The sequence below is a fragment of the Novosphingobium sp. genome, from assembly GCF_965229225.1.
Classification (GTDB): Bacteria; Pseudomonadota; Alphaproteobacteria; order Sphingomonadales; family Sphingomonadaceae; genus Novosphingobium.
In genome coordinates, this window is record NZ_OZ245867.1 from 1025817 (window position 1) to 1080123 (window position 54307).

The following is a 54307-nucleotide window of genomic DNA, read 5'->3' on the forward strand; positions in this document are numbered from 1 at the left end:
CTGCTGTCTCAGGGAGCCCCCGCATGACCCCCAACGTCGATGAACGGCTGGCGAGCATTGTGCGCGCGCTCTCCGAAGTGATCCTGCCGCATCTGCCACCCGAGGCCTCGCTGGCGCAGGAGCAGGTGCATCTGTGCATCGGTCACCTCCAGATCCTGCGCGCACAGTTCGATGCGGTGCCAGCGTTTGAGCGTGAAGAGCTTGAAGACGCCTTGTCTGTCGCACGCGATCTGGCAGATGCGGTCACGGGCGGCGATCACACAACAGGTGCAGTCACGGCGATCCGAAGCGCCGTGGCCGCCGCCGATGGCAGCGACGTGCGCAGCCAGCGAACTGCAGTCCTGCAAGCGGTCGAAGCGCTGGTCAAAGCCGTCTCGATCGATGGTTCGGCGCAAAGCAAGGCGGCACTGACGGCGGTAACCCTGAACCATGAAGCACCGCGCACACTCAAGGATCGCCAATGGTTCGCGCCCTTCGGATTTGACACGTTGTGATCCGCCCCGAAGACTTCGACTTCCACTTCAAGCCGGATTCACACTGGCAATGGGCGGAAACACTCGCGCTGCCGTTCTGCGTACCGGAGGCGAATATCAACGTCATCGTCTACCTCGTCACCCGGCCTAAGCTGGGCGTGGCGATGTGCGACGTGACGATCCTCGACCGGATCGCCCCGCTTTGGGAAGAACAGCTCTACGTCGACAATATGCAGCACCTGCCATGTCCGGAAACGCTGACGAGGTTCGCGCTGCCCAATGGCCTTTCGTTCGAGGTGATCGAGCCGCTGAAGCGCTACCACCTCGCCTATGAAGGCATCGACGATACATGCTTCGATCTGGAATACCGCGCGCTCCACGAACCCTACGACATCAACGATCCGGCGATGGACCCCACCGCCGCTGCGCGTCAGGGTCCGGCCTGGGATTCCAGCTGGTCCGGGCACTACGAGCAGACGTATCGCATCACCGGCTCGCTCACCGTTCGCGGGCGCACGCTTGCCGTCGATTGCGTCGAAACCGGCGATCGCAGCTGGGGCCCGCGCCCGGAGCGCGACAATGGCACGGTCATCTGGTGGCATTCCAGCTTCGGCGAAGCGCTGACGGTTCACTTGTTCACCGGCCATGACATCGCCACGCGCAGCACGCTTGGCCCCCATGTCAGCGGCTATGTTCTTGAACAGGGCAACGTCTACGGCATCGTGTCGAGCGAGGGCGAGCAGGACTACATGGGTGCCATGCCCATGAGCGGCCGCCTCAGCGTGACCGACGTGCGCGGCAAGACGTTCGATCTGACCTACGCGACCACCAATGGCTGCTACTGGGCGCCCTGCCCGTCAAACACCTATCTGCAAAGCTCGCTGCGTGTCACCTGCGCCAGCGCCGATGGCGTTGTGAACGGCCACGGCGTGCAGCAACTGGGCCTGAGCCGTGCCTACCTCACGCGGCATCGCGACGCGATCCGCACCCGCTACTGACTTCAAGGAACCCCAACGATGAACGCAACAGCCGCCGTTCTCCATCAGCCCAACGGCCCGTTTTCAATCGAGGCGGTCGAGGTCGCGCAGCCGCAGGCCGGCGAAGTGCGCGTCGCGATCAAGGCCGCGGGCATCTGCCACACCGACCTCGTGGTTGCCTCGGGCGCGATGGGGTTGCAGTTCCCCGCCATACTTGGCCACGAAGGCGCCGGCATCGTGGACGCGGTCGGTGAGGGCGTGACCAGTGTGAAGGTGGGCGACAAAGTGCTGCTCACATTCAATTCGTGCGGCGCGTGCAAGCCCTGCAGCCGCCACGAGCCCGCCTATTGCAACAACTTCGTGCCGCTCAACATGATCGCGGCGCGCGGCGACGGATCGACCCGCGTGACCAGCGAGGGTGATCCGGTTTCCGACAACTTCTTCGGCCAGTCATCGTTCGCATCGCTCGCCATCGCGAACGAACGCAACGTGCTCAAGGTGGATGATGATGCCGATCTTTCGGTTCTCGCACCGCTGGGCTGCGGCATTCAGACCGGCGCGGGGGGTGTATTGCGCTCGCTCAGCGCCAAGGCGGGCGAAACCCTGGTGGTGCTCGGGGCAGGCGCGGTCGGGCTCTCTGCCTTGCTGGGCGGCAAGATTGCTGGCTGCGCCACGATCATTGCGGTCGAGCCGCAGGAAGGCCGCCGCGCGCTGGCAACGCAGCTTGGCGCAACGCACGTGCTTGACGGTCAAGGCGATGTCGCCGCCGCCGTGCGTGCCATAGTACGCGAAGGCGCGGACATGGTACTCGATACCAGCGGCTTCATGCCGGTGGTCGCGCAAAGCGTGAACATGATTGCCAATCGCGGACGCATCGGCCTGCTCGGTGTGCCTGGTTCGCTCGATGCCGTGCTGCCGGTGCCGGTGGTGCAGTTCATCACGCAAGGCGGCACGGTGCGCGGGATCATCGAGGGCGATTCCGATCCGGCGGTGTTCCTCCCCGAACTGATCGCGCACCACAAGGCCGGGCGACTGCCCGTCGAGACGTTCATCAAGACCTACCGCCTGGACCAGATCAACGAGGCCATCGACGACGCCCACCACGGCAAGTGCGTCAAGGCCGTGCTAATCATCGACTGAGGACAGCCCACATGACCTACACTTCGATGCGCATTGACCGCGAGGGCGGTCTGGCTCGCCTCATCTTCATCCAGCCCGCACGGGGTAATCCGATCGACGGGACGTTCTGCGCAGAGTTCTGCGATGTCGCGAACGAACTCTCGTCCGATCCCTCAGTCCGCGCGGTTCTAATTACCGCCGAAGGCAAGGCGTTCAGCTATGGCGGCGACATTTCCATGTTCGTCACCCAGCTGGATACCCTGCCGCTGCAAATCCGGCGCTGGACCGCTGACCTGCATGTCGGCATCGCGCGGATGCAGCGCATGGATGCGCCGATCGTGGCCGCCGTGCAGGGCATCTGCGCTGGCGGCATGGCCGGAATGATCGCAGGCGCAGACATCATCGTGACCGAGCCGGGCACCCGCTTTGTCGCCGCTTATGCCGGGATCGGCTACTGCTGCGATGCAAGCAGCTCGATCATGCTTAGCCGCCGTATGGGGCTCTCACGCGCGCGCAAGTATTTGCTGCTCAACGAAACGCTGGATGCGCAGACTGCGCTGGCCGCCGGTCTCGCCGACGAAATCGTGCCCGCCGACGAGCTTGCCGTACGCGCCGAAGCCATCGCGCGGCAGCTCGCCGAAGGACCGACCCAGGCATACGGCGAAATCCGCCGCCTGCTCGCGTCGGCGGCCACCACTCCGCTCGATGCCCAGCTTGAGCTTGAAGCCCAGGCACTGGCGCGCGCAGCCGGAACCGCCGATGCGCGAGAGGGGCTGACCGCGTTTGCCGCCAAGCGCAAGGCGGTCTTCACCGGCAAATGACTACTATGCCAAACCGGGAGGTTACCTGACCCATGTGGCTTTATCCCGAAGTCAGGACACTGGGCGAATTCATCGAATACCATGCGCGGACCGCGGCGACGCGGCGCGCGCTGGTCCATGGCGAGCGCACGATATCGTTTGCCGAGTACGATGCAGTGTCTAACCGGATCGCCAATGGCCTGCTCGCGAAAGGCTTAAGCGCGGGCGAGCGCATAGGGTACATGGGGCTCAACAGCCCGGATTTCTACTTCGCGTTGATCGGCACCGCCCGTACGCGGGGCGCATTCGTCCCCTTCAACTGGCGATTGTCCGCCGCCGAGCTTGCCCAGCTGATCTTGGACAGCGAGGCCCGGCTCGTCTTTGTCGAGCGCGCGCTGGAAGACCTGTGGACCGCTGCTGTGAAGATCGCCGGCGCGTCCGTCGAGGCGATCTGGTTCGATGGCGAGGACACACTGGAACGGCGCTACGCCGACAAAAGTGCCGCCAAACCCGCGCTGTTCATCAGCGAGGAAGATACCGCAATCCAGCTCTACACTTCGGGGACCACGGGCAAGCCCAAGGGCGTGATGCTCAGCCACGGCGGCTTCAACCACATGCGCCTGTGCGAGCATCTGGAGCCATCCTACGACTGGCAGGAGGGTGATATCTTCATCAACCCGCTGCCCAATTTCCACCTGCTCTCGATCGGGATCGCCTTCCAGTGCCTCTACAACGGGGTGGCCGTCTCGATCGTGCGCCAGTTCGATCCGGGCGTGGTGTGCCAGACCATCCAGCACGATCGGCCGACCTTGCTCACGCTCACGCCGACGATGATCCAGATGCTGCTCGACCATCCGGCAGCAGCTGACACGGATTTCTCCTCGCTGCGGCTAGTTCTCTATGCGGGTTCGGCGATCTCGCTCGGCCTCATCCGCCGCGCGATTGCGCAGATGCCTTGCCAGTTCATGCAGTTCTATGGCGCGACGGAAGCGGGCGGCGCCTTTTCCATCCTCCGCCCGAGCGAACACGACCTCGAGGACGAAGCCAAGCTGCAGAGCTGCGGCCGCCCGCTGCCTTTGATCGAGTTCCGCATCGTCGATCCCGAAGGCAACGAGGTGCCGGAAGGTTCTCCGGGCGAACTGGTCGTGCGCGCACCGGCGATCACGCCCGGCTACTGGAAGCAACCCGAGGCCACCGCCAAAGTGCTCAAGCATGGCTGGTACCGCACTGGCGATGTCGCCCGCCGCGATGCAGAAGGGCTCTACTACATCGTCGACCGGGTGAAGGACATGATCGTCTCCGGCGGCGAGAATATCTACTGCGCCGAAGTGGAGAATGCGCTTTCGACCCACCCCGAAGTGGCACAAGTCGCGGTGATCGGCGTGCCCGATCCGCGCTGGGGCGAGGCGGTGTTGGCCTGCGTGATCCGCAAGCCCGGCAGCACGCTCGATGAGGCGGGGCTGATCGCCCATGCCCGCACACTGTTGGCCGGATACAAGGTGCCAAAGCGGGTGACGTTCATGGAAAGCTTCCCGCTAGTTCCCTCGGGCAAGGTTTCCAAGAAGGACTTGCGCGCGCCCTACTGGGAAGGGGCTGACCGCCAGGTCGGCTGACGCCGAGCGTCAGAGTCCGTCACTCAGTGGCGGATAGTCGGTATAGCCGCGCGCTTCACCAACATAGGCAAAATCGAAATTCGGCGCCGCCAGGGGGAGGCCTTCGCGCATCCGCGTGACGAGATCGGGGTTGGCGATGTAGGGCCGCCCGAACGAGACCGCATCGGCCTCGCCCGCTGCAATGCACGCATCCGCCGTGGGGCCATCGAAGCTGCCGTTCTGGATCAGCACGCCGCGGAACAGCGCACGTACCCGGTCGATCACCGGCTTGTCCGGCTTCTCCATGAAGCCCGAGGCAATCGGCTCGATCAGGTGGATGTAGCCAAGCCCGAACTCCTGCGCGAGGCTGGCGATCGCTTCGGCCAGCGCCGCCGGATTGGCATCGCCCATGCCCTTGCGTTCGCTGGTCGGGCTGATCCGCAGGCCCACCCGGTTCGGCGCTATCCGGGCGGTCACTGCCGACACCACCTCACGCAGCAGCCTCACGCGGTTTTCCACGCTGCCGCCGTAGCCATCGGTGCGCGTGTTGGAGTTCGACTGGAGAAACTGGTCGATGATGTAGCCATTGGCGCCGTGGATCTCCACGCCGTCGAAGCCTGCCTCCAGCGCATGCGCCGCGCCCTGCCCAAATGCGGCGATAACCTCGTCGATGTCGGCCTGGGCCATTTCGCGCGGTACGACATAGGGCTTCATGGGCAGGAAACCGCCATCATAGTCAGCAGGAGGCGGGGCCATCGTCTCGCCCACCCCGGCAATCGGCGAAGGGCCGATCGGCAATTCGCCGCCGAGATAGTCAGGCAGCACCAGCCGGCCCATATGCCACAACTGCGCGTAGATCCGCCCTCCGGCATCATGGACCGACTTGGTCACCACCGACCAGCCGGTCACCTGCTCCTCGTTCCACAGGCCCGAAACCCGGTACCAGCCCATCCCCTTGGGGTGGATCGCGATCGCTTCCGAAACAATCAGCCCGCAATCGGCGCGCTGAGAATAGTACTGTGCCATCAGCGGCGTCGGCACATTGGCGGGCGTGGCGCGGGCGCGGGCGCGGGTCAGTGGGGCCATGATCACCCGATTTGGCAAGGTCAGCCCGCCCAATTGCAGCGATTGAAACAGTGCGTCGAGGCTCATTGGGTCAGTCTACAAGACCGATGGCGGCGCGCGCAGCGGCATAGTCGCGCGCCAACCAGTCCAGCCATTCGCCGGCTGGCTCGGAACGCTTGACCGCACCAATGCCTTGCCCCGCGCTCCAGATTTCCTTCCAAGCCTTGGCGTTGGCCCCGCCGCCATCGATATTGATCGGGCCGCCTGCATGGGGCGCAAGGTGATCAGGATCGAGGCCGTGCTCGATCAGCGAGGGGCGCAGGAAATTGGCGTTTACCCCGGTAAAGCAATTGGTGACGACGATGTCCTTCGACGTTCCCTCGACCACCATCCGCTTGAAGCCGTCCTGCGTGTTCGCCTCGGTCGAGGCGAGGAAAGGCGAGCCGACATAAGCGAGGTCTGCGCCCAGCACCTCTGCAGCAAGCACCGAGCGGCCATTGGCAATGCATCCCGAAAGGATCAGCAACCCATCCCACCATTCGCGGATTTCCTGCATCAGCGCGAAGGGAGACAGGTCGCCGGTATGTCCTCCGGCCCCGGCTCCGACGGCAATGATCCCGTCCACGCCCATCTCGGCGCATTTGCGCGCGTGGCGGTCCTTGACCACATCCTGGAAGACAAGGCTGCCATTGGCTTGCAACGTGCGCACCAGATCAGGATTGGCCGCGAGCGCTAGCACGACAATCGGCACCTTGCGGCGCAGCACGACCTCAAGATCAGCCTCGAGCCGCGAGTTCGATTTGTGCGCAACGAGATTGATCGCATAGGGTGCGCCGCCCACGCTTTCCGCAATGCGCGCGATATCCTCATCGAGCGCTGCGGTGGAACGCGGATTGAGCGCGGGCATCGAGCCGATGATCCCGGCCTTGCACTGGGCGATGACCAGCTCGGCGGTCGAGGCGATGAACATCGGCCCCGCCATGACCGGCAGGCGCAGCATTTGCTTGAGGCTGGCAGCCAGCGCGCGATTTGTCATTCGTCCCTCCAAGCTATTTCGCCGGCGTCGAGCACCTTGTTCGACCCGACATAGGCTGCGAAGCGCGAAGCATGGTCACCATCGCGCCAGATGTGGAATTCGAGTTCGTCGCCAGGCATGACCACCCCCGAAAAGCGGCAGGCCAGCAACCTGAGCCCCGCCGGTTTGCGGCCCAGCGCGCGCGAGACGGCTGCGCCAGCGACGCCGTAGCTTGCAAGGCCGTGCAGGATCGGTCTGGTGAAACCGGCCTTTCCCGCAACAGCAGGATCGAGGTGCAGCGGGTTCCAATCGCCCGAAAGCCGATAGATCAAGGCGGCGCGCGGACTTGTGGCAAATCGCGCCGTCAGATCGGGTTCGCGTTCGGGCAAGGCATTGTCACTGCGCGGCGCAGGCGGGCCGCCGAAACCGCCGTCGCCTCGCAACAGCAAGGTCTGCTGCAGCCGGCAGAGCAGTTCGCCGCCGTCCGCATTGAAAATCCGCCGCTCGAGAACGAGAACCGCACCCTTCCCCTCGCCGCGATCGGTCAGCGAGATGACCTGCGCTTCACCCCGCACGCGCGCAGAGGGCGGCAGGGGGGCGAGGAACTCGGCCGATTGCGCGGCATGGACCAGCTTGCCGAAATCGACGCCGAGCGCAGGTTCCCTGATCCACATCCCCGGCGAGCACAGCGTGACCGCAAATGTCGGCAGGACCGCAAGGGACCGCTCATCCAGAAACGCCAGATCGGCCGCATCACAGGGATCGCGGCCCAGCCCCACGCCCAGCGCGTAGAGGATGGTATCGCGCGGGCCATAGGTCTGTTCCGGCTGGCCAAAATCATGCGCGAGGATCGCGGCGGGCTGGATCACACCGGGTCCCAGCTGAACACATCGGCCGAGCGGTGCAGCGGATAGAAATCGTTGGCAAACTGCGCGAAGACCCGTTCGGTGATCGCCTCGGGCGTCCAGCCTTCCGCCGTATGCGCCGCGCGCATTGGGCGCGGCTGCGAGAACAGGAAGATCTCGTTGTTGCGCACGCCAAAGATCTGCCCGGTGACCTTGGCTGCACCATCGCCGCACAGCGCGACGCACAGCGGCCCGATCTTGTTGGCGTCCAACTTCTTGAGGCCATCGACCCGCTTCTGCTGCTCGGGCGTATCGGTCGGGATGGAATCGATCATCCGCGTCCAAGCAAACGGTGCGATGGCGTTCGAGCGGACTCCAAAGCGCTGCATGTCGAGCGCGATCGACTTTGACAGGCCGACGATGCCGAGCTTGGCCGCCGCATAGTTGGCCTGCCCAAAATTGCCGATGAGGCCGCTGGTCGAAGTCATGTGGATATAGGCGCCGCTGCCCTGCTCCTTAAAGAACGGAGCCGCCGCGCGGCTGGTGTGGAAACTGCCCATCAGGTGCACGTCGATCACCGCGCGGAAATCTTCCGGGCTCATCTTGTGGAAGTAGACATCGCGCAGGTTGCCTGCGTTGTTGACCACCCCGTCGATCCGCCCGAAGCCATCGACGGCGGCCTTGACCATGCGGCAGGCCCCGTCCCATTCGGCCACGCTATCGTGATTGGCGATGGCCTTGCCGCCCGCCGCGCGTATTTCCTCGACGACTTGCTCGGCGGGGGAGCCTTCATCGACGCCCTCACCGCTCAGCGCCACGCCGAGATCGTTCACCACGACCGCAGCGCCAGCCTCGGCCATCGCCAGCGCAATCCCGCGCCCCACACCGCGTCCCGCGCCCGTCACGAGCACGGCCTTGCCGTCCATCAATCCCATGGAATGTTCCTCAATAGCTCTTGGGCAGGTCGAGCACTTTCTCGGCGATGAAGCAGAGGATCAGTTGCTCGGTGATCGGTGCAAGCCGGGTCAGTGCGCTTTCGCGGTAGAGCCGCTCGACATGGTATTCCTTGGCATAGCCAAAGCCGCCATGGGTCGCGACAGCCTGCCAGGCCGCATCATGGCAAGCGCGCGCCGCCAGGAACTTGGCCGCATTGGCCTCGGCCCCGCACGGCAGCCCCTGATCATAGAGGCGCGCCGCCTTCTCGGTCATCAGCCACGCGCTTTCGAGGTACATCCACTTTTCCGCGAGCGGGTGCTGGATGCCCTGGTTCATGCCGATGGGCCGATCGAACACCACACGTTCCTTGGCGTAGTTCACGCCCCGGCGCAGCGCATCCCGGCCAATACCGATCGCCTCGGCGGCAATGAGGATGCGTTCGGGATTGAGGCTGTGGAGGATATAGCCGAAACCCTTACCCTCTTCGCCGATGCGGTCTTCCTCGGGAATGAACAGCCCATCGATGAAGATCGCGTTCGAATCCACCGCCTTGCGGCCCATCTTGGGGATAAGGTGTACGTCGATCTTGGAACGGTCGAGATCGGTGTAGAAAATGGTGATCCCGTCGGTCGGACGGTCGCAGTCCTCGAGCTTGGTCGTGCGCGTCAGCAGCATGATCTTGTTGGCGACCTGTGCGGTGGAGGTCCACACCTTCTGCCCATGCACCACGTAACCGCCCGGCACCTTCTCGGCGAAAGTCTTGATCCGGGTGGTATTGAGCCCCGCATCGGGTTCGGTGAAGCCGAAACAGCACTGGTCCTCGCCCGCCACAAGCCGCGGCACCCAGCGCGCCTTCTGCTCGGGTGTGCCCTTCACAACGATGGGATGCGGGCCGAACAGGTTGATGTGAATGGTCGATGCCGCCGCAAAGCCGCCGCCGCAAGCCGCGACCTCGTTCATCATGGTCATCGCCTCGGTCACGCCAAGGCCGGACCCGCCAAACTCCTCGGGCATGGTGATCCCGAGCCAGCCGCCTTCGGCCATGGCACGATGAAACTCACGCGGGAACTTCCCGTCATTGTCGCGGGCCAACCAATATTCATCGTCGAACGGAGAGCACGCCGCGCGGACGCCCTCACGGATGGCGAGCAGATCTTCCTCGGTAGGAAGTGGACGAGTAGCCGACATTACTGGAATCCTCGGGTTGAAGTGCTTATGCGGCGATAGAAATCGGGCCCGCGCCACAGGAGCCAGGCCGCGTTGATCATGTTCCCTGTCCCGCAGGTCAGCAGGAACATCGCGATGGTGAAGCCGAGGCGCCGCTCGTAGGCATAGACCAGAGTCGCGAAGAGCACGAAGCCGCTGTAAGCGTCAGCCCAGACATAGATGCCCCAGATGACGCTCCAGACATGGAGCTGGTCCGCGACGACATTGCCGGTGGCAAAGGCATAGAAAAGGCAGGCGGTTAGGCCGAACAGCACAGCGAAGGCGGCTAGGCGGGCGAAGGCATTCATGGCAATACTCCTGCAGCAGCGAGGATCTTGTGCGCGGCCTTGAGATGCGGGATATCGACCATCTTGCCATCGATCCCCAGCGTGCCCGCATCAGGATTGGCTGCGAAAGCGTCCACGATCCGGCGCGCGTGCGCGATTTCCTCATCCGAGGGAGTGAAGCAGCGGTTGATCACTTCGACCTGATCGGGATGGATTGCGATGCGGCCAAGAAAGCCGTCGCGCCGGGCGCGACGGCACTCGGCCTCAAGCCCTTCCGCATCGCGGAAATCGGCGTAGAGCGTATCGATCGGGACCACACCGGCCGAAGCAGCGGCAAACAGGCATAGCGAGCGTGCTAGGCGATAGGGCTCGGTCCATTGCCCATCGGCCTCCTTGTTGTCCGTCGCCCCGATGGCAGCAGCAAGGTCTTCTGCGCCCCAGGTCAGTCCGACAAGGCGCGGATGCGGCGGCGTATAGCTGCCGAGCGCAAACATCGCTTGCGGGGTCTCGGTGGCGACGACCATGATCTTGACCATGCCGGGCGCCATCCCGGCGGCCGCTTCCAAGGGATCGATCATCGCGGCAATGGTGGCGATATCATGCGCATTATTGGCCTTGGGCACGAGAATGCCGGCAAGGCCGGGGCGCACCACAGCGGCAAGATCATCGGCGGTCAGCCCGGTATCGAGCGGATTGATCCGCACAAACAGGCTTGCCTCGACATCGCCCGCCTCGCCAAGCCACGCCGCGACAGACCCGCGCGCGGCGGCCTTCATCGATGGCGCAACCGCATCCTCGAGATCGAGGATCAGCACGTCCGCACCGGTCGAGCGGCCCTTGGCGAACTTGCGCTCGCTGTCTCCGGGCACAAACAGAAGCGAGCGCAGCCTCATGCAACGGGCTTCTTCAGCATCAGCGCGTTGCGCACGGTGCGGCACACCACTTCGTCGCGCTGGTTGAGCCCGATATGCTCGAACGTGACAATGCCCTGCGTGGGGCGAGATTTGCTTTCGCGCAGCTCAAGCACGCGCGTTTCGGCGCGGAGCGTATCGCCCGAGAAGACCGGTTTGGGAAATGTCGTATCGGTCATGCCGAGATTACCGACCGTGGTGCCCATCGTCGTGTCCTGCACGCTGAGACCGATCACGAGGCCCAGCGTGAAGATCGAGTTCATCAGCGGCTGGCCGAATTCGGTGCCTTCGCAATAGGCATGATCGATGTGGATCTGCGCCGGATTGTAGGTGAGCGAAGAAAACAGGCTGTTTTCGTAATCGAGCACGGTCTTGCGCACCTCGTGCCGGAACACCTGCCCCACCGTGAATTCGTCAAACCACAAGCCCGCCATTGTCCAAATCCCTCTCAGTTCAGCCGGCCGAGGATCGCGACGGCGGCCACGCTGTTGAACGGCGATCCGCCGAGATTGTGGGTCAGCCCGAAATCGACCTTGCTCCGCTGGCGCTCACCCGCCCGGCCCTGAAGCTGGGTATAGACCTCATAAGCCATGCGCAGGCCCGACGCGCCGACCGGGTGGCCGAAGCACTTCAGCCCGCCATCAAGCTGGCACGGGATCGCACCGCCCGCATCATAGCGCCCGTCGAGAATATCTGCCGGAGCGCGGCCCTCGTCCGAAAGCCCCAGGTCTTCCATGATCACCAGTTCGGTGATCGAGAAGCAGTCGTGCACTTCGGTGATGTCGAGCTCGGCACGGGGATCGCGGATGCCCGCTTCAGCATAGGCACGCGCGGCGGCGGCGCGGGTGTTGGGCACCGAAGCCCCGTCCCAAGCGCCGAACTGCATTTCCCAGCCATTGCTGGCCGATAGCTGGATCGCCTTGATCGTGACCGGATCGGCCTTGCCCAGCGCGCGGGCGATTTCCGGCGTCGTCACGATCGCCGCTGCCGCCCCGTCCGAAACACCGCAGCAATCGAACAGGCCAAGCGGATCAGCGATCAGCGGCGCGTTCAGGATCTTGTCCATGTCGACCGCGCCGCGCAGGTGCGCCTTGGGCGAGAGCGCGCCGTTCTGGTGGCTCTTCCACGAAACATGCGCCATCGCGCGCTTGAGATCGCCCGCCGCGATGCCGTGCCGCGCGGCGTAGGCACCGGCGAGCTGGGCGAATGTGCCGGGGGCAGAGCCATAAGGCATCCACAGATCGTTCTGCATGCCCTTGGTGCGCAGCGGAAGACCGCCGTAGCCCGTGTCCTTGAGCTTCTCAACGCCGATCGCCAGCGCTACATCCACCGCGCCGGACGCGACAGCATAAGCCGCACCGCGCAGTGCCTCGGTGCCCGTCGCGCACATGTTCTCGACCCGGGTAACGGGCACTTTGTCGAGCCGCAGCGCGTGCGCAGCGGGCAGCGCGCTGTTGCCGACGTTGATATCGTCGAGCGCGTTGCCGACCCACGCCGCTTCGATCCGCGCGCGCTCGATCCCGGCATCGGCCAGCGCTTCGGTGAAGGCCTCGACCATCAGGCCGTCAGCCCCCATGTCCCAGCGTTCGCCGAACCGGGTGCAGCCCATGCCGACAATGGCGACCTTGTCGCGAATTCCCGTTGCCATCAGGCTTCTCCAAGCACGGGCCGCGCCAACGGCGCCGCCTTCCAGAAGTAGGTGCGAAAGCCGAGGCTGCGATTGCGGGACTTGATGCGCAGCCGCATCCGGACCCGGTCACCCACGCGAAAGCCCTCGGCCGGACGGTTGACCATTTCCATGAGAACTCTCGCGCCGTTATCAAACTGCACGAGGCCGAAATCGAAGGGCGGGTCCGGACTGAAGTTGAGCCGGTCAGCCGTGATCGACACGACAGTCGCTTCCAGATCGGCGAGGCGGACAGCTTCCATGGTTTCGACGGCGCCGAGCGCAGGATTGACCGGAAAGGCGCTCTTGGGAAACTGCACGTTGCCGGTGCTGTCGCGCCCACCGATGAAGCCGATCATGTCGCGCCCGACCCGCTCAAGCACGGTCGCCTGCGCCTTCTGCTCGAATTCCGCGCGCATACCCCAGTCGAGTTCGACCGAGCCGGTCAGGCTGAGAAAACGCGAATAGCTCGCAAGGAGCTGGCCTTCCTCAAGCGCGGCGCGCATCGCGGTCGCACCCGGCACTGTGCCGGTGACTTCGAACACCAGCGCATCGGCCCCGCTGCCGAAGCCCACCAGCAGCACGAACTCTCCCGCCTGTGCCGCATCGAGCGCGAGGCCGAGCCCGAACAGCGCATGGGCGGCACCGAGATCCCCGGCTTTTTCGGAAACCACTTCACAATGATTAGCCGCCTTGCACCCCAAGGGCTTGCCCATTGCCCGCCAGCAGCCGCCAACCGGTTCGTGGACGGCAACATGGGCAAGCTGAGCCGGGGCGATTCCAGCATCCTCGCAAGCCGCGCGCACGACCGGCAGCAGCACTTCGGCCACCGCTGTATCGCGCACGAAGCGCTCCTCGTAAGCATAGGAAACCTCGTGCTCGCGCGAAGCGTAGCGGTCCACCAGATCGTGCGAGAGGCTGGCATAGCCGGCAAGCCGCGCCGGGGCCGCGGCTCCGGTGCGCGCAGCAGCAGCACCATCACCGAAGGCCAATTGCGCCGCACTGCCCGCCTGCGTGGGCCTCTTTTCGCCGGCCGTGACGATCTCTTCGCGGCCGCCAAGCAGTGCCTCCAGCAAAGCGGAAGTCGCGGCACGACGCGAATTTGCGGCATCACTCGTGCGCACCGTGCGGGGGAGCGCCAGCGCATCCAGCGCCATCCCGCTTTGGGCCCGGTCGGTGAAATAGGCCGAGGTCGACGCAAACCGCAGCGCGTCTGGTACCGACGCGGCGCATAGCGGGCGCGCCGCTTCAACGGCCATCGTGAACGCGTCCTCGTCCCAATCGGCGACCGCACGCATGCCGCTGCGCGGCATAGGGAGGCCCGACCAGGCCAGCTCGCGCGCGGCCGTCTTCCGGTCCTGCCGCAGCAGCGGAACATAGCCGCCGAGCGCGGCAATGCCGAACGATTGCGCTGGCCCTGACATCCACCTCTCCTCGATCCGATACTCTGCCTTATCGCTCAAATGTGGCGGCTTCCCTCCACTCGCGCTTGACAGTCTCGAATCATGTAGTAAACAGCTTAACATTGTCTGGCAAGAGCAATTGGCCGATTGGCCCTGCCGCGCCGACACGGAGAGGACGATGGGACTATTCAAGGATGACGCGCTGGCTGGCAAGGCCGTGCTCGTTACCGGAGGCGGTGGCGGGCTTGGTCGCGAGATCGCGCATGCACTGTCCGCACTTCAGGCGCGCGTTACCATCTGCGGCCGACGTGATGCCATGCTGCGCGAAACCGCAGCCGAGATTACGGCGTCCACCGGGGTCGAAGTAGTGCCCCGCGTCTGCGACATTCGCGACGCCGATGCAGTCGATGCGATGATCGAGGCGATCTGGGCAGATCAACCGCTCGACGGACTCGTGAACAATGCCGCCGCAAACTTCATCGCCCCCACCAAGGAGCTCAGCGCACGCGGCTTTCGTGCGGTGACTTCGACCGTCATGGACGGCTCCTTCCACGCCACCCTGTCCTGCGGCAAGCGCTGGATTCGCGATGGCATTCCGGGCTCCGTCGTTTCCATGCTGACGACCTGGGTGTGGACCGGCTCGGCATTCGTGGTGCCCTCGGCCATGGCCAAGAGCGCGATCCATGCCATGACCATGTCGCTCGCCGCCGAATGGGGGCCCTATGGCATCCGGCTGAACGCGACTGCGCCGGGGCCCTTCCCCACCGAAGGCGCATGGGACAAGCTCAATCCCATCCCCGACACGCAAAGCTCCGCGACAAACTGCGAAACCGTGCCGATGCGCCGCTTCGGGCACATGCCGGAGCTGACCAATCTCGTCGCCTATCTGCTGTCGGACGCGAGCCCCTACCTCACCGGCCAGACCATCGCCATCGATGGCGGCCAACACCTCGCGGGGCCTGGCACCTTTGCCGACCTGTCGAACCTCACCCCGGCGCAATGGACCGCTGCCCGCGAAGCAATCGCGGCGTCCGTTGCCAAGGAAAAGTCACAGCGCGCTTGAAGGCTGCAAAATGATCGAACGTTCCCTCTTCCAGCCCGAGCACGAGATGTGGCGCCAGACGGTGCGCCATTTCGTCGAGAAGGAAATCGTCCCCTACCACGAGCAGTGGGAAAAGGACGGCATCGTCCCGCGCGAGCTGTGGCTCAAGGCTGGCGAGGCCGGCCTGCTGTGCTGCACCGTGCCGGAAGAATACGGCGGTCTTGGCCTTGACTACCTGTTCGACGTCGTCGTCTTCGAGGAACTGTGGCGTGTCGGCGCAAGCGGGCCGGGCTTCCTGATCCATACCGATCTCGTAGCGACCTATATCCTCACCTTCGGCAGCGACGAGCAGAAGCGACATTGGCTGCCGAAGATGGTGCGCGGCGAGGCGATCGGCTCGCTCGGGATGACCGAACCGCACGCCGGCAGCGACCTGAAGGCGATCCGCACCAAGGCAGAGCGCGACGGCAATCACTTCGTCATCAACGGCCAGAAGGTTTTCATCTCCAACGGCCAGATGTGCGACGTGCTGGTGCTGGCCACCAAGACTGACACGGCAGCGGGTGCCAAGGGCGTGACCCTGTTCCTCGTCGATGCCTCGCTGCCCGGCTTCAACCGGGGCAAGAACCTCGACAAGCTGGGTATGAAGGCACAGGACACTTCCGAGCTGTTCTTCGACAACCTGCGCGTCGATGCCGATGCCATGCTGGGTGAGGAAGGCCAGGGCTTTTCCCTGATGATGACCAAACTGGCGCAGGAGCGGCTGGCGCAGGCCATCCGCTCGGCCACCGTGGTCGAGACGGTGATCGACTACACGGTCGAATACACCAGCGAGCGCAAGGCCTTCGACCAGACCATCGCCGATTTCCAGAACACGCAGTTCGTGCTTGCGGACCTCAAGGCGCGCAGCGTGATGGCACGCGTGTTTACCGACAAGTGCATCGAACTGTTCATGCGCGGCGAGCTTGATCCGGTGGATGCCGCCATGGCCAAGATGGTGACCTCTGAACTGCACTGCGAGACCGTCGACAAGTGTCTGCAATTATTCGGTGGCTGGGGCTATATGTGGGAGTATCCTATCGCCCGCGCCTATGCCGACGCGCGTATCGTGAAGATTGCCGGCGGCTCGATCGAGGTAATGAAAACGATCATCTCGCGCGATATGTTCAAGGGCAAGCTGGCGCGTAGAAAGTGAACTGGGTTACGCAACCTCTTGCGCGCGGCGCGGCGACGGCTAGTCCGGGGGTGTCCACTCCCGGAGTTCCCCGCATGATTCAGAAAAACCTCGATTCCAGCCTGCGTTTCGGCTTCCTCATCCACGACGTCTCGCGCCTGCGCCGCATCGTCGTCGACCGCGCGCTCAAGCCGCTGGGGCTCACGCGCTCGCAATGGTGGGTCCTCGCGTTTCTCTCGCGCCGCGACGGCATGACCCAGACGGCGCTTGCCGCCGATCTTGACCTCACCAAGGTCGCCATCGGTGGTCTTGTCGACCGGATGGAGGCAGCCGGTTTCGTCGAGCGGCGTTCTGACGAACGCGATGCGCGCGCCCGCCGCGTCTACCTGACCCGCGCAGGCCAGCGGCTGGTCTCGACGATCCGCGAAAGCGTGGACGCTGTCGAAGCCGACATTCTCGCAACAGTCACCGAGGACGAGCTCGACGAAGCCGCTCTGGTGCTCGTGAAAATCAAGAACCGCCTGCTCGAACTGGCTGGCGGTGAAGCTGAAGGCGGGCAGGACCTGGATCTCTGACCACCGTACCCGAATGGAGGATTGCTTGAGAGGACTGGACGGAAAAGTCGCGATTGTCACTGGCGGTGGCCAGGGTATTGGTCGTGCCCTGTCGCTGCGGCTCGCCGCTGAGGGTTGTAAGGTTGCCATCTTCGACCTGAGCACGGCAGCCGGCGAGGAGACCGCGAAGCTGGCAGGCCCCGGTGCCACGGTCCGCACCTGGCAACTCGATGTGAGCGACCTGCCAGCCGTCCAGGCGGCGGTCGAGGCAGTCGAGGCGGAGCTTGGCCCGATCTGGGCGCTAGTAAACAATGCCGGGTGGGATCGCCCTGCCCCGTTCCTCAAGACCACACCCGAGTTCTGGGACAAGGTCATCGCGATCAACCTTACCGGCAACCTCAACACGCACTACGCCGTGGCAGGCCGGATGGTCGAGCATGGTGGCGGGCGCATCATCAACATCGCGTCCGATGCCGCCAAGGTCGGCACGGCGATGGAAGCGGTCTATTCCGCGTGCAAGGGCGGCCTCATCAGCTTTACCAAGTCGATTGCGCGCGAACTCGCCCGCAAGAACGTGCTGTGCAACGCGGTCTGTCCGGGGCCGACCAACACACCGATGATGGCCGAAGTCGCCGGAACCGGCCCCGAGGCGGAAAAGTGGAAGGCTGCGCTCGAACGCGGCATCCCGCTTGGCCGCATGGGCGAGCCGGAGGACTATGCCGGCATCGTCGCGCTGCTCGCTTCGGAAGACGGTGCCTATATCACCGGACAGGCCATCTCGGTTTCCGGCGGCATGAACATGGTCTGAGGCGTTCCGCTTCCAACCTCAAAATTCACGAAAGGATGCGCCATGAGCACTCCCGAATTCGAAGACATTCTCTATGAAGTTCGCGGCCGCGCCGCATGGGTCACAATCAACCGCCCCAAGCTTTACAACGCCTTCCGCGCGAAGACGATCGAGGAACTGATCGCTGCGTTCAAGCTGGCGGCGGACGACAAGAACGTCTCCTCCGTCGTGCTGACCGGCGCGGGCGACAAGGCCTTCTGCACCGGCGGCGATCAGAGCGCCAAGGACGGCCAGTACGACGGGCGCGGCATCGTCGGCCTGCCGATCGACGAATTCCAGTCGATCATCCGCGACATTCCAAAGCCCGTGATCGCGCGCGTCAACGGCTTTGCCATCGGTGGCGGCAACGTGTTCGCCACCCTGTGCGATCTCACCATCGCCGCAGACACGGCCAAGTTCGGCCAGGTCGGCCCCAAGGTCGGCTCGGTTGACGCAGGCTGGGGCACGGCTTTCCTTGCCCGCCACGTGGGTGACAAGAAGGCGCGCGAGATCTGGTTCCTCAACCTCCAGTATTCCGCGCAGGAAGCGATGGAAATGGGCCTCGTCAACAAGGTGGTTCCCGCCGCCGAACTCGATGCGGCGGTCGATGAATGGACCGAAATGCTCGGCCAGCGCTCGCCCACCGCGCTCGCGCTTGCCAAGCGCAGCTTCAATGCCGACAGCGACAACATTCGCGGCATCTCGATGATGGCGCTGAATTCGGTGAAGTTGTTCTACGACACCGAGGAATCGAAGGAAGGCATGCGCGCGTTCCAGGAAAAGCGTGCGCCGGAATTCCACAAGTACGTCAAGTAGTCTCGCCGGGGCGCAGCAAATGACCACGCGCCATCTGCGCCCCGGAGACCTGCCCGGCGTCCTGCCGCCGGGCGGTCTCACATTGGTTTCATCGAGCCCGGCCGAGTCCGATCTGCTTGTCGCCGAAGTGGCCGCAGCAGGGTCCACGCTCGGCGCGATGACCTTTTCCGGCGTGTTCGTGCCCGGCCTCAACAAGGCGATCTGGAGTGCAGGCCCCGAAGCGCGCGTACTGACTTTCTTCCAGACCCCCGAATTGCGCCGCGAAGGCGCGCGCAGCGATTTTCGTCCGCTGTGCTATCAGGATATCCTGAAGCTCTATCGGCGTGAGCGGCCCGCCGCTGCCCTCTTCATGTGCAGCCCGCCGGACGACGAGGGCCATTGCAGCTTCGGGGCCGAGACCGGCTTCATCGCCGCGCTCTGGCGCGAAATCCCAGTCCGCATTGCGCACATCAACCCTTTGATGCCGCGCACACCGGGCGACCCCGGCATTCCGCTTTCAGCGATCACCGCCTGCTACGAGCAGGACCAGCCACTGCGGACAATGGTGGGGGGAAGCGACGCCGTTAGCGAGGCAATCGCCGCCGCCATCGCACCATTGATCCCCGACGGAGCGACCTTGCAGACCGGACTCGGCAAGATCCCCGATGCGGTGCTGCGCGCGCTGTCTGGGCACCGCAACCTGCGGCTTCACAGCGGCCTCATCGGCGATGGCGCACTTGCACTCGTCCGCTCGGGAGCAATGGCGCCAGGCCGCTCCGCGCTTGCGGGCGTGGCGATTGGCAGTTCAGACCTCTACGCCGGGCTCGACCACGAACATTTCCAGTTCCAGCCCGTCACGGTGACGCACGATCCGGCGACGCTGGCCGGGATCGACCGGCTGGTGACGATCAATTCGGCAATGGAAGTCGATCTCTACGGCCAGATCCACGCCGAAGCTTCCGCGCGCGGGTTCCTATCCGGCCCCGGCGGCGCGAGCGACTATGCGCGCGGTGCCCGCGCCAGCCGAGGCGGCCTTCGCGTGATTGCCCAGCCTTCGGTGGCGGGTGGCTCCAGCCGCATCGTACCGGCGGGGCACGGCCACGGCCCGGTTTCGCTGTCGCGCTTCGATGTCGATCTCGTCGTCACCGAACACGGCATCGCGGACTTGCGCGAACTGGGCCACGAGGCCCGCGCGCAGGCCCTCATCGCCATTGCCGCACCCGATCACCGCGAGGCCCTTGCCCGCAGTTGGCGTGACGGCATGAACGCGCTTCAGGAGAATTAGGATGTCGCAAGGCAAGGTCATCATCAGTTGCGCTGTCACCGGCTCGATCCATACCCCGTCGATGTCGCCACACTTGCCCGTGATGCCGCAGGAAATCGCCGAAGCCGCACTGGGCGCTGCCGAGGCTGGAGCCGCAATCGTCCACCTCCACGCGCGCGATCCGAACGATGGACACCCGGTCCATACGCCCGAGGACTTTGAACCCTTCCTCCGCGTCATCAAGCAAAGCAGCGACGTGGTGGTGAACCTCACCACCGGCGCCTCGCCCTATATGCCGGTAGAGTACCGCGTGAAGCCCGCCGAATTGTGGAAGCCTGAGGTCGCCAGCCTCAACATGGGCTCGATGAACTTCGGCCTGTTCCCGATGCTGAGGCGGTTCAAGAAGTTCCAGCACGCTTGGGAACCGGAAATGCTTGAGGGCAGCCACGATCTGGTGTTCCGCAACAGCTTCAAGGACATCCGCTATGCGCTCGACACGCTGAACGCCACCGGCACGCGCTATGAATTCGAGTGCTACGACACCAGCCACCTCTACAACCTGCACTACTTCTGGAGCGAAGGCTTGGTGCAAGCCCCGCTGTTCATCCAGACCTGCTTTGGCCTGCTCGGCGGCATCGGCGCGCATCCAGACGATGTGATGCACATGAAGCGCACCGCAGACCGGCTGTTTGGCGACAATTACCGCTGGTCCGTTCTGGCAGCGGGCGCGAACCAGATGAAGGTGGCCGCCATGGCGGCCAGCATGGGCGGCCACGTGCGCGTGGGGCTCGAAGACAGCCTGTGGATCGGGCGCGGCCAACTGGCAAAAAGCAATGCCGAACAGGTGACGCGCGTCCGCCAGATCATCGAGGGGCTGGGGCTCGAGGTCGCCACGCCCGACGATGCCCGCGCGATCCTTTCGCTGAAGGGCGCCGATGCCGTCGGCTTCTGACATGTTTCTGCCGCTGGCGGACGTGTTCGCGCGGGTTCCGCCCGAACGCGAGGCGCTGGTTCACGGCAGCGAGCGCTGGACCTTCGGCCAGCTCGATGCGCGCAGCGCCAGACTCGCGGCATGGCTCCTCGCCAAAGGGGTGGAGCCGGACGATCTGGTCGCCTTCCGGCTACCCAACGGGGCAGATTTTCTGGCGCTGACCTTCGCAATCTACCGCTGCGGTGCGACCCCGGCGCCGCTTTCGCATCGTCTACCACCGGTCGAGCGCGATGCAATCCTAGCAATCATGGAGCCGCGCTGCGCGATCGATGCGGCGATGCTGCCTGCGCCTTGCGCAACTCCAGCGCCGATAGCCCCGCGTCCGGTCGCGTCCTCGTGGAAGGCCTGCACCAGCGGTGGCAGCACCGGCACGCCCAAGGTCATCGTCGATGGCCGCCCGGCCGGGTTTCCCGCCGGCACGAGCTTCATCGGCATCCCCGCCGAGGGCCGCGTACTCGTGCCGGGCCCGCTCTACCACAACGCGCCCTTTAGCGCGGCGGTCTTCGCGCTGTGGAACGGCTCCACCGTTCATACCATGGACCGGTTCGATGCGGCTGCTGCGCTGGATGCAATCGCCCGCGATGGAATCCACTGGGCGCTCATGGTGCCAACCATGATGCACCGGATCATGGCGCTGCCTGCGGACAACCGACCCGCGCATCTCTTTGCCGCCTGGAAACAGGTCGTCCACACCGCCGCCCCCATGGCGCCCTGGCTGAAGCAGGCGTGGATTGACTGGCTCGGCCCTGATCACATCTGGGAAGTCTACGGCGCGACCGAAGGCCTTGTTCGCTGCTGGATCGGCGGGCGCGAATGGCTGGAGCGGCCCGGCTCGGTCGGGCGGCTCATCGGCAATGGCCGCATCCGCATCCTGCGCCCCGATGGCACCGAAGCGGCACCGGGCGAGCAGGGCGAAGTCTTTGCCATGCCGCAGAGCGGCCCCGGATCGACCTACCGCTACATCGGTGCTGAGCGCCGCGCCACCGCCGATGGCTGGGAAAGCGTCGGCGATATCGGCTGGCTCGACGCGGAAGGCTTCCTTTTCCTCGCCGACCGCCGGGACGACCTGATCATCAGCGGCGGCATCAACATCTGGCCCGCCGAAGTCGAAGCCGCCGTGCTGCGCCACCCGGACGTGCGCAGTTGCGCCGTCTTCGGCAAGCCGCACCCGGATCTCGGCGCCGTGGTCCACGCCGTGATCGAAAGCGACGCGGCGCTGACCCTCGAAAGCCTTTGTGCCTTCCTCGCCGATCACCTCGCGCGCCCCAAGCATCCACGCTCGATCGACGTTACCCGCCAGACCGTGCGCGACGATGCGGGCAAGTTCCGCAAGCCGCGCATGACGACCACGGAGAACCCTGTATGACCCCGCCCGCCCTCACGCAATTTTGCGTCGAACTTAAGGACAACGGTCTCATCCACCTCGTCTTCGATTGCCCCGGCAAGTCGATGAACGTGTTCTCCAACAAGGCGATCCACGAACTTGGCGAATTCGCCGAATGGCTGCACCGGGCCGATGTGAAGGGCGTGCTGGTGCGATCGGGCAAGGCCACGGGGTTCTGCGCGGGCGCAGACCTCACCGAACTCGGCGTAGCCTACGACATGATCGTCGCCGCGCCCGCCGCCGACCGGTTCGATATCGCGTTTAACCACTTTTTCCCGCTGAGCCACGCCATCCGGCGGCTGGAAACCGCGGGCAAGCCCGTCGCCGCGGCGATTGCAGGCGTTGCGCTCGGGGGTGGCTGTGAACTGGCGCTCGGGGCGCACTACCGCGTCATTACCAACAATCGCCGGGCCATGCTCGGCCTGCCCGAGTGCGCGGTGGGGCTTCTCCCCGGAGCCGGCGGAACCCAGCGCATGCCCAGGCTCGTCGGCGTCGGGCTTGGCCTCGAAGTCCTGCTGCTGGGGCGCAATCTCTACGGAGACGAAGCTTTGGAGGCCGGACTCGTCCACGCCGTAGTGGCGGAAGGCGAAGAGGTCAGCGCCGCGGAGAACTGGCTGCTTTCGGACCGGGCGCACGCTGTCCAGCCGTGGGACCAGCCCGGAGCGCAGCCGCTGGCCCACGCTGCCTATGCCGAAGCCATCGCCAGGCACCGCACCCGCGAACTGGCGCGCATGCTGGGCCACGAACCGGCCCCGCTGGCAATCCTCGATTGCGTGGAGTTTGGCCTGATGCAGCCGGTCGACGGCGCGATCCGCGCAGAAATGTCCGTCTTCGCCCACCTGATCCAGCGGCCCGAGCCGCGCAACATGATCCGCACCATGTTCCTCGGCAAGCAGGCCTACGACAAGGCGGCTCGTGATCAGTCCATTCCTGCGGCTGTAGAACATGCCATCAGGACCGCGTGCGCGATCGTAGATCGTCATGTAGAAGCCGCACCAGTCCTCAAGAATGCCGGCTTTCGCCCCGGCGCAGAGGCACTCATGCCGGTCCAGCAAAGGACTGTTGCCGGTTTCTGGCTGGAGAGTAATGCACGCGCGTTGGATGCTATCGCTGCATTGACCCGCGAACTGGCGCCGGTCACCGGGTCGCTCGGCGCAGCCGAACTCGTTCTGTTGGACCATGGCACAGTCCGAAGCGGTGCCATTCCCGCCTATCTGGGCGGTATCACCGGCTTGCTGGCGATCCGGACACAGGCATGACGAGACCTGCCCAAGCAGCCTAACCGCCAAATTGATCAGACAGAGGAGCCGGATTCGCGTGGCCAGAAAGCTCTATCCCGATGCCGCCAGCGCCCTTGACGGGCTGCTCAAGGATGGCCTGCTGATCGCCTGCGGGGGCTTCGGCCTTTGCGGCATTCCGGAGCGGCTGATCGATGCGGTGCGCGATTCGGGAGTGAAGGACCTCACTTTCGCCAGCAACAATGCGGGGATCGACAACGAAGGCATCGGCATGCTGCTGCGCACGCGGCAGGTAAAGAAGATGATCGCCAGCTATGTCGGCGAGAACAAGGAATTCGAGCGCCAGTACCTATCGGGCGAGCTGGAGGTCGAGTTCTGCCCGCAAGGCACGTTGGCCGAACGCATGCGTGCGGGCGGCGCAGGCATCCCTGGCTTCTATACCAAGACTGGCGTCGGCACGCTGGTGGCCGAAGGCAAGGAAGTGAAGACCTTCCGCGGGGAGGACTACATCCTTGAAGAAGGCATTTTCGCCGATCTCGCGCTGGTGAAGGCGTGGAAGGCGGACGAGACGGGCAACGTCGTGTTCCGCAAGACCGCGCGCAATTTCAACGTGCCCGCCGCCACTTGCGGCAAGGTCTGCGTGGTCGAGGTGGAAGAGATCGTCCCCACCGGCAGCCTCGATCCCGATGGCATCCACCTGCCGGGCGTCTATGTGCAGCGCCTGATCGTGGGTTCGCCCTATGACAAGAAGATCGAATTCCGCACGGTTCGCAACACGGATGTCGGCTGATGACCAAGCATGATGGCATGACGGCGGGCTGGACCCGCGACCAGATGGCCGCCCGCGCTGCGCGCGAGCTTGAGGATGGCTTCTATGTGAACCTCGGCATCGGCATCCCGACGCTGGTGGCGAACCACATCCCCGAAGGGATGACCGTCACGCTGCAGAGCGAGAACGGGATGCTCGGCATCGGGCCGTTTCCGCTGGCGGGTGAGGAAGACGCCGATCTTATCAATGCGGGCAAGCAGACGATCAGCGAACTGCCGCAATCCGCCTATTTCGATAGCGCGCAGAGCTTTGCCATGATCCGCGGCGGGCATATCGACCTCACCGTGCTCGGCGCGATGGAAGTTGCCGAAAACGGCGACATCGCCAACTGGATGGTGCCCGGCAAGATGATCAAGGGCATGGGCGGCGCGATGGATCTCGTCGCGGGCGTGAAGAAGATCATCGTCGTGATGGAGCACTGCGCCAAGGACGGCAGCCCCAAGTTCATCCCCGCCTGCACCCTGCCGCTGACGGGCAAGGGCGTGGTTGACATGGTGATCACCGATCTCGCCGTCTTCGCGCGGCCCGATCATGCCTCGCCATTCCGGCTGATCGAGCTAGCGCCGGGCGTGAGCGCCGAGGACCTGCGCGCCAAGACGACCGCGCAATACGTGGCGTAAGGCAAGGCGTCGACATTGAGAACCACTTCGACGCCAGTTGCTCAGCGTCCCAACTAAAGCACAATGGTTTAGTTCTCGGAACCAATAACCGAACTGATCCAGGCATCGATTTCGGATTCCACCCAGACAGTAGACTTCGGGCCGATCGCGCGCCCCTTCGGAAAACGTCCCTCCGCCATGCGCTGGTAGATCGACGAACGCTTGATCCCAACCCGCGCAATAACCTCAGGCAGCCTGATCAGGCGCATCTGGGGTTGCGCCGGAGGAAGCCCGGTCTCAGTTTCCACGGTGTTCGCAACAAACGATGATGCCATGTCGTAGTCTCCTAGCTTGGTCATGCCACCCCAAGCCCCCTCACCTCCCGAGCACGAGGGATATGTCGCGTTCGGCAAAATCATCGATGTGTTTGGCCAGCAGCCGCGCCACGAGGCGTGAAGTGCCGATGGCCCAGCGCGGGCGGAGATCGGCTATGCGGGGGCCGAGCGTTTCGTTCATGGTCACCGGCAAAGCGGTGAGGAACTGATCGAGGAACGCGCCCACGTCTTCGCCAAGCCATTCGACCGCGAGATCCTCGTGGCCAAGGATGGCGAGCAGCAGGGCACCATTGGAGGCAAGCCCGCTTGCACCGAGCACACGTTCGGCATCAACTAGCGTGATGGCTTTCTCCCCGCGAAGTAAGCGCAAGAAGGTGTCCTTGTTCATGCCTGCTGCGCGCGCGACCTCGCGTCGCGACCTGCCCGACCGGTCGACGGCTACGGTCAGGAGGCGAGCAAGTCTTGCGTTGATCCCCAAAGTCTGTGCGCTGCAGGTCATGTCCACAATCGGTCCCAGTTGGTTCGACTCGGACATGTAGCGCGACTCCCCTCCGCTAGGAACAAAAAAGAACATAGTTAGAACATATCGGTTATCCTAGAATGAACCGATTCGGAGCGCTGTCTCGCAAAACAGCCTGCTTTGGCGCAGATTTCCGGCATGTATCGCCCGATTTTCCGCCTCGCTCGGCCAACTGAGCCGCATGGCGGTTACGGTCATCGTCCAGATTTATCCGAGAACGCTTCCTCGATCAGCCCTTTCTTTTCCTAGACCAGTTTCTCCGGCCAAGAAGGTGGGGCAGCGGCGATGACTGCTGCGACCAACCCGCTCGGAGAACGCTCCATGACCCTGATTGCCCTCCCCTTGCCTGGCCGTTCCAAGGCCCGCCTTGCCAAGTCCGCTGCCCTCATCCTGCCGTTCGCCGCGCTCGCGCTTGCCGGCGGCACGGCCTACGCCGGCACCGACGCCACCTTCACCACTGCGCTGACGAAATTCACAGGCTTCCTCCAGGGCTCGGGCGGCAAGATCATCACCGTCCTCAGCCTCGCGGCCGGCCTCATCAGCCTGGCCTCGGGCCGTTTCACGCTCGGCCAGATCGCTGTGCCCGTCGGCGTCGGCGTGGGTGTCGGCACGGGCGTTCCGATCGTCACCTCGGTGATCACCGCCGTCATCTGATCACCGATCCGTGACGCCTTGGGAGGGCACGTTACCATGACAGACCGCCATGCGATCCCCCGCCACCTCGACGATCCTGAGCTGATCGGGTTCTGGACCATCGACGAGTTTGCCGGAATCATCGCCCCCTTCACCTGGGGGATCCTCGCGCAGCATATCCTGATCGGCATCGGGCTTGCAGTCGGAGCCTGGTTCGCTCTGCGAAAAGCCAAGGCCGGGCGCTCCGCCTCTTGGGTTCGCCATGCCGCTTACTGGTATCTGCCGCCGGGACTGACCGGTCTCAAGGCAACGCCGCCCTCCCATTGCCGCGTGCTGGCAGGCTGAGGAGCGCATCCCATGCTCACCGATGTCGCCCACGAGCGCACGCAGAAGCTGCTGCGCCAACGCAACATGTTCGCGATGACCAGCGCCGCGCTCGCGGTCCTCTTCGCAGGGGCTGCCAGCCTCGTTGCCACCCGCGAGCGTGAAGTTTTGCTGGTCCCGACTACCCGCACGCCGCTGGTGATTTCGAGCGCGGGGGTTTCTGCCGAGTACCTCGAGTTTGTGACCCGCGATGTTGCGCTCGTCCTGCTCAACCGCAGCCCCGAAGGGCTCGACTACTGGATGGGGCAGATCCTGGCGCTTGCCGATCCGGCGCAGCGCGGCCGGCTTAAGGCCGAGCTCCTGCGCATTGTCGAGGAACAGCGCGGATCCGAAGTCACCCAGGCTTTCGTGATCAGCAAGCTCGAGGTCGATCCCCGTGCGCTGACCTCGGAGGTCAGCGGCACGCTCAAGACGTTCGTGGGCGAACAGGTGATCTCGAGCGAGGAGCGCCGCTTCCGCTTCGACTGGACCTACCGCGGCCTGCGCCTCGCGCTGTCCGGCTTCGCGGTGGTTCTCCCGGCCCATCCGGCTGACGCCCCCACCCCATATTCAACGGAGTCCCACTGATGCGCGGATATCTCCCCGCGAGGCCAAGGCGCCTCGCCATTCTCGCGGCGCTCGCGGCAACTGGCCTCGCCGACCCGGCCCTTGCCGACCAGTTCAAGCAGACCGCCGATGGCGGCACGATCGGATGCGAGGTTTCGGCGCACGAGCTCACCCGCTTTGCCCTTGTTGGCGACGCCTTCGCTAGTGTCTCGAAGATCGGAACCGGCACGCCCTACAACGACTTTGCCGTCTCGAACGAGCCTGTGCGCGGCGACATCTATGTGTCGGTGCCCGAAGTCTATGCGGGTTCGCGGATCAGCTTCTTCGCCACGACCAAGAAGGGCTACGTCTACAAGTTCGCCTGTCCGATCCGCCCGGTCGAAGCGCAGCAGGTCTTCGTGACCAACCCGGCGATCGCCAAGGACGATGCGAGCAATTGGGAGAAGGCGACGCCGATCGAGACGAGCGCCGTGCGCCTCGTCCAGGCCATGGCCGCCGAGACGCAAGTGCCAGGTTTCGCGGTGCGGCAGTCGAGCAGCCTTCCCGCCCGCGCCGAGGACATCGAGGTCCAGCTGATCGCCGAGTACCGCAGCGCCAGCCTTGCCGGCAAAGTCGTCCGCCTGGCGAACCAGGGCAACACGCCCGCCACGATTGCCACCCGCGATCTCGCGCCGCTCGGCACGATTGCGGTCGCGATTGCCAGCCCGGTGCTCGCGCCAGGTGCTTCCACCACCGCCTGGATCGTCGGACCGAACGGGGACAATGGCCATGACTGAGAACAAGCGCGATGAGCAACCTCCGAGACCCGCAGACCCGCGCCATAGGCCACGCTGAGCGCTGCCTTGTACTTGATGCCTGGCGCCGCCTCGAGCAGCCGCGCGGTCTCCTCGACGCTCAGGACACCCGCAACTTGGGCGCGACGTGAATGACGACAAGCCCCAGCGCCATCTCCGGCCGCCTCAGGGTGATACCGAAGAGGAACCGCAGCGCCGACACGGCCCCATTGATGGTCGCGGGACCAACGGCACGTTCATGCTGATCGAGCTGGAAGCGCCGGAGATCTTCGAGGGTGGCCGTATCGGGGGGCTGACCAAGAAAAGCAGCGAAGCGCCGGACGTGGCGGATGTAATCCTTCTGCGTGTGCTCCCCAAGCCCACGCATTTGCATATCCTGCAGCATCCGCTGGCGCAGCGATGCGTTCGGGGCGGCGGTCGTGACAGCATCCATCGTGAGTTCCTTTGCGTTGAAGGAACTCCACGGTCGCAAGGCGACCCTGCCGCTCGCAAAGCCTGAACAATACTACGCTACATCACCCCAAGCGACCCTCCCGCGCAGCGGGTTCGTGCTCTGTTCGCTTGCGGCCTGCTCTGTTTCCCGGCAGCCATGCCCCAATCACTGCAGTCCTGAGCATCACAGTCCACAGCGTTTCAGATGCATCCGCGCCGTCTAAGTTCACTTTTTGTTCTTGTTAAGGATGTTTCCTAGCGCTAGGATCATATCCTAGAATCGCAGGAACCGAGACCATGGACGATCCACGCGCAACGCTTGACGAGCTGATCCGCCAGCGCGGTGTAAACTACTCTGCCGTCTCTCGCCTGCTCGGCCGCAACGTGTCCTACATCCAGCAGTATCTGCGCAAGGGCAGCCCCCGGCATCTGGACGAGCAAGACCGCCAGATCCTGGCGCAGTTCTTCGGCGTGGACGAAGTGGTGCTGGGCGGCCCGGTTGCGCGGCATACTCCGGTCATCCAGCTCGTCCAGATTCCAGTACTCGATGTCGAGGCATCTGCGGGCCACGGTGCCCTGGCAGGTGCGGAAAGCCAGGCTGGCCAGTTCGGGTTTGACGAGAAGTGGCTGCGCAAGCTGACGCAGGCCAAGTCGTCCAGCCTCTCGATCATCAAGGTGGTCGGAGATTCGATGGAGCCGACGCTGCACGACGGCGACGAAGTCCTGGTCGACGTTGCGGACGATCAATCCAAGCTGCGTGATGGTATCTATGTCCTGCGCATGGACGGCGCGCTCAACGTCAAGCGGGTGGCCATTGAACCGCAAGGGCGCAAGATTTCCGTAGTCAGCGACAATGCGGCCTATCCCAGCTGGCAGGGGCTGGACCGCCGCTCGGTGAACATCGTTGGCCGTGTGCTCTGGTTCGGCCGCAAAGTCTGATCCCGCCCGTTCAGATCCCCATCTCGAACGGCTTGACCATCGCTTTCTCGCGCTCAGGCGGTTCCTTGAGCACGGGAGGCTCGCTCTGCAGCGCTGCCTCGGACTTCCCTCTCGCAAGACCGGAAGCGGCTGCCTCGCGCAGCAGGCCCACGGTTTCGAGGGCAGAACGCTTCATGCCCGTGTTGCGAGCGATGGCCGCGCCAAGTCGCGAGGCATCGTTGACGAAGAGGGTTAGCCCATCGCGCAGGCGGGTGACGGTCACGAGGAAAGTTTGCTGGTTCGAGAGATTGCGTTCGCGGCTGTCCATCACCGCGATGCCGCGGTCTGACGTGATGTCGTGGACGACCTCCGCACCAGCGTAGCTGTGCGATGATGTGGTCGTTGTAGGTCCACGTCTAGGAGTCGTTCCATGGAGCAGGAGGTTGTCACCGTCGGATTGGATCTGGCGAAGAATGTGTTTCAGGTTCACGCCATCGCTGCCGATGGCGCAGTGCTGATCCGGCGTAAGCTGCGCAGGACCGAGGTTAGTCGGTTCTTCGCGGAATTGTCGCCTTGCCTGGTCGGCATGGAAGCCTGCGCGTCGGCGCATCACTGGGCACGCGAGTTGATGGCGATTGGCCATGAGGTGCGCCTCATGCCGCCAGCCTATGTTAAGCCGTATGTGAAGCGCGGGAAGACCGATGCAGCAGATGCCGAAGCGATCTGCGAAGCGGTAACCCGGCCGACGATGCGTTTTGTCGCAGTGAAGTCGGTCGAGCAGCAAGCGGTCCTCATGCTTCACAAAAGTCGCGACCTGATGGTTCGGCAGCGCACCATGCTGATCAACGCGCTCCGCGGCCACCTAGCTGAGTACGGCATCGTGACGGGTCTCGGCGCCGGCGGCGTAGTGGCTTCCCTGAAGGCGCTGCACGAGGAGCAGGGCAGGCTTCCCGCTTACGCGCGTTCGGCCCTTCATGGCATTGCCGCTCAGCTGAGGGCCCTCGCGAGCGAGATCGATCGGCTTGAGGCGCAAATCCTTGATTGGCACCGTAACGACGAGACAAGCCGCAGGCTGGCCACGATCCCGGGGATCGGCCCGATCACAGCTTCGGCTATAGCGGCTGCGGTGCCCGACGCATCTCTGTTCCGATCAGGTCGTCAGTTCGCCGCCTGGCTTGGGCTCACACCTCGTGCGAACAGCTCGGGCGGCAAGGAGCGGCTCGGCGGAATAACCAAACAGGGTGATGGCTATCTTCGCCGGCTTCTGGTCGTCGGTTCGACTGCTGTTATGCGAATGACGCGCAAGAATCCGGCTCGCCAACCCTGGATGGCGGGCCTGCTCGAGCGCAAGCCCACGAAGATCGCAACAGTGGCGCTGGCCAACAAAACGGCACGGATTGCCTGGGCTGTGATGACGCGGAAGGAGGTCTACGCCGCCACCGCATAAGGAGATCTCCGTCACTCGATAATCGCGTGATGGGATGCGTTGGAGCAGCTTAGTAGTGATGACGAACCGGTCAGACCGGGGGTTGGTGAAACCCAGGGGGTCACAGCGCTTCGAGCGCGATGACGTGATTAGGGAGCCAGCCTGCGGACTTCATCAGGGCCAGCAGCCATGCGGTGCTGCGCGAACAGGCCGAACACATGGATGCACCCGACCGAAGTCATCAATGCCGAAAAGCTCTTGCGCCGCGGAGGTCGTCCACACATGAGCCCCTGCGCCATATGGGCATTGAGCGCATAAGCCAGATCAAGCCGCTTCAGCATCGGATCGCTGGCCGGCAGATCATGCGCAATGCCCGTCGAGGTCACCAGCGATACTGTATCCCGGCCGATCGCGGTGATACGCGCCTGGTCGGCATTGATGAGCCCTCGTCTGTGGTCGGTCTCAGTCCAGCGAATGCGGTCTCCTGCATGGAGGTCCAGGCGCTTGACTTCGAACAGCCGTAGCGGATCGTAGTCACCATTGGGACGAAGGCGATCGACCTTCAGCACTGTGTGCTTCCCGCCTGCATCCTCCAAGGTCACCGACCCCCGCTGCCGGTCACTCTCGATGACCGTGTATGTCCCCTTCCCTAGCTTTTGCGCCCGATTGTCGCGGTCGAATACGGCGACCATCCCCGGGCGATAGCTGGATGCATAGCGCAGCTCCTCGCGCGTTGTGTTGACGCGTGAGAGCACGTCCAGCCTCAGTACCGTCTGACCCAGTTCGCCATTGGCCTTTAGCCCGGTCTGAACAGCGGCATTGACCTCGCTGCGCAGAGCACGGCCAGAGGCATAGATCGCAGTTCGCTCGCGCTCGACAGGCGCAAGCGAGAGCCACGCCGCCGCCGCCTCGATCGCTGCCCCTTCACCGACCTCGACGACATTCTTGCCGAGGTGCCGTAGCGCGTCATCGATCCGCCCGCCCTGAGCTGCCTGCTGCGCAGCACGCAAGGCCTTGGTGCGGGCGCGGATGTTGGCATCCATCGTCGCTGTTTCGATGCCGGAGCGCTGCATGACATCGAAGGGCTTACCCGCATCGACTGCACCCAGTTGCTTGCGGTCGCCGATGCTGGCGAACCGGTCGACACCGAGAAGATTGGCGAGAAGGACCAGTTTTTCCTTGTCGGCGTTGCCGACCATCGAGGCCTCGTCGAGCAGGTTCACGGCGCCTTTCATATCCGCCCGGGCCTCGGCGAGACGGGCTGGATCACCACCCTCCAGCAGGTCCTGATGGCGGCGCAGAAACCGCGCGACGGTCATCGACGGGATGCCGGTGTCGCGCTCGAGCATCTGCACCAGAGTGTTCTGCACGGCGAGGCCCAGCACCACCCTGCCCTCCTCGCGCAGGATGTCGGCCACAGGCTTGAGCACCGTACTCTTGCCGGCGCCGGCGACGCCCTGAATCGCAACAATCCGGTTGGTCGAACCCAGCAGCAGACGTCCGGCAGCCTCCTGCCCGGCATTGAGCTTGATGCCATACCGCATCTGCGAGAGGCTCTGCAGCCGCGCACCGGCCGCATCGGCGGTGATGATCGGCGATGCCTTCCCCCTGCCCTCATCCACGGCGGCCACGATGCGCTGCTCGGATGCGACCGCGTCTTTCGTGGTCAGCATGCCCTGGCTGACCCCGGCACCGCGTTGCAGCGCGCCCTGCCGGACCAGCTGCTGCACCCGCTGCTCGATCGCCGGCAAGGCTGCGGGAAGGCCAAAACCCAGCGCTGCGCGGTAGAGATCGACTTTCAAGAACGCCGCTTCGCGCTCGGCGAGATGCCGCACCGCAGACGCCACAGCGTGGGCTGCCGCGACCTGTTCGGGCGACCGCTTGGCGAGATCCTGAGGCATCAGCGGATCGCCTTCCCTGAGCCCAAAGCGCTCGGCGAGTGCGGCCGCAAGGTCCTGCGCCCTGATAACGGTCCCGCGCACGATCGAGGTCAGCTTGCCGACCTCGCCAAGGCCCTGCGCCGCGCGCGCATTCGCCCTCGCCATGACAGCAGAAGGATCGAAGCCGATGGATTTTGCCTTTTCCTTCCAAGCGCTCACCAGCGCGGAACGGTCCTCCACCGTACTCTTTTCCGAGCGGGTCATGAGGTTCGCGGCACTGCGCGCGGCGAGGCTGCGCGAGGCCATCCCCTCCAGTTGGCCGAGGATTTCTGCGCGGCGCGAGCTGAAGGCATCGCGTACGGATTTCGGCACGCCGACCGCTTCGAAGTTGCCGTGCTTGCCGATCTCGCCAACCTCATAGCCGAGGCGCTCGACCGAGATCCGGAAGCGGGCCATCGTCATGGCGTTGAGCAGGGTATTGTGCTCCCACACCTTGTCATTGCGCAGGGCGCGCCATTTGCCGTCCGGACCCTGCGTCGCATTGGCGACCACCGCGTGAATGTGGGCATTAGGTTCCTGATTGCGGTTGGTATCGTGCATGAAGAGGGCGACGGTGAGGTTGCCTGTGGCGACGGCCTTGTCCTTGCCCCTCGCCTCGATCCGGGTCTCGGCAAGGTTGCGTTCGGCCCACGCGAGCGTCTCTTTGACCGCCTCGGTATAGGCCTCAAGGATGCGCCGGTCGCCGCCCACGAGGGCGAGCAGCGACCAGCTCTTGGGCATCGAGAAGGTTAGGTCGGTCCCTGCCCGATGCTCGCGCTTGTCGGTGCCAAGGCGGGTTCCATCGGGCAGAAACCCCTTGAGAATGGCCTCGAAGGTTTTGGCATCGACTTCACCCGACAGCCCCAGCTTGTCCGCGCCCTTACCGAACCATTCGCCCGAACGATCGGCATCAGCGCGGGTGTAGTAGTTGTCGGCGGCAAAATAGCGGGCAGCTCCACCGGCAGTTCGGACATTGGCAACGGACAGCATGGGCAGGGACCTCGATTAGAGGAAGCTGACGCTTCAGATCTCGATGTCGAACTCTCCGACATCGCGAGCCTCGCGAGGTGTATGACGCACCTCAGATGCGTCCCCTTCGAGTGCCATCCGGCGGGGGTCGGTCAGCGCCAGGGGTGCTTCTGAAAGGGGCTGATCTGATTGCGCCGGATTGGTGTCAGTTGCCGACGACCTGCCATAGATTGGCGCCGACTTGTCCGGCAGTTCACTGTCGCCACTGGCCTTCGCAGCTTCCGGGCTGGTACCGCGGGTCGGCACAGACCCTGCACCTTGAACGCCCGCCATCTCGTCTGCCGATTGACCCTCGCGCGGCACACCTGGGCTGGTAGCATCCCCCTTCGCCAGACAGATATCAGCGGCCTGATCCGTCAGACTGCCGCGATGCTGGACGCGCTCGTCACCCTCACCGTTCTCCGGCTCGCGGGGAACAAGCGGCAGCAGACCCTGGCGCGGTTCGAGCCTTCTGCCCGCACCATCATCATTGGATGACGGGTGCTCCTGAGCCGAGGATCCCGTCCAGTCCTCGCCGGTGCTTCCATCAGCCAATTCTCGCGCAATCGGCCGATTCGGGAAGGGATCAGCTGCCCTGCGAATGAACGCTTTCGAACGCATCGGACGGTCGACCGGCGTGAGTTTGACCTCCGCTGCGGGAAAGCCATCGGGAAACTTGAGGTACCCGACAAGGCGAGGCAGGTCCTTGATGTCGTCGGGAAGGAGCAGCCGTTGGATATGCCGCCGCGTGGTCAGGCTGACGGCATCACGGGCATTGTTGAAACCGTAGGTGTAGCCCTCGTCCATGTCCCGCACCTCCCGCTGGCCGATGAAGTCGGAGCACCATGTGGCGGTGTCGGCATCGCCGGTCCCAAGAACGAGTTTGGTTCGGGCGAGCGAGGACAAGGTCATTGCCATGTTGTCGCCGTAGACCTCCTTGAGCTTCGCATAGGCGTGGATGCCGGTGACGATCGCGCCGCCGAAGTTGCGCGCGGTCTGGAGGCCCTTCTCGAGCGCAGGGAGGCGGTGGAGCGCCCCCAGTTCGTCGATGAAGAACCAGATGCGCAGGTCGCGGGTGCGATCGAGGGTCATCAGCGTGTTCATCGCCAGGTCCAGCCAGACGGTGAGGAGCTGCGAGCACACGCTGAGATCGACGTAGCGAGCCGAAATGAAGACGAACCCACCACCGTCATCGGTGCTCTCGATCCATTTGCGCATCGAGAAAGGCTTCCCCTTTCGGGGGAGCATCTTGAGCGCCTTGGCGTTGGCATTGAACACCGCGCGGATCGATTCTGCCATACGCGCGGCCTCTGGCGCGGTTAGGGGATCGGCGATCGTGCCGCGCATGAGCTTGTGCACTTGGGCGAGGTCTGCCGTCATCAGCTCACGCGCAAGAGCGTCGTTGCTGTCGGCGCCGCGGGCGCGAAGCTTGAGGCACATCTCGACGAACAGCAGGCGCGCGGCCAGCACCCAGAATTGCTCGGAGCCGCCCCCATCATGGGGCACCAGCGCCTCGGCAGCGGCCGTGAACTCGGCCTCGTCGCGGCACTCATCGAACACGCTCCAGCGCGGGCAGCGCGCATCGAGCGGATTGAGGATTACGTCGCGCGAGGCATCGTAGAAGTGCTCGATGAAGTGTCCGGTGAGGTCAAAAATCACCGCGCGATGTCCGCGCTCCCGGGCCTCCTCGATCATGTCCGAGAGCGCTACGGTCTTGCCCATGCCGGTGGTGCCGATGAGCATGGCGTGGCTCTGTTCGAGCCGCCAGGGATAGGTCACCCCGGCAATGCTCGAAGGCCGATAGGGGAACGCGCGGGCGAGTTGTGCCGCACTGCAAAAGCGCCACTCGTTGCCGAGCTTCGCGCTCCACTCCTTGCGTTGCTCCGCCTTGTTGTGCCTCCGGATCCGGGTTTCGAGATCGCGGAGACTCGTCAGCTTGGCGCCGCGCTCATGCTGGCGCTCCTTGGCCTTGCCGCCAAACCGCGAGGCGAACCAGACCCACACCACAAACACCGGCACAAGGATCACGGTCGACCAGGCCAGAGCGATGCCGACCAGCTTCAGCAGATGATGCCACGCGTGCACCACCGGCGGGTAGATATCGAGCAGCGAAATGGGAAAGGTCACGTTCCGTCCCCACGCGGTCCTGACGGTCACATCGTGCGCCGGATCGAACTCCATGAAGCGGTAGCCGACGCCGTAGACATGCATCCACGCGAGGTAGACTTCGTGGTCGGACATGCCTTCCGAGACGGTCCACCAGGTTATCCAGCACATAACGATGAGGGAAATGATCAGCGGGCCTTTCAGGCCCGCTGCGAACATGAAGCCGAAGTGCTCGATAAGCTGGCTGCCGCGAGTGAAATTGCCGAGGTCACGCTTCATGGCTGCCTCCCTCGTCGGTCGTTTCAGCGACACCGGCGGCGCGGCAGCGGGCAGCGAAAGCGGTATGCACACGCTCGCGCAAAGCATGATCGCTATGGCCCGCGAGGAGGGCATCAACCCCAACCATGGCGAAGAGCGACTGGCGGTATAGCCGGAGCATGACGCTGCGATCACTGGCGACCGAGAGGTCGTTATCGCAGGCGCGGACAATGACTGTGCGCAGCCATTCGCTGAGCGCGAGCCCGTTGGCAGAAGCTGCTGCGCGGGCACGAGTAGCAAGCTCGTCAGAGACGTAGGCTTGGAGACATTTGGGACGTGACATTCGACAGATTCCTTCAAATGAAGGAGCCTGGTCACTCTGCGAAAGTGATGAGCAGATTACGTTGGCATTTGGAACATGTCAAGAACATTGAAGGCAAGGAACCCTGCCGTCTTTGCCTCCCCGCACTGTAGACTGACGTGCTACGCGGCCCTGTAGGTCAAAGTGACGGAAAAGCACCAAAGGGATCGAAATCACAAATTTTAATCACTATTCTAAATACTTACCGCCAGCGACAAGTCGCGTTCGGTGTGCTTCCGTCAAGAGGGACTGAAGCCTGTTTCCGGTCTTTAGCGCTCATCTTGGAAGTGCCTGAATCTTTGGTATTTCAGGGGGTGCCGCCTGGCCGTGCGGCCATGAGTTTCGCGTCCAATTTTCCGACCAAATCCGGCCTTGTTCCGGAATGGGGAGCAAATAGCCATCAGAAGCAGGGATGCCGCCGGACGAGCAAACCGCTTCCGTTCCAGGCATGATTGTTCACTCCGCGCACTCAGGTGGCCGAACTCGTCTTCCCCGACGACATCTCCAACCTTCCGTCGATGCACGGCTTTGTGAAGTTCCCGGACGGATTTCCGGCAGCCCGGTTGGAAAGACTACAAAGTGCGGGGGCCCAGCCTCGTACGTGTCACGGATAATAGCCCAGCGACAGCCCCATCTGGCCGCCACCGATAATGATAATGTCGTGGGTCTCCAAGCCCTCAGGCCTGAAGCCAGCGCTTGAGGTCATCTTCCTTCGGCAGGCCACCGGCATGAACGACCTTGCCGTCGATCACGATGCCCGGCGTTGAGGCGATGCCGTACTTTGCCATCGCGGCGTAGTCGGTGATCTTCTCGACAGTCGCCGCGATGCCCAGCGCGGCAGCGGCGGCCTTCACCATGTCTTCGGTCGTCTGGCACCGCTTGCAGCCGGGGCCGAGCACTTTGATGTCTTTCATGGGGATTGATCCTTTTTAGGAAAACAGAGCGTTGAACAGGTAACCCACGCCAAGGATGCCGGTGCCAACCACGGCAACAAACACCGCGATCAGTTTGAGGCTCAGCACCTTGCGCAGGATAATCATTTCAGGAAGCGACAGCGCGATCACCGACATCATGAAGGCGAGGACCGTGCCGAGCGCCGCGCCTTTGCCGAGCAGCGCTTCGATCACGGGGATTATTCCGGCGGCATTGGAATACATCGGGATGCCCAGCAGCACGGCGGCGGGCACTGACCACCAGCGATCTGCGCCCATTATACTGGAAAGCAGCTCTGCGGGCACATAGCCGTGGATGAAGGCACCGGCGGCGATACCGGCAATGATCCAATACCAGACCTTGCCGACGATCTCCTTCACTGCATCCCAACCGGCCTCGAACCTGTCGACCCATGTCAGATGCTCGCCTTCCAGATCGACCGTGCCCGCACGAACCTCACGCACCCAGGGTTCGAGCCAGCCTTCCAGATGCAGGCGACCGATCACCCAGCCTGAGATGATCGCGATGGACAGGCCGAAGGCGAGATAGGTCAGCGCCACTTTCCAGCCCACCAGCGCGAACAGCAGGCCCAGCGCGATCTCGTTGACCATGGGCGCGGCGATCAGAAACGAGAAGGTGACGCCGAGCGGCACACCCGCCGAAACGAACCCGACAAACAGCGGCACAGCCGAGCAGGAGCAAAACGGGGTGACAATGCCGAGGTGCGCGGCGGCGATGTTGCCCAGCCCCTCGCGCTTGCCCGCCAGCAGCGCGCGGGTGCGTTCGGGCGAGAAGAAGGTGCGCACCACGCCCATCGCAAACACCACCAGCGTCAGCAGCATCAGCACCTTGGGCGTGTCGAAGAAGAAGAATTCCACCGATGAAGCAAGGTGACTGCCGGGGGCGATCGGCAGCTGTGTAACCAGCCACCGCGCAAAGGGCAGCAGCTGGTTGTAGATTGTGAACCAGAAGGCCACGAAGATGGCGATCCCGGCAAACCAGATGCCTTACGACTTGCGGGCCTGCCCCAGGCTTGAGGCGATGGCATTCATATCAGGCGGCCTTCTTCTGGCGTTGTGCAGCGGGAAGCGCGGGCAGAGCGGATAAGATGGCATCGACAATGGCCACCGATGCCGCCGGGAGATTGGGATTGCGGCGATAGCGCACCCACTGCGCGTCGCGCCGGTCGGTCAGCAGCCCCGCCGCCTTGAGTCGCGCCATATGCCGCGACATGCGGGATTGGGTAGCGCCCAAGCGGTCCATCAGCTCGCAGACACAATGCTCATCGCCATCCCAGATGATGTGCAAAGCGCGCAGGCGCGTTGGTTCCGACAGAGCGGTGAGCAGGTCATTGATGCGCTTATCCATGAACCCTGCATATGCCTTCATCCGCATATGCGCTTTGACGCAGGTCAACAGAGCCTGTCGATTCGACGATTTTCGAAATGTCGATTGACTTGGCAGTTGCGGAAGGTATTTCCATCATTCTCGAAAGGTGGATGTGATGGACGATCTCAACGCACAGGTCTGGGCTGTCGATGCGCTTGGCGCACTGGCTCACGAAACCCGGCTCGCGGTGTGTAGATTTGCGTTGAGAATTGACCCGGGATTTTCATCGAGAATTGACCCGGGTGGAAGTTATGTCCCGCTGTACGGGACGTAGGTCAAGCCGGTGATTTTTCCTTTCTGGATTTGGGGACAGCGGAACTGGCCCTGAAGCGGAAGCTGTCATTTCCTGTTTCGAGGATGTGGCAGTGGTGGGTGAGCCTATCGAGTAGTGCGGTGGTCATCTTGGCATCGCCGAATACCTGGGCCCATTCGCTGAAGCTGAGATTGGTGGTGATGACGACGCTGGTGCGCTCGTAGAGTTTGCTGAGCAGATGGAACAGCAGTGCACCGCCTGATGGACTGAACGGAAGGTAGCCCAGCTCGTCGAGGATGATGAGGTCGAGGCGCAGCAGGCGCTCGGCAAGCTGGCCCGCCTTGTTCATGGCCTTTTCCTGCTCGAGGGCATTGACCAGATCGACTGTGGCAAAGAACCGGACCTTCTTGCGATGATGCTCGGTCGCCTGGACGCCGAGCGCGGTCGCGATGTGACTCTTGCCGGTGCCGGGCCCGCCTATCAGAACGACATTATCGGCACCATCGATGAACTCGCCGCGGTGGAGTTGCCGGACCAGTGCTTCGTTGACCTCGCTGGCGGCAAAGTCGAACCCGGCCAGATCCTTGTAGGCGGGGAACCGGGCTGCCTTGATTTGGTAGGCGATCGAGCGAACCTCGCGTTCGGCCATCTCGGCCTTGAGCAACTGGGAGACGATCGGCACGGCCGCGTCGAAGGCCGGCGCGCCTTGCTCGATAAGGTCGCCGACCGCCTGGGCCATGCCGTACATCTTCAGCGCCTTGAGCATGACAACAACAGCGGCGCTGGCAGGATCATGACGCATGACGCAGCCCTCCATCGCGTAGGGCATCATAGCGCCCGACATTGGCCAGAGGCTCCTGAGCAAGGCGCAGCGCCTGAGGCGCATCTATCGGGGATGCTGGAGGTGCCTTCCCGTCGGTCAGGCGGTGGAGAAGGTTGAGGACGTGGGTCTTGGTGGCAACGCCCGCCTCAAGCGCCAGTTCGACTGCGCAAAGCACCGCCTGCTCGTCATGCTGCAGCACCAGCGCCAGGATCTCGGCCATCTCCCGATCGCCGCCGGGGCGGCGCAGGAGCTGGCTTTGCAGCTGCCTGAAGGCCTCGGGCATCTCGGCGAACGGTGCGCCATTGCGCAGCGCTCCCGGCTTGCGCTGGATCACCGCCAGATAGTGCCTCCAGTCATAGACCGTCCGCCCGCCAGTGTGGTGGGACCGGTCGATGATCCGGGAATGCTCGCACAGGATCTGACCCTCGGCGGCCACGACGATCCGCTCGGGATAAATCCTGACGCTGACCGGCCGGTTGGCGAACGAGGCGGGCACGCTGTAGCGATTGCGCTCAAAGTGCACGAGGCAGATCGGCGATACCCGCTTGGTGTGCTCGACAAATCCGTCAAAGGGCCGCCCCAGCGGCATCAGGCTGTCCACCTCCGCGGCATGAACGTCGGCCACGGTGCCGGGCAAGCCGCCATGCTGGATCTCGCCCCATTGCGTGATGCACTGTTCCTCGAGCCAGGCATTGAGCGCATCGATATCCGGGAAGCTCGGCAGCTGCTGCCACAATCGGCGACGCGCATCCTGCACGTTCTTCTCGACCTGTCCCTTCTCCCACCCCGAGGCTGGGTTGCAGAACTCGGGCTCGAACAGGTAATGGCTGGCCATTGCGGCAAAGCGGGCGTTGACCTGTCGCGCCTTGCCGACACCAATCCGGTCGACTGCAGTCTTCATGTTGTCGAAGATCCCGCGCTGGGGAACGCCGCCAAGCACACGGAACGCTTGGGTCAGCGCGTCGAACAACATCTCGTGGGTCTGCAGCTGATAAGCCCGAACGATGAACGCCTTGCTGTGCGAGAGCTTGGTGTGGGCGGCCTGCAGCTTGACCCGCTCACCACCAAGCACCGCCCAGTCCTCGCTCCAGTCGAACTGGAAGGCTTCACCAGCCTCGAACACCAACGGCACGAACGTGCCGCGCCCGCTGGTCTGGGCATCACGCTGCCGGTCCGCCTTCCAGCCCCGCACAAACGTCGCCACCCGGCCGTAGGATCCTTCATATCCCAAAGCGACGAGGTCGGCGTGCATCTGCTTGGCCGTGCGCTTCTGCTTGCGCGACTTGCCTGCCTCGATCCGCAGCCAACCCGACAGCTTCTCGGCGAACGGGTCCAGCTTGCTCGGCCGCTCGGGAACCTTGAACTTGGGTTCAACTGTCCCGGCACGAAGGTACTTGCGGATCGTGTTGCGCGACAAACCTGTGCGTCGCTCGATCTCCCGGATCGGCATCTCATCACGAAAGTGCCAGCGCCGGATAACGCTCAATAAAGCCATGTCGATCACTCCAATGTCCCCCGACCAGGCAGCCAGGGGGAAGGTCAGAACATGGGTCACTTCTCAGTGGAAATTATGCCCCTCCCGGGTCAATTCTCAGCGCAAATCTACAGTCTGGCGCTGGCTAGAGCGGGAAGCGAAGTATCAGGATGGTGCAAGGACGGCTGCCGACAATAGCAAACATACGCCAGGGCCGTCGCTTGTTGCCGCAAGCCGGCTCAATGGCCTGGCAGTCACTGATCGCGCCGGGGTGCCGCTGGGCAAGTGCGTCGAAGCGTTGATTGACCTCGAAAGCGCCGCGATCAGTTATATTGTCGTGGCATCGCGCAATTCGGTTGGGCTCGACGAGGAATTGCGAGGGGTCGCGCGCGATTCGTGCAACTTCGGGGCCAATGCCATCACCTTCACGCTTGATGCCATTGCTTTCGGGCGAATACCCCTGCTGGCAGACCGCAACTGGCCTGCCCGGCTTTGATGAAACTTGAGGAGAACCCATGATCAACCCATTCACCGCGTGGTCGCGCTTGGTCGCAGCGCAGGCTATCATGGCCGGCTCTTCGATACGCACAGCCGAAACTCTGGCCGCCTCGCTTAGCGTCATCGAAAAGCGCACGGCGACCATGCGTGCGGCGCTAGCCGATCCGCTGATGGCCGATCATGCTGAACTCGGGCGGATGGTGCCCGAGAAGATCACCGCATTCTCGCATGCGGGTGAAGCATTGGCGAGCGGGATGCTGGCGTGGAACCGGGCAGTGCTGACCGAGGCGCAGCATCTTGGCATGATAACATCGCGCGGCCGCGCACCGACACTTGGCGAATGGCTGGAGCTGGCAGCGCGCGCTGCCGAATTCACTGTCGCCGCGTCGGAGCGGACCGCGCGGGTCGGCGCTGATGCGCTCGCGCCCGTGCACGCCATAGCAACGGCAAATGCGCGTCGTCTGAGGCGGAGGCAACGGTAAGCAGACGCCGCGCCGTCGGTGCAGAATCGCCCGGCACCGCATCGTGCCGGGATTGCCGGTCAGCTATGCAACCCACTACAGCCAGGGCCAGGGGCTCCCCTTGGAAATCGCTGTGCTGATCCTGCAACCCTGCCGGCTTTTGCGCCTTATCGACGCCTTGCGGACGCTCCCTGAGCAGCCTTAGAGCCCTACTGGCGTTGGCGGTTTGCGCACGAACAACACAAGCAACACCGCGAGTGCGGTTAGGATCCCGATCATCAACCACGCATCGTTGACCGCGCCGACAAGCGCCGCTTTCTCGACCAGAGGACGCACCATTTCCTGCGCAAATTCGTCTGGTGGTTGGCCGATCTGCTCGAGAAACGCATTGCGGGGAATGCCGATCGCAACTGCGGTGCCGACATCGCCAGATTGCAATTTGGCCACGATGGCGTCAGCATTTGCGGCGCTGCGGCTGAAAATGACAGTGTCGATGAGCACCAGTCCGACCGCGCCGCCCAGGTTCCGCATCAGATTGAACAGTCCGCTGCCGTCGGCAACCAACCGTTCGGAGAGCTGGCCCAGCGCGAGCCGGGTCGGCGGAAGCAGGCAGAACATGATCGCCGCGCCGCGCATGATCTGCGGCACCATCATCTCTGCTGCGTCGGTGGAAAGGGTCTGACGGCTGCTGAGCAGCAAGCCTGCTGCAAAGAGCGCAAACCCGGCGAAGCTCAGCCAGCGCGCATCGACCCGGCGTTCGAGCATCACGGCGACCGGCGCTGCCAGAAGCTGGGCCATGCCCGTGGCCAGCATGATCTCGCCGATCCGCAATGCGCCGTGCTCACGCACCAGCCCCAGAAAAAACGGCATGAGATAAGTCGAGCCGAACAGGCCAATGCCAAGCGCAAAACTGAGCGCACAGCCGATCGCGAAGTTGCGGTCCTGAAAGCATTTAAGCTCAACCAGCGGCCAGGCGGAGCGCAATGTCTTGCCGACAAAGATGGCCGCCCCGATCAGGCTAACGGTCAGAAATCCCAGCACGCGTGGGGCAGTCCAGCCGAGCGCTGGCGCGTCTTTGAGCCCGATTTCGAACGCCGTCAGCGAGACTGCCAGCGCGGCAAGCGCCATCACATCGAAGGCGCGGGGCGTCCGCTGGTCGGCGATCCCGCCGCGCAGCGTTATCGTCGCACCGATGGCCGCAAGGATACCGGGCGCGATGTTGATGCGGAACAACCAGTGCCAAGACCAGCTTTCGGTGATCCACCCGCCGACGATCGGGCCGACGGTGGGCGCAAGTACGGCGGCAACCCCGGCAATGGTCGTCGCCAAGGCCTGCGACCGGGGTGGAAAGAGCAGGAACACGGCTGAAAACACTGCCGGTATCAGGGTACCGCCTGCAAACCCCTGTACGATGCGCCAGGCAATCAAGGTGTCGAAACTCTGGCTCTGCGCGCAGCCCACAGATGCCGCTGTGAACAGACAGACAGCCGCCACAAACAGCCGGCGCATACCCAGCAGTCCGGTGAAATAACCCGTCAGGGGAATGGCCACGATTTCTGCCGTGAGGTATGCGGTCTGCACCCAGACCATCTGATCCGGGGCAATCCCCAGCGCATTGCGGATAGCCGGGAGCGAGGCCGCGACAATCTGGATGTCCAGAATTGCCATGAACATTCCAAGGGACATGATCAGAAAGCCGATCCATGTCTTCACGGAAGCGTACGGCATGTCATCATTGTTCATCTGGAAATAGTCCATGCGGCAACCTTGGCTTATCAAGGGCATTTTATGTTTGTGATCCGCCAAGGAACTAACGTGGCGGAGGTTCGTTCCTACTGCGATCAATAATACCGGTGATCCGGTCAGACAGGACGGACATGACTCGACCGGTAACGCTTCTTGCACTTGCGACGGCCACCCCTGCGCATATCCTGACGCAAGACGTTGCCATCGAAACGGCACGCACACTGCTTGGAGGAAGTTTTCGCGACTTCGAACGCATGACATCGGTTTTTGCCAACGCGGGCATCGCACAGCGCCAGCTTGCCAGGCCGGTCGAATGGTATCTCACCCCGCGCGACTTTACCGAGCGGACCGCAGTGTACCTTGAAGTTGCGCTCGATCTTTTCGTCATGGCAGCAGAGGCCGCGCTCGCCGAAGCCGGGCTTGGTGCCGAAGCGATTGACACGATCGTCACCGTCTCATCAACCGGCATCGCGACACCGAGCCTTGAAGCGCGCGCAATGGCCCGGATGGGCTTTCGCAGCGATGTCGCTCGCGTCCCCGTGTTCGGCTTGGGCTGCGCCGGCGGCGTTACGGGGCTTGGTCTGGCGGCCAAACTGGCCCGCGCCGCGCCGGGTTCGACCATATTGTTCGTGGCCGTGGAACTGTGCAGCCTCGCCTTGCGCACCGACAATGTCGGCAAGGCCGATATCATTGCCACGGCCCTGTTCGGCGACGGTGGTGCCGCCTGTGTCGTCACATCCGGCGATGAAGGGTTTGTGCAGCTTTGCGGGAACGCCGAGAAAACCTGGCCCGAAACGCTCGACATCATGGGCTGGGAGATGGAGTCCAGGGGCATGGGCGTCGTGCTCAATCAAGCCATCCCGGCGTTTACGCGGCGCCATATGCATGAGGCGATGAAGCAATTGCTGGAGCCGCAGGGTCTCCATGTCGGCGATGTCGATCGCTTCATCGTTCATCCAGGCGGGGCCAAGGTGGTCGATGCGATGGAAACTGCCTTGGGGCTCGGCCAGGGTTCGCTGGATCACGAACGCGAGGTCCTGCGGCTGCATGGCAACATGTCTGCGCCGACCGCGCTCTTTGTGCTCGATCGCGCGCGCAACGCAGGCCTTCCGCCGCTTTCAGTGCTCACCGCGCTCGGGCCGGGGTTCACTGCCAGTACGTTGACATTGAAGCGCGCAGCATGAGCCTGCCTTATGCCATCATGGCGCTTGTCACCCTGCAGCGGCTTGCCGAACTGGTGATCGCCGAGCGTAACACGCGCCGGCTGCGCGCGCAGGGGGCCATCGAAATCGGACGCGAGCACTATCCGGCGATGGTCCTGCTCCATGCGTCATGGCTGATCGTCTTGTGGCTGTCGGTGGGCGGAAGGCCGGTAAACCTCGTGCTGCTGGGTATCTTCGTGGTGCTGCAGGCCTTGCGGGTTTGGGTTCTGGCGCCGCTTGGCGCGCGCTGGACCACACGGATCATCGTGCTTCCGGGCCTCCCGCTGGTGACCAACGGTCCTTTCCGGTTTCTGCGGCACCCAAACTATTGCGTAGTGATCGGCGAAATCGCGATCCTGCCTCTCGTTTTCGGGCTCACTTTGGTCGCGATCGCCTTTTCATTCCTGAATGCGGCGATGCTGATCGTGAGAATTCGCAGTGAGTCACAGGCCCTTTACGGGGCAGCCGCTTAGGCCCTCAGCGCCTTATGGCAATCTCGCGTTCGGCCTTTATGCGCAACATGGCCGCATGACAGATGGGTGAGGTTTGCTCGATCTTCGCGATCATGCAAGCCTCCACCCGCTTCCGGCTGAGCGAGTTCATTTCTGCCGGACACAACTGCCTCGCTTCGTGCGCGCACGCCTTCTTGCCGAGGTCCGGTTCGGCATGCGCCGACGCCGCAGTCCCGCCCAAAGCACAAGCGATGAGGATTTTCGCAGCGAAACCAGGCAAATCTGACGTCATTCTGGTCGTCGCCATCAAAAACTCCTGAAAAACGCAGATCTTCGCGAAATGCACCATGTGATCCACCGCCAAGCCGCAACTCGTCATTACCGCCATGGAGCATGAACGGCAGCTTGAGGAGAAAGGTTGCATCAAACCGATTGCCGCCAGCAAATTTTCCCGACGCCTTTCACATGGAACCCCTTCCCATTTCGCCGCCGCCCCCCGCCCCGCGCTGTGGTCAGGGACCTGGGTCCGTGCTGGTCGACCACGATGTTTTGTCGCAAACTCCGGTGGCCGCCGGACCGGCATTCAAGACGCGCCAGCGGAACCTCTGCCCCGCGCTGGCATTACCTAGGCATGCAAAACAGCCTGACAGAAGCATCGCCGGCCGAGCTGGACGCCGAGTTGCGAGCGTTCATTGCCGACCGGAAATTTCCTTGTGTCGGTGCGAAATCGGCAGCCGCGACAGGCGGCCTCGTCACGCTCGTCGCAAGCGACATCAACAGCGCCTCTGATGACGCTGCAATCGTCTGCGCACTAGAGGCGTGGGCGGACAGGCACGGCACGCAGCGGCAGGGGTTATACAGTCTGGCAGTGATCTTTCCAGAAACGCGAGAGATTGATGAAGCTGCGTTCGAGCAGGCGATGTGGGCGCGGCTGCAAGCGCTGGCCGATCTGGATGCCAGATACGGCGAACCCTGTGACCCATTGGTCAGCGCCGATCCGGCAAATCCCGAATTTGCCATAAGCTTTGGCGGCAAAGCCTTTTTCATAGTGGGATTGCATGCCGCCGCAGCGCGTCCTGCCCTCCGGTTTGCATACCCCACCATGATCTTCAATCTCCACGCGCAATTCGAGGAGTTGCGTGAACGGCAGATTTTTGACCGCATGCGTGCGCAGATTATCAAGCGCGATATCGATCTTGCAGGATCGCCCAATCCGATGCTCGCGGGGCACGGCGAACGCAGCGCCGCGCGCCAATACAGTGGGCGTGAGGTCGGCGATGATTGGGTTTGCCCGTTCAGGGACCCTCGGCCATGAACACCTTGCATGTCATCGCACCGCGCAGCGGCACCGCATTCCTGCTGCGGCAGGGGGAGGTTCTCACCGTCATCGATCCGCTCGGCTCCCAGGTCGCAGATTGCGTCGCGTTTGCCGCGGCTGACGTGCGTGAGGTACTCTCAAACGGGCGGACCTTCGATTATGAGGAAACCATCCATTTGACCGCAGGCAACAAGCTCTGGTCAAACCGGTCGAACGTTATGCTGGAGATCATCGCGGATTCGGTCGGCCGACATGACTTCCTGCTGACACCTTGCAGCGAAGCCACGTTCCGCCACTTCTACAAAGACAAACCTGTCCACCCTGGGTGTTTTGGCAATCTCGCCGGGGCGCTTGAACCCTATGGGATAGGAGCGGACGCCCTTCCGGTAGCATTCAACCTGTTCATGAATGTGCCGGTCGACGCCGCCACCGGTCGCCTCAGGCTTCTGCCGCCCACCAGCAAGCCGGGCGATTCCATCCGCCTGCGCGCCGCGATCGACTGCATCATCGGCCTGACTGCCTGTTCGGCCTATGCCTCAAACGGCGGCAGCTTCAAGCCCATACATTACACGATTGCGTGAGGACTGGTGCGATCCTGATCGGCGGACCCCTGCTCGAAAACGGGCGGGACGGTGCGCACCTATTGCGCGGAAGCTGCGGTGATATCGCCTCCACCTGACAGCGTTGTGGAGCAAATACCGCACTTGCGCGTTTGATCTTGAAGTCCACGGTCGCAAAGGCGCGGCCAATGACAAGGAAAAATTCCCTTGCGGTTCGTTGTTTTAAGTTTGCCGCTGCTGGCCTTGAGCGCTTGCAATTTCTGGACCGGCGGCGATCCGAGGGGGGAGGCAACAGGCGTGCCATCCCAGACCGATGCACGAAGCGCCAGGGATGACGCGGGACTGGACCCGCTCGGATCTCGCGATCCGGCACAAGGAGCCAAGGCCGAGCAGCCTCACCCCGATTCCGAACCGCGCCCGATCATGCAGGCGCAAGTCATTCTTGAGCGGCTTGGCTTATCCCCCGGCGTGGTCGACGGCAAGATCGGCCTTTCGACAAGAAATGCTGTTGCAGGCTTTCAACATGCAAGCCGATTGGCCCCGACAGGTTCATTCGACCAATCGACTTTGGCGGCGCTGGGCAAATTTACCAACATCCCCGCAACTCGCGTCGTCAGGATTCCTGCCGATTTCGCGGCAGGGCCATTTCAACAGCTTCCAAAATCGCCCAAGGATCAGGCGAAGATGGCCTCTCTGGATTACGAGACGCTTGATGAAAAACTGGCCGAGCGATTTCATACAACGATCGACACGCTCAAACTGCTAAATCCCAACGGCGTGCCTGCTGGGATCGTCGCATCTGCGCCATCGGCGGCACCTGGCCCAATTCCTGCGCCATCAGCGGCGGGAAGCAATGTGGCAGGGCAGCAGACACCCAGTTCACTATTCCGCGCCGGCCAGCAGCTTCGCGTGCCCAATGTCGGCGCGGACGTGGTCGATCCGGGCGTCGTCAAAGACACGACCTGGGCGCAAACTCTGGTCGGACTTGGCGTTGGCACTGCGCAGCCGAAGGTTGCCAAGGTGGTCGTGAGCAAGTCCAAAGGCACGCTCTCGGCGTTCGATGATGGTGGCAAACTGGCTGCGGTCTATACCGCGACAATGGGATCGACGCATGATCCGCTGCCTCTGGGGCAATGGAAAATCCAAGGCGTGTCCCACAACCCCACGTTTCATTACAATCCTTCGCTGTTCTGGGATGCCAAATCTGGCGACAAGAAGGCGTTGTTGCCGGCGGGGCCGAACGGTCCGGTTGGCGTGGTGTGGATCGATCTCAACATCCCGCACTACGGCATTCACGGCACTCCGCACCCTGAGACGATTGGCCGCGCCGAAAGCCACGGCTGCGTACGGCTGACCAACTGGGACGCTGCGCGACTGGCGCTAATGGTCCATGTCGGAACGGCCGTTTCGTTTGAGGCTTGAGGAGAAGGAGGATGTCGCCAGACCGGCGCCCGGCTACGGGTTCGGCAAACGGCTCAAAACTGCCTTCGCGTCGGCGCTGGTTACATCGCTGTTCTGGGCCGTGTTCCTGCTAATGTATTGGCCGCGCGGCGAAAAAGCAGAATTCACTCCCACTGAAACCCAGCCAGCGCAGGTCCGCAATCAGCCCCTTTCACCGCCACAACCCGGCCAACGTCCAACTTTTGATGCGCAGACGGTTTATGTTCCGCCGCGTGGGGGCTTGAAGCTGCCGGTGCAAGGCGTGACGCCCGATCAATTGGCCGACACTTACGACCAGACCCGCAGCAATGGCACACGCGGGCACGATGCCATCGATATCATGGCGCCGCTCGGCACAGCAGTGTTTGCGGCGGCAGAGGGTACTCTGGTGAAGCTGTTCTTATCCAAAGACGGCGGCAACACCGTTTATGTCCGCTCGCCCGATAGCAAGGCAATCTATTATTACGCACACCTCGACAGCTACGCAGCCGGATTGGTTGAGGGCATGTCCGTCACGCAGGGTCAGGTGCTTGGATTCGTCGGATCGACCGGTGATGCCGACCCCGCTGCGCCTCATCTGCACTTTGCAATCATGGCTTTGGCCCCTGGCGAGGATTGGTGGAAGGGACGCCCCGTCAACCCATATCCCTTTCTCGGCGGTCGCTGAGGGGGTGGGTCGCCGGCGAGAAACGGCTGCATCAGCTCTGCCTCGCGCGCGACATCGTCGGGGTGGGTAACATCCTGCCAGCGCTTTCTCAGCAGATCACACTTGCTCCAGCCGACGATCTCGGAGAACTTGCGGTTGAAGTCCATGTAGTGCCCGCTGTGAATGTCTTTCACAGCAATCCCGAGCGGCGCCGCCTCAATCATGCCCTGAAAGCGTTGTTCCGCCTGCCGACGTCCGCTTTCGGCATCAAGAGCATCGATGGCCAGACTGAATTGCGCGGTCATTTCTCCCAGCAGGGTGCGGGTCTCGTGGTCGAAAAAATTTTCATCGCCCTTGTACAAGGTCAGCACGGCGGTGGGCTTGTCTGTCCGGCGATGAAGACGAGCTTCATGTCACCACTTACAGTCACGACCCGCTTGAAACCGGGATGTTTGAACAGCTCCGACGGATCGAGTTCCTCACGCTCCATGACCTTTTCCCATCCCCAAAACGCATTCGAAGAAATGATCCAGGCTTTCAGAGCTACGTTCGATCGAAAACTCGGGCGGCCGCCTGGTTTTCGGGTGAGAACACCTCGTCTACCAGCGTGAAGGCTTCGTGCGTCTCGCCGATCACCACACCTTGATTGCCATCCACCCACTGGAAGTCGTGTTTGATCTTGGTCAGCAGCCACCGCCCGTCCTGCCAGGCGAGACCGAAGTTGTACCAGCCGTACTGGGTATTGTGGGCGGCACCGGCGTCTGTCGGTCGCCAGTGGCGCGCCGTCATGTAGACGAGTGCCTCGGCGTGCCCCTGCTCAATCTCGATGTTGAAGTTCGAGTAGGTGTGATGGCGGCGTAGTGGGGTCTGAAACGCCTCGGCCCAACGCGTCAGGAGATCGGCATCGACGAGTGCCGGGGCACGACCGGTAAGCCGTTCGAAATCGATCAGCACGCGGTCGGGAAGGCAAGACCGATAGGAAACCCAATCGCCCGTATCGAGCGCACGGCCAAACCGCAGGATGACCTTGGTGACTTCGCGCTCTTGCCAGAGAGTCTCGAGCTTCTCGTCGTTGGTCATGTCGCACCTCGGTGAACCGCCATTGGAAAAAGCTTCAGCATACTGGATTGCCTTCTACCGGCGGATCGGCTTTCTCAGGCCCGGCGGAAGAGCAGCCTCAGCGCACGCCACATCACCTTGAGGGTGAGCAGCTTCCAGGCTTCACGCAGTTCCTGCGGCCCGACGACGACCCGCATGGGGACTTGCCCCATCATCTTGCCCTTGATCTGGATGGACTGGCCGGCGGCTTCGATAGCCTCCACTTCCATCAGCAGAACGCCCTCGGATCCATAGAGTTTCATGGCACCCTCACTCGCAGACCTGCACCGCGAAGTGCGATCAGGCGACAGCGGCCATCATCAACTGGACGATGCGACCACCCTCCTCGGTCGACCAGCTGCCGGTGAGTTCCGCCACGATCTGGTTGGTGGCCGTCAGCATGACGCCCGCCTGCTCCATCCGGCGCAGCGCCATTTCCTCACCAATGGCGCTGGGCGAACCACCTGCATCGGCAACGACCTGAACATTGAATCCTTCCTCGACGAGCGTGAGCGCGGGGAAGATCGTGCAAACGTCGTTGGTTACACCGGCAAGCACGATGTTGCGGCGTCCGGTGTCATGGACTGCAGCGGCAAAGTCGCCATCGTCCATTGCGTTGATGATCCCCATGCGTTGGATCCGTCGGGCATGGGCTTCAGGCGCGATCTCGACCAGTTCCTTGATGATCGGGCCCTGGACAAAGGCCTCCATGCTCGATGTCATGACAATGGGCATGCCGAGGATCGTCGCGACCCGGGCGAGCAAGGCCGTGTTCTTGCGAAGTACGTCATGCGCGATCGAATTGACCCAGCCGATCGTACCCTCCTGATGATCGATCAGGACCAGCGCGGCATTGGCGCCATTGAAACGCTGTTCGGACATAGTGGCTCTCCCCTGTTGGCAATCAGGCGCGACGGCCTGTTTTGATTTCAAGCTTTGCAAGCGCGCCGAATGGTGTGTGGCGCTGGTCGATCAGGCGATGGTGCCATCGGCGACCAGCTGACGCGTGCGGGCCAAAGTCGAACGCAAGGCCGCCGCATAACCGCGGTCCTCACTATCGAACACCGCCTGGGCATCCTGCTCGGCCTTGCTGCCCGGCTCGACCCCCGGCATGCCGATCAGACAATAGAAGCTGAGCGCCAACGTGCCGTCCGCATCCTCGATCAGTTCGTTGACGATGACGCCTTCGCGCGGCCCGCGCACCTGATGGAAGGACACCTTGCGCTGCGGGACGAACGAGACGAACTCGCAGATGTCGTTCCCCTGAATCCTGGCTTCGCGAATGATGTAGTCCGGCCCTTCAAGCGTGACATCGCAAGATGTGCATGCGCCGGGCGGAAGAAACAGGCGCGCATCGCGGGCCTTGAGCTCCAACCCTTTCCAGACTTGATCCTTGGTCAGCGGCGTTTCGCCTGCAGGGTTGACCGGCACTGTTGCCGTTGAATAGATCATGGACAAACTCCAATCAAAACAAAAGCATATCTCACGGTATAAAGACCCGTAGTCCATCAAGTTCGGCTGTGACGATGATCTGGCATGTGAGGCGGCTCTGGACCCGCCGCTCTGCAGCCGTCTCGTCGAGCATTTCGTCTTCGATCTCCCGAATGGCCGGGAGCCGATCGAGCCACGCGTTGTCGATGTAGCCGTGGCAAGTCGCGCAGGCGCACTGACCGCCGCAAATGGCATCGATACCGTTGACCCCCGCCTCGATTGCCCCGCGCATCACGCTGATGCCTGTGGCAACGTCTGCGGAGCGCTCGGTGCCGTCCTTTTCGACGTAGGTTATGCGTGCCATCAACGAGGTCCCGGCTACAATCATGGGCTGGCGCCATTGCAAGCGTAGCCCTCTTCTAATTTTTACTTTTCGTGAATGCAATCCCTAATGATGAATAACTAGGCGACTGCCGCCAGTGCGGTTCCGATGGGAACTGGCGCTTGCCATCAGTGCATTGTATTGCCGCACCGGAAGGGGGCTGGCCGTGCACAGCAAGCTTGATGAAGTCGAAACCGGGGAATCACAATCGACCGGCATCCAGTCGGTCGAGATCGGCATGGCCATTCTTGACGCGTTCGTGGAATCGTCGTCGGCAATGTCGCTGAAGCAGGTCAGCCTTGCCACCAACATGGCGCCCAGCAAGGTTCACCGCTATCTCGCGAGTTTCGTGCGCAGCGGCATGCTGGTGCAAGTCGCGACTAACGGTCTGTACGATCTCGGGCCGAAGGCGCGCAGGCTGGGCCTCGCCGCCATGGGGCGGCTCGATGCCTTTTCTGTGGCGACCAATGGACTGCTCAAGCTGCGTGATCTCACAGGCCACACCGTGTGCATGACCGTCTGGGGCCAAGGCGGGCCGATCATGGTGCGCTGGGAATCCGGTCGGGAGCCGCTGATCGTCAATCTCAGGATCGGCAGTTCGATCCCCTTGCTCGATACTTCGATCGGGCACACGTTCCTCGCCCATCTGCCGAAGTCGATCACCCAGCCAGCGCTGGCGCTACAGCAGCAGCTCGCGGGCGCTGAAACGGAGCGCAAGTTCCCATCGGATGAGGAGCTGGAGCGCATTCGGGCCAATCGCTCGATCTACACCATGTCCGCCCTGATCGAGGGGGTCGACGCCATCGCCGCACCGGTCTTCGAAGGACCCGACAGACTGTTTTCGGTGATCACCCTCGCTGCTCCGCATCGCTCGCTGAAGGGGTCGCAACTCGGCCGTATCCGCCAGCAGGTCGAGGCTATCGCGCGTGAGGTTTCTGCCGAACTGGGCTACCGCGAGGCGTGATCGAAGGACGGAAATCAGACGTTCCAACCAGCCGAACAAGATTCACAATCACGATATTACTTTACTAATAAGGAATCTCACTCTATCTCCATGGCAGCTCGGAACGAGCCGAATGGGGAGGGATTCTTGTGAAGCTGGCAAGCGTCGATTGTCATGGCACTATCCGGGCCGCCGTGGCCCTCAGCGGCGATCGGCTGCTGATTCCTTCACAAGCACCCGCCGGTTCAGAGGCATTCCCTGCAACGGTGAAGGGTCTGCTTTCCGAACCCGGCGCCCTTGATGCGCTGCGCGCTCGCATGGCTGAAATCGAGGAGGCCGATCCCGCCACTCTTGCGGAACTGGAGCATGCTGGCGCCATTATCGCGGCATCCGACGCGCGCTTTGCCGCCCCAATCCCGGATCCGGTTCATTTCATGGGCTGCGGTCTCGCCTATAGGCAGCACTTGCGCGAAATGGGGAATACCCCGGCGCCGAAAAACCCGGTCCTGTTCCTGTGCTCGCCCGGCGCGCTGAGCGGCCATAACGCACCCATTCCGCTGCCGCCGCATCAGGGGCAAATGGTCGACTACGAGGGCGAACTCGCCATCGTCATCGGCAAGCCTTGCT

General features: G+C 63.3%; 62 protein-coding genes and 1 pseudogene (2 of these 63 only partly in view). 34 read left to right on the forward strand and 29 right to left on the reverse strand.

All coding sequences use genetic code 11. The features are described 5' to 3' along the window. The 6 genes in view from ACO06X_RS04415 to ACO06X_RS04440 are tightly spaced (at most 32 nt apart) and all read left to right on the forward strand, a layout consistent with a single transcriptional unit that may run on beyond the window. Nucleotides 1-27 carry the end of a phosphotransferase family protein gene (locus ACO06X_RS04415; RefSeq protein WP_421838769.1) on the forward strand. 1134 nt of this gene lie to the left of the window's left edge, so only the last 27 of its 1161 coding nucleotides appear in the window; the start codon falls outside the window, past its left edge; its stop codon occupies nucleotides 25-27. Further along, nucleotides 24-494 carry a hypothetical protein gene (locus ACO06X_RS04420; protein ID WP_421838770.1) on the forward strand — a complete coding sequence of 157 codons (471 nt, stop codon included), beginning with the start codon at nucleotides 24-26 and terminating at the stop codon, nucleotides 492-494. The genes ACO06X_RS04415 and ACO06X_RS04420 overlap by 4 nt, the downstream gene beginning before the upstream one ends. Then, nucleotides 491-1471, forward strand: coding sequence for a DUF7064 domain-containing protein (locus ACO06X_RS04425; protein ID WP_421838771.1), 981 nt, complete (start codon nucleotides 491-493; stop codon nucleotides 1469-1471). The genes ACO06X_RS04420 and ACO06X_RS04425 overlap by 4 nt, the downstream gene beginning before the upstream one ends. Before the next feature lie 18 nt (nucleotides 1472-1489). After that, nucleotides 1490-2590, forward strand: a complete 1101-nt coding sequence (locus tag ACO06X_RS04430; protein ID WP_421838772.1) for an NAD(P)-dependent alcohol dehydrogenase — start codon at nucleotides 1490-1492, stop codon at nucleotides 2588-2590. Between the two features lie 11 nt (nucleotides 2591-2601). After that, complete coding sequence (locus ACO06X_RS04435) at nucleotides 2602-3390, forward strand: enoyl-CoA hydratase/isomerase family protein (RefSeq protein WP_421838773.1); 789 nt, start codon at nucleotides 2602-2604, stop codon at nucleotides 3388-3390. A 32-nt stretch (nucleotides 3391-3422) separates the two neighbouring features. Next, nucleotides 3423-4982 carry a long-chain-fatty-acid--CoA ligase gene (locus tag ACO06X_RS04440; protein WP_421838774.1) on the forward strand — a complete coding sequence of 520 codons (1560 nt, stop codon included), beginning with the start codon at nucleotides 3423-3425 and terminating at the stop codon, nucleotides 4980-4982. A gap of 9 nt (nucleotides 4983-4991) precedes the next feature. Here the strand turns inward: ACO06X_RS04440 and ACO06X_RS04445 are convergent, their stop codons facing one another. Genes ACO06X_RS04445 through ACO06X_RS04490 form a run of 10 tightly spaced genes read right to left on the reverse strand, consistent with a single transcriptional unit; the run spans nucleotide 4992 to nucleotide 14316 of the window. Beyond that, nucleotides 4992-6113, reverse strand: a complete 1122-nt coding sequence (locus tag ACO06X_RS04445; RefSeq protein ID WP_421838775.1) for an alkene reductase — start codon at nucleotides 6111-6113, stop codon at nucleotides 4992-4994. A 4-nt stretch (nucleotides 6114-6117) separates the two neighbouring features. After that, complete coding sequence (locus tag ACO06X_RS04450; protein WP_421838776.1) at nucleotides 6118-7062, reverse strand: NAD(P)H-dependent flavin oxidoreductase; 945 nt, start codon at nucleotides 7060-7062, stop codon at nucleotides 6118-6120. After that, nucleotides 7059-7910 carry a MaoC/PaaZ C-terminal domain-containing protein gene (locus tag ACO06X_RS04455; protein WP_421838777.1) on the reverse strand — a complete coding sequence of 284 codons (852 nt, stop codon included), beginning with the start codon at nucleotides 7908-7910 and terminating at the stop codon, nucleotides 7059-7061. Before ACO06X_RS04455 ends, ACO06X_RS04450 begins: the two co-directional genes overlap by 4 nt. Beyond that, entirely contained in the window at nucleotides 7907-8821 is a 915-nt protein-coding gene (locus ACO06X_RS04460) for an SDR family NAD(P)-dependent oxidoreductase (RefSeq protein ID WP_421838778.1), read from the reverse strand. Before ACO06X_RS04460 ends, ACO06X_RS04455 begins: the two co-directional genes overlap by 4 nt. 10 nt (nucleotides 8822-8831) lie before the next feature. Next, nucleotides 8832-10010: an acyl-CoA dehydrogenase family protein gene (locus ACO06X_RS04465; RefSeq protein WP_421838779.1), complete on the reverse strand. Its 1179-nt coding sequence runs from the start codon at nucleotides 10008-10010 to the stop codon at nucleotides 8832-8834. After that, nucleotides 10010-10336 carry a hypothetical protein gene (locus tag ACO06X_RS04470; protein ID WP_421838780.1) on the reverse strand — a complete coding sequence of 109 codons (327 nt, stop codon included), beginning with the start codon at nucleotides 10334-10336 and terminating at the stop codon, nucleotides 10010-10012. The genes ACO06X_RS04465 and ACO06X_RS04470 overlap by 1 nt, the downstream gene beginning before the upstream one ends. Next, on the reverse strand, nucleotides 10333-11208 hold the full coding sequence (locus ACO06X_RS04475; RefSeq protein WP_421838781.1) for an HpcH/HpaI aldolase/citrate lyase family protein: 876 nt from the start codon (nucleotides 11206-11208) through the stop codon (nucleotides 10333-10335). The genes ACO06X_RS04470 and ACO06X_RS04475 overlap by 4 nt, the downstream gene beginning before the upstream one ends. Then, entirely contained in the window at nucleotides 11205-11660 is a 456-nt protein-coding gene (locus ACO06X_RS04480; protein ID WP_421838782.1) for a MaoC family dehydratase, read from the reverse strand. Before ACO06X_RS04480 ends, ACO06X_RS04475 begins: the two co-directional genes overlap by 4 nt. A gap of 14 nt (nucleotides 11661-11674) precedes the next feature. Further along, the gene (locus ACO06X_RS04485; RefSeq protein ID WP_421838783.1) at nucleotides 11675-12874 is read right to left on the reverse strand and encodes an acetyl-CoA acetyltransferase; all 1200 of its coding nucleotides are present in this window, start codon (nucleotides 12872-12874) and stop codon (nucleotides 11675-11677) included. Next, on the reverse strand, nucleotides 12874-14316 hold the full coding sequence (locus tag ACO06X_RS04490) for an OB-fold domain-containing protein (protein WP_421838784.1): 1443 nt from the start codon (nucleotides 14314-14316) through the stop codon (nucleotides 12874-12876). Before ACO06X_RS04490 ends, ACO06X_RS04485 begins: the two co-directional genes overlap by 1 nt. Before the next feature lie 157 nt (nucleotides 14317-14473). Here ACO06X_RS04490 and ACO06X_RS04495 point away from each other — a divergent pair, with 157 nt between their 5' ends. From ACO06X_RS04495 to ACO06X_RS04545, 11 genes are all read left to right on the forward strand, one after another. Then, nucleotides 14474-15358: an SDR family oxidoreductase gene (locus ACO06X_RS04495; protein ID WP_421838785.1), complete on the forward strand. Its 885-nt coding sequence runs from the start codon at nucleotides 14474-14476 to the stop codon at nucleotides 15356-15358. Between the two features lie 10 nt (nucleotides 15359-15368). After that, nucleotides 15369-16532 carry an acyl-CoA dehydrogenase family protein gene (locus ACO06X_RS04500; protein WP_421838786.1) on the forward strand — a complete coding sequence of 388 codons (1164 nt, stop codon included), beginning with the start codon at nucleotides 15369-15371 and terminating at the stop codon, nucleotides 16530-16532. A gap of 74 nt (nucleotides 16533-16606) precedes the next feature. Beyond that, nucleotides 16607-17086, forward strand: coding sequence for a MarR family winged helix-turn-helix transcriptional regulator (locus ACO06X_RS04505; protein ID WP_421838787.1), 480 nt, complete (start codon nucleotides 16607-16609; stop codon nucleotides 17084-17086). Nucleotides 17087-17111: 25 nt separating this feature from the next. Continuing rightward, the gene (locus ACO06X_RS04510) at nucleotides 17112-17873 is read left to right on the forward strand and encodes an SDR family NAD(P)-dependent oxidoreductase (RefSeq protein ID WP_421838788.1); all 762 of its coding nucleotides are present in this window, start codon (nucleotides 17112-17114) and stop codon (nucleotides 17871-17873) included. A 42-nt stretch (nucleotides 17874-17915) separates the two neighbouring features. Continuing rightward, on the forward strand, nucleotides 17916-18707 hold the full coding sequence (locus ACO06X_RS04515; protein WP_421838789.1) for an enoyl-CoA hydratase-related protein: 792 nt from the start codon (nucleotides 17916-17918) through the stop codon (nucleotides 18705-18707). Nucleotides 18708-18726: 19 nt separating this feature from the next. Next, complete coding sequence (locus tag ACO06X_RS04520; RefSeq protein ID WP_421838790.1) at nucleotides 18727-19971, forward strand: acetyl-CoA hydrolase/transferase family protein; 1245 nt, start codon at nucleotides 18727-18729, stop codon at nucleotides 19969-19971. 1 nt (nucleotide 19972) lies between these two features. Next, a complete protein-coding gene (locus ACO06X_RS04525) occupies nucleotides 19973-20902 on the forward strand; it encodes a 3-keto-5-aminohexanoate cleavage protein (RefSeq protein ID WP_421838791.1) in 930 nt (309 codons plus the stop codon). A 1-nt stretch (nucleotide 20903) separates the two neighbouring features. Then, the gene (locus ACO06X_RS04530; RefSeq protein WP_421838792.1) at nucleotides 20904-22307 is read left to right on the forward strand and encodes an AMP-binding protein; all 1404 of its coding nucleotides are present in this window, start codon (nucleotides 20904-20906) and stop codon (nucleotides 22305-22307) included. Next, complete coding sequence (locus ACO06X_RS04535) at nucleotides 22304-23584, forward strand: enoyl-CoA hydratase-related protein (protein WP_421838793.1); 1281 nt, start codon at nucleotides 22304-22306, stop codon at nucleotides 23582-23584. Before ACO06X_RS04530 ends, ACO06X_RS04535 begins: the two co-directional genes overlap by 4 nt. A 58-nt stretch (nucleotides 23585-23642) precedes the next feature. Further along, nucleotides 23643-24353: a CoA transferase subunit A gene (locus tag ACO06X_RS04540; protein ID WP_421838794.1), complete on the forward strand. Its 711-nt coding sequence runs from the start codon at nucleotides 23643-23645 to the stop codon at nucleotides 24351-24353. Then, nucleotides 24353-25012 carry a CoA transferase subunit B gene (locus ACO06X_RS04545; RefSeq protein ID WP_421838795.1) on the forward strand — a complete coding sequence of 220 codons (660 nt, stop codon included), beginning with the start codon at nucleotides 24353-24355 and terminating at the stop codon, nucleotides 25010-25012. The genes ACO06X_RS04540 and ACO06X_RS04545 overlap by 1 nt, the downstream gene beginning before the upstream one ends. Nucleotides 25013-25080: 68 nt before the next feature. Here ACO06X_RS04545 and ACO06X_RS04550 read toward each other — a convergent pair whose 3' ends face one another. Together ACO06X_RS04550 and ACO06X_RS04555 are read right to left on the reverse strand one after the other, a co-directional pair. Continuing rightward, a complete protein-coding gene (locus tag ACO06X_RS04550) occupies nucleotides 25081-25350 on the reverse strand; it encodes a helix-turn-helix transcriptional regulator (protein ID WP_421838796.1) in 270 nt (89 codons plus the stop codon). Between the two features lie 16 nt (nucleotides 25351-25366). Further along, on the reverse strand, nucleotides 25367-25696 hold the full coding sequence (locus ACO06X_RS04555; protein ID WP_421838797.1) for a transcriptional regulator: 330 nt from the start codon (nucleotides 25694-25696) through the stop codon (nucleotides 25367-25369). A 477-nt stretch (nucleotides 25697-26173) separates the two neighbouring features. Here ACO06X_RS04555 and ACO06X_RS04560 point away from each other — a divergent pair, with 477 nt between their 5' ends. From ACO06X_RS04560 to ACO06X_RS04575, 4 genes are read left to right on the forward strand one after another with little or no spacing between them, the layout of a single operon-like run. Continuing rightward, nucleotides 26174-26500: a hypothetical protein gene (locus tag ACO06X_RS04560; RefSeq protein WP_421839852.1), complete on the forward strand. Its 327-nt coding sequence runs from the start codon at nucleotides 26174-26176 to the stop codon at nucleotides 26498-26500. Nucleotides 26501-26536: 36 nt separating this feature from the next. Further along, nucleotides 26537-26824 carry a type IV conjugative transfer system protein TraL gene (traL, locus tag ACO06X_RS04565; protein WP_421838798.1) on the forward strand — a complete coding sequence of 96 codons (288 nt, stop codon included), beginning with the start codon at nucleotides 26537-26539 and terminating at the stop codon, nucleotides 26822-26824. A 12-nt stretch (nucleotides 26825-26836) separates the two neighbouring features. Then, nucleotides 26837-27430, forward strand: coding sequence for a type IV conjugative transfer system protein TraE (locus ACO06X_RS04570; protein WP_421838799.1), 594 nt, complete (start codon nucleotides 26837-26839; stop codon nucleotides 27428-27430). Next, entirely contained in the window at nucleotides 27430-28185 is a 756-nt protein-coding gene (locus ACO06X_RS04575) for a type-F conjugative transfer system secretin TraK (protein ID WP_421838800.1), read from the forward strand. Before ACO06X_RS04570 ends, ACO06X_RS04575 begins: the two co-directional genes overlap by 1 nt. A 118-nt stretch (nucleotides 28186-28303) precedes the next feature. On the opposite strand, the gene ACO06X_RS04580 is transcribed toward ACO06X_RS04575, so the two are convergent. Then, entirely contained in the window at nucleotides 28304-28636 is a 333-nt protein-coding gene (locus ACO06X_RS04580; RefSeq protein ID WP_421838801.1) for a site-specific integrase, read from the reverse strand. Nucleotides 28637-28932: 296 nt separating this feature from the next. Here ACO06X_RS04580 and ACO06X_RS04585 point away from each other — a divergent pair, with 296 nt between their 5' ends. Continuing rightward, nucleotides 28933-29574: a S24 family peptidase gene (locus tag ACO06X_RS04585; protein ID WP_421838802.1), complete on the forward strand. Its 642-nt coding sequence runs from the start codon at nucleotides 28933-28935 to the stop codon at nucleotides 29572-29574. Nucleotides 29575-29584: 10 nt separating this feature from the next. On the opposite strand, the gene ACO06X_RS04590 is transcribed toward ACO06X_RS04585, so the two are convergent. Beyond that, nucleotides 29585-29881, reverse strand: a complete 297-nt coding sequence (locus ACO06X_RS04590) for a hypothetical protein (RefSeq protein WP_421838803.1) — start codon at nucleotides 29879-29881, stop codon at nucleotides 29585-29587. Nucleotides 29882-29983: 102 nt separating this feature from the next. Between ACO06X_RS04590 and ACO06X_RS04595 the strand changes: the two genes are divergently transcribed. After that, nucleotides 29984-31000, forward strand: coding sequence for an IS110 family transposase (locus ACO06X_RS04595; RefSeq protein ID WP_421838717.1), 1017 nt, complete (start codon nucleotides 29984-29986; stop codon nucleotides 30998-31000). 128 nt (nucleotides 31001-31128) lie between these two features. Here ACO06X_RS04595 and mobF read toward each other — a convergent pair whose 3' ends face one another. Further along, nucleotides 31129-33888: a MobF family relaxase gene (gene mobF / locus ACO06X_RS04600; RefSeq protein WP_421838804.1), complete on the reverse strand. Its 2760-nt coding sequence runs from the start codon at nucleotides 33886-33888 to the stop codon at nucleotides 31129-31131. 33 nt (nucleotides 33889-33921) lie between these two features. Beyond that, nucleotides 33922-36291: a type IV secretion system DNA-binding domain-containing protein gene (locus tag ACO06X_RS04605; RefSeq protein WP_421839853.1), complete on the reverse strand. Its 2370-nt coding sequence runs from the start codon at nucleotides 36289-36291 to the stop codon at nucleotides 33922-33924. Nucleotides 36292-37089: 798 nt separating this feature from the next. On the opposite strand from ACO06X_RS04605, the pseudogene ACO06X_RS04610 reads away from it, so the two are divergent. Continuing rightward, a pseudogene (locus ACO06X_RS04610) lies at nucleotides 37090-37200 on the forward strand (type IV secretion system DNA-binding domain-containing protein); the annotation flags it as partial. 108 nt (nucleotides 37201-37308) lie between these two features. Here the strand turns inward: ACO06X_RS04610 and ACO06X_RS04615 are convergent. The 5 genes from ACO06X_RS04615 to istA form a co-directional block, all read right to left on the reverse strand. Next, nucleotides 37309-37545 carry a thioredoxin family protein gene (locus ACO06X_RS04615; protein WP_421838805.1) on the reverse strand — a complete coding sequence of 79 codons (237 nt, stop codon included), beginning with the start codon at nucleotides 37543-37545 and terminating at the stop codon, nucleotides 37309-37311. A gap of 15 nt (nucleotides 37546-37560) precedes the next feature. Further along, entirely contained in the window at nucleotides 37561-38541 is a 981-nt protein-coding gene (locus ACO06X_RS04620) for a permease (protein WP_421838806.1), read from the reverse strand. 76 nt (nucleotides 38542-38617) lie between these two features. Continuing rightward, on the reverse strand, nucleotides 38618-38980 hold the full coding sequence (locus tag ACO06X_RS04625) for an ArsR/SmtB family transcription factor (protein WP_421838807.1): 363 nt from the start codon (nucleotides 38978-38980) through the stop codon (nucleotides 38618-38620). A gap of 248 nt (nucleotides 38981-39228) precedes the next feature. Continuing rightward, the gene (gene istB, locus ACO06X_RS04630; RefSeq protein WP_421839854.1) at nucleotides 39229-40008 is read right to left on the reverse strand and encodes an IS21-like element helper ATPase IstB; all 780 of its coding nucleotides are present in this window, start codon (nucleotides 40006-40008) and stop codon (nucleotides 39229-39231) included. Next, nucleotides 39998-41524 (reverse strand): IS21 family transposase, encoded by a 1527-nt coding sequence (gene istA, locus ACO06X_RS04635; RefSeq protein ID WP_421836316.1) that lies wholly within the window; start codon nucleotides 41522-41524, stop codon nucleotides 39998-40000. The genes istB and istA overlap by 11 nt, the downstream gene beginning before the upstream one ends. On the opposite strand from istA, the gene ACO06X_RS04640 reads away from it, so the two are divergent. Both ACO06X_RS04640 and ACO06X_RS04645 read left to right on the forward strand, forming a co-directional pair. Then, on the forward strand, nucleotides 41523-41999 hold the full coding sequence (locus tag ACO06X_RS04640) for a hypothetical protein (RefSeq protein ID WP_421838808.1): 477 nt from the start codon (nucleotides 41523-41525) through the stop codon (nucleotides 41997-41999). The genes istA and ACO06X_RS04640 overlap by 2 nt on opposite strands. A gap of 19 nt (nucleotides 42000-42018) precedes the next feature. Further along, nucleotides 42019-42483 (forward strand): hypothetical protein, encoded by a 465-nt coding sequence (locus ACO06X_RS04645; protein WP_421838809.1) that lies wholly within the window; start codon nucleotides 42019-42021, stop codon nucleotides 42481-42483. A 180-nt stretch (nucleotides 42484-42663) separates the two neighbouring features. On the opposite strand, the gene ACO06X_RS04650 is transcribed toward ACO06X_RS04645, so the two are convergent. After that, nucleotides 42664-44220, reverse strand: a complete 1557-nt coding sequence (locus ACO06X_RS04650; RefSeq protein ID WP_421838810.1) for a DHA2 family efflux MFS transporter permease subunit — start codon at nucleotides 44218-44220, stop codon at nucleotides 42664-42666. A gap of 242 nt (nucleotides 44221-44462) precedes the next feature. Between ACO06X_RS04650 and ACO06X_RS04655 the strand changes: the two genes are divergently transcribed. Continuing rightward, nucleotides 44463-45392, forward strand: coding sequence for a type III polyketide synthase (locus tag ACO06X_RS04655; RefSeq protein ID WP_421838811.1), 930 nt, complete (start codon nucleotides 44463-44465; stop codon nucleotides 45390-45392). Continuing rightward, the gene (locus ACO06X_RS04660; protein ID WP_421838812.1) at nucleotides 45389-45883 is read left to right on the forward strand and encodes an isoprenylcysteine carboxyl methyltransferase family protein; all 495 of its coding nucleotides are present in this window, start codon (nucleotides 45389-45391) and stop codon (nucleotides 45881-45883) included. The genes ACO06X_RS04655 and ACO06X_RS04660 overlap by 4 nt, the downstream gene beginning before the upstream one ends. A 4-nt stretch (nucleotides 45884-45887) precedes the next feature. Here ACO06X_RS04660 and ACO06X_RS04665 read toward each other — a convergent pair whose 3' ends face one another. Beyond that, complete coding sequence (locus ACO06X_RS04665; protein WP_421838813.1) at nucleotides 45888-46250, reverse strand: hypothetical protein; 363 nt, start codon at nucleotides 46248-46250, stop codon at nucleotides 45888-45890. Nucleotides 46251-46493: 243 nt separating this feature from the next. Here ACO06X_RS04665 and gntA point away from each other — a divergent pair, with 243 nt between their 5' ends. From gntA to ACO06X_RS04685, 4 genes are all read left to right on the forward strand, one after another. Beyond that, nucleotides 46494-47177: a guanitoxin biosynthesis heme-dependent pre-guanitoxin N-hydroxylase GntA gene (gene gntA, locus ACO06X_RS04670; RefSeq protein ID WP_421838814.1), complete on the forward strand. Its 684-nt coding sequence runs from the start codon at nucleotides 46494-46496 to the stop codon at nucleotides 47175-47177. Further along, nucleotides 47174-47761 (forward strand): DUF1989 domain-containing protein, encoded by a 588-nt coding sequence (locus ACO06X_RS04675; RefSeq protein WP_421838815.1) that lies wholly within the window; start codon nucleotides 47174-47176, stop codon nucleotides 47759-47761. The genes gntA and ACO06X_RS04675 overlap by 4 nt, the downstream gene beginning before the upstream one ends. 186 nt (nucleotides 47762-47947) lie before the next feature. After that, nucleotides 47948-49162, forward strand: a complete 1215-nt coding sequence (locus ACO06X_RS04680; RefSeq protein ID WP_421838816.1) for a L,D-transpeptidase family protein — start codon at nucleotides 47948-47950, stop codon at nucleotides 49160-49162. Then, a complete protein-coding gene (locus tag ACO06X_RS04685; RefSeq protein WP_421838817.1) occupies nucleotides 49131-49847 on the forward strand; it encodes a M23 family metallopeptidase in 717 nt (238 codons plus the stop codon). Before ACO06X_RS04680 ends, ACO06X_RS04685 begins: the two co-directional genes overlap by 32 nt. Here ACO06X_RS04685 and ACO06X_RS04690 read toward each other — a convergent pair. The 6 genes from ACO06X_RS04690 to ACO06X_RS04715 all read right to left on the reverse strand — a co-directional run bounded on the left by ACO06X_RS04690 (nucleotide 49754) and on the right by ACO06X_RS04715 (nucleotide 52719). Further along, entirely contained in the window at nucleotides 49754-50197 is a 444-nt protein-coding gene (locus ACO06X_RS04690) for a PAS domain S-box protein (RefSeq protein ID WP_421838818.1), read from the reverse strand. The genes ACO06X_RS04685 and ACO06X_RS04690 overlap by 94 nt on opposite strands. 172 nt (nucleotides 50198-50369) lie before the next feature. Beyond that, nucleotides 50370-50906, reverse strand: coding sequence for a nuclear transport factor 2 family protein (locus ACO06X_RS04695; RefSeq protein WP_421838819.1), 537 nt, complete (start codon nucleotides 50904-50906; stop codon nucleotides 50370-50372). A gap of 74 nt (nucleotides 50907-50980) precedes the next feature. Beyond that, nucleotides 50981-51187 (reverse strand): hypothetical protein, encoded by a 207-nt coding sequence (locus tag ACO06X_RS04700; protein ID WP_421838820.1) that lies wholly within the window; start codon nucleotides 51185-51187, stop codon nucleotides 50981-50983. 37 nt (nucleotides 51188-51224) lie between these two features. After that, entirely contained in the window at nucleotides 51225-51806 is a 582-nt protein-coding gene (locus tag ACO06X_RS04705; protein WP_421838821.1) for an isochorismatase family protein, read from the reverse strand. Nucleotides 51807-51896: 90 nt separating this feature from the next. Beyond that, a complete protein-coding gene (locus ACO06X_RS04710) occupies nucleotides 51897-52376 on the reverse strand; it encodes an SRPBCC family protein (RefSeq protein ID WP_421838822.1) in 480 nt (159 codons plus the stop codon). Nucleotides 52377-52407: 31 nt separating this feature from the next. Then, nucleotides 52408-52719 (reverse strand): 2Fe-2S iron-sulfur cluster-binding protein, encoded by a 312-nt coding sequence (locus tag ACO06X_RS04715; protein WP_421838823.1) that lies wholly within the window; start codon nucleotides 52717-52719, stop codon nucleotides 52408-52410. A 184-nt stretch (nucleotides 52720-52903) separates the two neighbouring features. Here ACO06X_RS04715 and ACO06X_RS04720 point away from each other — a divergent pair, with 184 nt between their 5' ends. Both ACO06X_RS04720 and ACO06X_RS04725 read left to right on the forward strand, forming a co-directional pair. Beyond that, a complete protein-coding gene (locus tag ACO06X_RS04720; protein WP_421838824.1) occupies nucleotides 52904-53701 on the forward strand; it encodes an IclR family transcriptional regulator in 798 nt (265 codons plus the stop codon). Nucleotides 53702-53997: 296 nt separating this feature from the next. Continuing rightward, nucleotides 53998-54307, forward strand: partial view of a fumarylacetoacetate hydrolase family protein gene (locus ACO06X_RS04725; RefSeq protein ID WP_421838825.1) — the 5' portion only. It continues 497 nt past the right edge of the window; the window shows 310 of its 807 coding nt (coding positions 1-310); it begins with the start codon at nucleotides 53998-54000; the stop codon falls past the right edge of the window.

Coding starts and splice junctions, on each gene's coding strand:
- ACO06X_RS04420 (WP_421838770.1), top strand. CDS start 24: ATGACCCCCAACGTCGATGAACGGCTGGCGAGCATTGTGCGCGCGCTC.
- ACO06X_RS04430 (WP_421838772.1), top strand. CDS start 1,490: ATGAACGCAACAGCCGCCGTTCTCCATCAGCCCAACGGCCCGTTTTCA.
- ACO06X_RS04435 (WP_421838773.1), top strand. CDS start 2,602: ATGACCTACACTTCGATGCGCATTGACCGCGAGGGCGGTCTGGCTCGC.
- ACO06X_RS04440 (WP_421838774.1), top strand. CDS start 3,423: ATGTGGCTTTATCCCGAAGTCAGGACACTGGGCGAATTCATCGAATAC.
- ACO06X_RS04445 (WP_421838775.1), bottom strand. CDS start 6,113: ATGAGCCTCGACGCACTGTTTCAATCGCTGCAATTGGGCGGGCTGACC.
- ACO06X_RS04450 (WP_421838776.1), bottom strand. CDS start 7,062: ATGACAAATCGCGCGCTGGCTGCCAGCCTCAAGCAAATGCTGCGCCTG.
- ACO06X_RS04460 (WP_421838778.1), bottom strand. CDS start 8,821: ATGGGATTGATGGACGGCAAGGCCGTGCTCGTGACGGGCGCGGGACGC.
- ACO06X_RS04465 (WP_421838779.1), bottom strand. CDS start 10,010: ATGTCGGCTACTCGTCCACTTCCTACCGAGGAAGATCTGCTCGCCATC.
- ACO06X_RS04470 (WP_421838780.1), bottom strand. CDS start 10,336: ATGAATGCCTTCGCCCGCCTAGCCGCCTTCGCTGTGCTGTTCGGCCTA.
- ACO06X_RS04475 (WP_421838781.1), bottom strand. CDS start 11,208: ATGAGGCTGCGCTCGCTTCTGTTTGTGCCCGGAGACAGCGAGCGCAAG.
- ACO06X_RS04480 (WP_421838782.1), bottom strand. CDS start 11,660: ATGGCGGGCTTGTGGTTTGACGAATTCACGGTGGGGCAGGTGTTCCGG.
- ACO06X_RS04485 (WP_421838783.1), bottom strand. CDS start 12,874: ATGGCAACGGGAATTCGCGACAAGGTCGCCATTGTCGGCATGGGCTGC.
- ACO06X_RS04490 (WP_421838784.1), bottom strand. CDS start 14,316: ATGTCAGGGCCAGCGCAATCGTTCGGCATTGCCGCGCTCGGCGGCTAT.
- ACO06X_RS04495 (WP_421838785.1), top strand. CDS start 14,474: ATGGGACTATTCAAGGATGACGCGCTGGCTGGCAAGGCCGTGCTCGTT.
- ACO06X_RS04500 (WP_421838786.1), top strand. CDS start 15,369: ATGATCGAACGTTCCCTCTTCCAGCCCGAGCACGAGATGTGGCGCCAG.
- ACO06X_RS04505 (WP_421838787.1), top strand. CDS start 16,607: ATGATTCAGAAAAACCTCGATTCCAGCCTGCGTTTCGGCTTCCTCATC.
- ACO06X_RS04515 (WP_421838789.1), top strand. CDS start 17,916: ATGAGCACTCCCGAATTCGAAGACATTCTCTATGAAGTTCGCGGCCGC.
- ACO06X_RS04520 (WP_421838790.1), top strand. CDS start 18,727: ATGACCACGCGCCATCTGCGCCCCGGAGACCTGCCCGGCGTCCTGCCG.
- ACO06X_RS04525 (WP_421838791.1), top strand. CDS start 19,973: ATGTCGCAAGGCAAGGTCATCATCAGTTGCGCTGTCACCGGCTCGATC.
- ACO06X_RS04530 (WP_421838792.1), top strand. CDS start 20,904: ATGTTTCTGCCGCTGGCGGACGTGTTCGCGCGGGTTCCGCCCGAACGC.
- ACO06X_RS04535 (WP_421838793.1), top strand. CDS start 22,304: ATGACCCCGCCCGCCCTCACGCAATTTTGCGTCGAACTTAAGGACAAC.
- ACO06X_RS04545 (WP_421838795.1), top strand. CDS start 24,353: ATGACCAAGCATGATGGCATGACGGCGGGCTGGACCCGCGACCAGATG.
- ACO06X_RS04550 (WP_421838796.1), bottom strand. CDS start 25,350: ATGACCAAGCTAGGAGACTACGACATGGCATCATCGTTTGTTGCGAAC.
- traL (WP_421838798.1), top strand. CDS start 26,537: ATGACAGACCGCCATGCGATCCCCCGCCACCTCGACGATCCTGAGCTG.
- ACO06X_RS04570 (WP_421838799.1), top strand. CDS start 26,837: ATGCTCACCGATGTCGCCCACGAGCGCACGCAGAAGCTGCTGCGCCAA.
- ACO06X_RS04575 (WP_421838800.1), top strand. CDS start 27,430: ATGCGCGGATATCTCCCCGCGAGGCCAAGGCGCCTCGCCATTCTCGCG.
- ACO06X_RS04580 (WP_421838801.1), bottom strand. CDS start 28,636: ATGGATGCTGTCACGACCGCCGCCCCGAACGCATCGCTGCGCCAGCGG.
- ACO06X_RS04585 (WP_421838802.1), top strand. CDS start 28,933: ATGGACGATCCACGCGCAACGCTTGACGAGCTGATCCGCCAGCGCGGT.
- ACO06X_RS04590 (WP_421838803.1), bottom strand. CDS start 29,881: ATGGACAGCCGCGAACGCAATCTCTCGAACCAGCAAACTTTCCTCGTG.
- ACO06X_RS04595 (WP_421838717.1), top strand. CDS start 29,984: ATGGAGCAGGAGGTTGTCACCGTCGGATTGGATCTGGCGAAGAATGTG.
- mobF (WP_421838804.1), bottom strand. CDS start 33,888: ATGCTGTCCGTTGCCAATGTCCGAACTGCCGGTGGAGCTGCCCGCTAT.
- ACO06X_RS04605 (WP_421839853.1), bottom strand. CDS start 36,291: ATGAAGCGTGACCTCGGCAATTTCACTCGCGGCAGCCAGCTTATCGAG.
- ACO06X_RS04615 (WP_421838805.1), bottom strand. CDS start 37,545: ATGAAAGACATCAAAGTGCTCGGCCCCGGCTGCAAGCGGTGCCAGACG.
- istB (WP_421839854.1), bottom strand. CDS start 40,008: ATGCGTCATGATCCTGCCAGCGCCGCTGTTGTTGTCATGCTCAAGGCG.
- ACO06X_RS04640 (WP_421838808.1), top strand. CDS start 41,523: ATGTCGATCACTCCAATGTCCCCCGACCAGGCAGCCAGGGGGAAGGTC.
- istA (WP_421836316.1), bottom strand. CDS start 41,524: ATGGCTTTATTGAGCGTTATCCGGCGCTGGCACTTTCGTGATGAGATG.
- ACO06X_RS04645 (WP_421838809.1), top strand. CDS start 42,019: ATGATCAACCCATTCACCGCGTGGTCGCGCTTGGTCGCAGCGCAGGCT.
- ACO06X_RS04650 (WP_421838810.1), bottom strand. CDS start 44,220: ATGGACTATTTCCAGATGAACAATGATGACATGCCGTACGCTTCCGTG.
- ACO06X_RS04655 (WP_421838811.1), top strand. CDS start 44,463: ATGACATCGGTTTTTGCCAACGCGGGCATCGCACAGCGCCAGCTTGCC.
- ACO06X_RS04660 (WP_421838812.1), top strand. CDS start 45,389: ATGAGCCTGCCTTATGCCATCATGGCGCTTGTCACCCTGCAGCGGCTT.
- ACO06X_RS04665 (WP_421838813.1), bottom strand. CDS start 46,250: ATGGCGGTAATGACGAGTTGCGGCTTGGCGGTGGATCACATGGTGCAT.
- gntA (WP_421838814.1), top strand. CDS start 46,494: ATGCAAAACAGCCTGACAGAAGCATCGCCGGCCGAGCTGGACGCCGAG.
- ACO06X_RS04675 (WP_421838815.1), top strand. CDS start 47,174: ATGAACACCTTGCATGTCATCGCACCGCGCAGCGGCACCGCATTCCTG.
- ACO06X_RS04685 (WP_421838817.1), top strand. CDS start 49,131: ATGTCGGAACGGCCGTTTCGTTTGAGGCTTGAGGAGAAGGAGGATGTC.
- ACO06X_RS04695 (WP_421838819.1), bottom strand. CDS start 50,906: ATGACCAACGACGAGAAGCTCGAGACTCTCTGGCAAGAGCGCGAAGTC.
- ACO06X_RS04700 (WP_421838820.1), bottom strand. CDS start 51,187: ATGAAACTCTATGGATCCGAGGGCGTTCTGCTGATGGAAGTGGAGGCT.
- ACO06X_RS04705 (WP_421838821.1), bottom strand. CDS start 51,806: ATGTCCGAACAGCGTTTCAATGGCGCCAATGCCGCGCTGGTCCTGATC.
- ACO06X_RS04710 (WP_421838822.1), bottom strand. CDS start 52,376: ATGATCTATTCAACGGCAACAGTGCCGGTCAACCCTGCAGGCGAAACG.
- ACO06X_RS04715 (WP_421838823.1), bottom strand. CDS start 52,719: ATGGCACGCATAACCTACGTCGAAAAGGACGGCACCGAGCGCTCCGCA.